Below are 55670 nucleotides of genomic sequence, written 5' to 3' on the forward strand. Positions count from 1 at the left end.
ACGACGGGGTGCGAACCCTCGTGTGGCCGCGCATCCAGCTGCACGCGGCCGCCGACGCCGCGACGGTCCTCCCCCGCGACCCGTCGTCGCCCACCACCGAGGTGCTCGTGCTGCTCGGTGCCGAACCCTCGCGCAGCTGGCGCGGCTTCGCCGCCGAGATCGTCGACCTGATCGACGTGCACGACGTCACGGGCGTGGTGTTCCTCGGAGCCATGCTCGCCGACGTCCCCCACACGCGGCCCATCTCGGTCTTCGTCAGCAGCGAGAACGAGGCCGTCCGCGACGAGTACACCCTCGAGCGCAGCACCTACGAGGGGCCGGTGGGCATCTTGTCGGTCCTCGCCGACGCCGTCGAGGCCGCGGGCGTGCCGACCCTGTCGATCTGGGCCTCCGTCCCCCACTACGTCCACAACGCCCCGTCACCCAAGGCGACGCTCGCGCTCATCGAGAAGCTCGACGAGCTCTCGGGCGTGACGATCCCCCGCGGCGAGCTCGCCGCCGAGTCGACGGCCTGGGAGTCCGGCATCGACGCCCTCGCCGCCGACGACGAGGACATGGCGGGTTACATCGAGCAGCTCGAGCAGGCCCGCGACACGGTGGACAGCCCCGAGGCGAGCGGTGAGGCCATCGCCCAGGAGTTCGAACGGTACCTGCGTCGGCGCGACGGCAAGGGCGGGGACGGACGACCGGACGACCCGCGGTACCCGCCGGTCCCCTGACCGGTCCGCCGGCGACCCGTCAGGAGGGGCGGGTGGGGCCCGATACGACGGCCCCGGTCAGGTGGCGGGCCCGCCCGGGACCGCGACGCCGTTCTCGTAGGCGAACACCACGGCCGCCGTCCGGTCGCGGAGGCCGAGCTTGCCGAGCACGTTGGAGACGTGCGTCTTGACCGTGGCCTCGCCCAGGAACAGCCGACGGGCGATCTCGGCGTTGGAGGCCCCCGAGGCCAACCGGTCGAGCACCTCGCGTTCGCGTTCGGTGAGGGTCGCCAGTGCGGGGCTGGGGACGACGGCGCGCGTCGTCGCGGGGTCGCCCACGGCGCGTTCGACCACGGCACGGGTGAGTTGGGGCGAGAGCAGGGCGTCTCCGCGGTGGACGACGGCGATCGCCTCGATCAGGTCCTCGGGCGTGGCCGTCTTGAGCAGGAAGCCGCTCGCCCCCGCCTGCAGGGCCCGGAAGACGTAGTCGTCCCGGCCGAAGGTGGTCAGGACGAGGACCGCCGGGCCGCCCCCGGGTGACTGCGCGAGGATGCGACGCGTGGCCTCGAGCCCGTCGAGGACGGGCATCTCGATGTCCATGACGACGACGTCGGGGCGGAGCCGCCGGACGAGGTCGACGGCCTCGAGCCCGTCGCAGGCCTCGCCGACGACGCGGACGTCGGGTGCGGTGTCGAGGATGATGCGGAAACCCGTGCGGACGAGGTCCTGGTCGTCGACGAGCAGGACGGAGACGGGGGCGGTCGTGTCGGTCATGGTCTCTCGGAGGGGTCGGCGGCGGTGACGTGGTCGAGGGGGCGGGCGTCGGCGCAGGCGTTCACGGGCAGGACCGCGCACACCCGGTAGCCCCCGCGCGGGCGGGGGCCGAGCTGGAGCTCGCCCCCGTGCAGGTCGACCCTCTCGCGCATGCCCCGCTGGCCCAGTCCGGGGCCGGTCGCCGTCGATCCCTGCGGGATTCCCGCGCCGGGATAGGGCGTGGGGCCGGGACGACCGTCGTCGACGACCTCGACCTCGATCGTCCGGTCGCCGTAGCGGAGGTGCACCTCGGCGAGGGAGGCGTTGCCGTGCTTGAGGGTGTTGGTCAGGGCCTCCTGGGTGATGCGGTACAGGGTGACCCCGATGCTCTCGGGGACGTCGCGGGCGTCGCCGTGCACCGAGAACCGGACCTCGAGGCCGAGGGCTCGCGTGTCGGCCATGAGTTCGGGCAGGGCGCCGAGGCCCGAGGGGCCGGACCCGGCCTCGCCGTCCCGCGACCGGAGGACGGACAGCAGGCGGTCGAGCTCGTCGATGGTCGTCCGCGCCGTGCCCTCGACGGCCGACAGGGCGCCTCGTGCGATGTCGGGCCGGTCGAGCGTCCGCCGGGCGGCGCCCGCCTGGATGCCGATGACGGCCACGTGGTGGGCGACCACGTCGTGCAGCTCGCGGGCGAGGCGGGTGCGTTCTTCGTTGATGGCCCGATCGGCGACGAGCTCGTGGGCGGCGCGCAGCTCGACCCCCGTGCGTTCGAGGGCGTGGAGCCGGGTGGCCGACACGCGGGCCGCCCGGCCGAACGCGATGGCCGTGACGAGGACGATGCCGTTCGACACGAGCGTGTAGGCGATCGTGGCGAGGGTCACGGGGTCGGGTGCCTCGGCGTCGGACACGTAGACGGAGTGCAGCCACACGCCGAGCCAGGCGAACATGACCGCGGTCACGACGACGCTGACGACCAGCGCACGGGCGCGCCGGGCGGCCCAGGCGTTCGCGGTGAAGATGACCACGAACTCGACGATCGACGGGGTGAGGGTGTCGGGGTAGCCCCTCAGCTGGGCGGCCAGGAACACGGCCGACACGACGACGAGGACGGCCACGGGACCCTGCCGTCGGAAGGCGAGCGGGGCGCAAAGGCCCAGGAGCCACAGCACGCTCTCGAGGGTCGAGGGCGAACCCGCCCCGTCGGCGTCCTCGACGATGACGGCGCTGAGCCAGAGCGTGACGAGGCCGAGCGCCGCGGTGAGGGCGGTGATCCAGAGGTCGACGCGCGTGTCGCGTCGGGTGAGCGGCCGACGGGCGTCGCCCGGGGCCGGGGCGGTCGTCGACGTCTCCACGCCGACCATCGTAGGGCAGACGGGCGTGCTGATTGAGGAACACTCATGCACGCGCATGGAGAACAGGCTGGACGACCTGTTTCGTCCGGGTGCCGGGACGGACCGGCCGCCTCGGCGCCGTCGGCGGCGTTCAGGCGCGCAGGTCGATGCCCAAGAGCGCCTGCACGGCGTCGACGTCGACCTCGGACGGGGCCGTTCCCCGGGCCACGACGGCGTCGACAGCGTCGAGGGCCGAGGGCGTGTCGAGGTCGTCCGCGAGCGACGAGCGCAGGCCGACGACCAACGGGGTGGGGGCCGGGACCGGCACCGCGCCTCCTGCTCTCGTGGCGGCCCAGGCGAGCCAGCGCTCGAGACGACGTTCGGCGGCGACGAGGTCGGCGTCGAACCACTCCCAGTCGGAGCGGTAGTGGTGCGCCAGGAGGGCGAGCCGGACGGCGCGGGGGTCGCGGCCCGCGGCGACGAGCTCGCTGACCTTCACGAGGTTGCCGAGCGACTTGCTCATCTTCTCGCCCTGGTAGCCGACCATCCCGGTGTGCGTGTGGTGGACGGCGTAGGGGCGGCCGGTGAGGGCCGTGCCGTGCGCCGTGCTCATCTCGTGGTGCGGGAACACCAGGTCGCTCCCGCCGCCGTTGACGGTGACGGGCACGTCGAGGTGCTGCTGGGCGATGACGGTGCACTCGATGTGCCAACCGGGTCGGCCGGCGCCCACGGTGGTGGGCCAGGACGGCTCGTCGTCGCGGGCCGCGCGCCAGAGCAGCGGGTCGAGGGGGTCGCGCTTGCCGGCGCGATCGGGGTCGCCGCCGCGCTCGGCGAAGAACCGGGCCATCGTCTCGGCGTCGTAGCGACTCTCGAGCCCCAGGTGCCAGTCGGTGTCGCGCTCGGCGGCCCGGACGTCGAAGTACAGGTCGTCGCCGGCGGTCGAGGCATCGGTCGGCACGGGGTACGCGAGACCCCGGTCGAGGAGGCGCGCCACGGCGTCGGCGACGTCGGTCACCACCTCGGTCACCGCGACGTAGTGCGTCGGCGGCACCACGGCCAGGTGCTGCATGTCGCTGCGGAAGAGGTCGGTCTGGCCGTCCGCGAGCTCTCGCCAGTCGACGCCGGTGGCCGTCGCCCGCTCGAGCAGCGGGTCGTCGACGTCGGTCGTGTTCTGGGCGTAGACCACCTCGACCCCGGCGTCGCGCCAGACGCGCAGCAGGGTGTCGAAGGCCAGGTAGGTCGACGCGTGACCCAGGTGGGTGGCGTCGTACGGAGTGATGCCGCACACGTAGAGACCGGCCCGCGACCCGTCGACCTCGGTCGGGTGCACCGTGCCGGTCGACGTGTCGTGGAGCGACGGGAGGTCGCCCAGGCCCGGGAGGCGCGGGACGTCGGGTTCTGCCCAGGACCTCATGCGGCCACCACGCCCGTGCCGAGCAGGACGAGCAGGACGACGCCGAGCACGATGCGGTAGGCCACGAACGGGGCGAAGCTGCGGCGCGAGATGTAGTTCATGAAGAACGCGATGACGACGAAGCCGACGACGAACGCGACGACCGTGGCGGCCAGGGTCTCGCCCAGCGAGTAGGGCCCGGGGTCGCTGAAGCTCTGGACGAGTTCGTAGAGACCGCTGCCGAAGACGGCGGGCACGGCGAGCAGGAACGAGAACCGGGCGGCGGCGGGACGCGTGTAGCCGAGCGCGAGTGCCGTGGTCGTCGTGGCACCCGACCGCGAGACGCCGGGGAAGAGCGCCAGCACCTGGGCGACGCCGACGGCGATGCCGTGGCCGTAGCGCATGTCCTCGAAGCGCTCGGTCTTCTTGCCGAGACGATCCGCCAGTCCGAGAAGGACGCCGAACACGATCAGGACGATCGCCACGATCCAGAGCGAGCGGAACACCGTGCGGATGTACTCCTGCGCGACGTACCCCACGAGCACGATCGGTACGGTGCCGATGATGACGAGCCAGCCCATGCGGACGTCGGGGTCGGTGCGGGGGATCTTGCCGGTCACGCCCGCGAACCAGCGCGAGACGATGCGGGTGATGTCGCGCCGGAAGTAGATGACGACCGCGAGCTCGGTGCCGAGCTGCGTGATCGCCGTGAAGGTGGCGCCCGGGTCGAACTCGGCCGCCGCCCCGGGATCGCTGAAGAACAGGCCGACGAGCCGCAGGTGGGCGCTCGACGAGACGGGGAGGAACTCCGTGAGGCCCTGGACGAGGCCGAGCAGGAGTGCCTGGAGGAGATGCTCCACGCGGGTGACCCTTCTGGTGCGGGGGTTGCTAGTACGTCGACAACAAGTCCCGCAGGACGCGACTGCCAAAGGATAGTGCGTCGAGCGGGACCCGTTCGTCGACGCCGTGGAACATGGCCGGGAAGTCCATGCCCTCGTCGAGCCGGAGCGGGGCGAAGCCGTACCCGGCGATGCCGAGCAGGCTGAGGGCCTTGTTGTCGGTGCCGCCCGAGAGCAGGTAGGGCAGGACGGGTGCCCCCGGGTCGTGCCGGTCGAGGGTGGCGGTGATGGCGTCCACCAGGGGCCCCGAGAAGGGCGTCTCGAGCCCGATGTCGGTGTGCATCGTCTCGATCTCGACGTCGTCGCCGATCAGGGCCCGGACCTCGGCGAGCACCGCCGCCTCCTGCCCCGGCATGCACCGGATGTCGACCAGGGCCTCGGCCGTGTCGGGCACGACGTTGTGCTTGTAGCCCGCCGTCAGCATCGTGGGGTTGGTCGTCGTGCGCAGCGAGCCGCGGATGAAGCCCTTGGCGGTGCCGGTGCGCAGGACCAGTTCGTCGGGTGCGACCTCGTGCACGTCGACGTCGAGGATGCGGGCCACCTCGCCCAGCAGGGCGGTCGTCGTGTCCGTCAGCACGATCGGCCACTGCTGGCGGCCGAGGACGGCCACCGCCTCGGCCAGGCGCGTCACGGCGTTCGCCTCGATCATCTGCGAGCCGTGGCCGGCGGTGCCCCGAGCCCGGAGCTTGATCCAGATCAGGGCCTTCTCGCCCGTCTGCAGCAGGTACGAGCGTCGACCGTCGATGAAGGTCGAGTAGCCGCCGACCTCGCTGATCGCCTCGGTGGCGCCGTCGAACAACCCGGGGTGTTCCTTCACCAGGAAGTGCGAGCCGAGGACTCCCCCGGCCTCCTCGTCGGCGAGGAAGCCCAGCACGAGGTCGCGGGCCGGTCGTTCGCCCGCCCGCAGGATGTCGCCGACGGCCGTCAGCATCATGGCGTCCATGTTCTTCATGTCGACGGCGCCGCGCCCCCAGAGCATGCCGTCGCGGACGACGCCGCCGAACGGGTCGACCGACCAGTTCGCGGGGTCGGCGGGCACGACGTCGAGGTGGCCGTGCACCACCAGTCCGGGCTTCGCCGGCTCGGCGCCCTCGACCCGGGCGATCACGCTGACCCGGCCGGGTTCGGACTCGAACAGCTGCGGCTCGAGGCCGAGGTCGCGGAGGGCCGCCTCGACGTACTCGGCGGCATCCGCCTCGCCGTTCGACCGCCCACCGCCGTAGTTCGACGTGTCGAACCGGATGAGGTCGCGGGCGATGCGGGCCGTCTCGTCGAGCTCGGGCTCGGTCGGGCCGGTGCTCGGGGGGGTCGTCGTCATGCGCCCCACGCTACCTGCCGCGCCGCTCACGCCGACGGACGTGGCCGTGGTCACGAGGGCCCTCCGAGCCGTGCTAATCTTTCGTGTCGGCTTCGGTCGGCACCATCCAGTCCGGGTGGCGGAAATGGCAGACGCGCTAGCTTGAGGTGCTAGTGCCCGTATAGGGCGTGGGGGTTCAAGTCCCCCCTCGGACACTCGAAACAGACTCTCTCCAGAGGCGTTTCACCAGATCTGTGTTGAGACAGATGCTTGTTCGCAAGCGACGGAAGGCCCGCACACCCCGGTGTGCGGGCCTTCCTTGGTTCTCCGGCCTTCGTCGGTCGTCAGACCGCGCTGCCGGGGTTGCCGCTGGCGACGATCGAGCCGTTGATGCCCTGCGGGAAGAACCCGCCCTTGTCGATCTGGTTCGGCGTCAGGTACACGACGTTGAGCACGCGCTCGGCGGTCCGTCCGTAGACGATGGCGTTGGCGTCGGTCGGCACGAGGTTCTGGACGCCACCGAGGGTCAGACCCTGGTCGTCGTCCGTCGACCCGTCGAGGGAGTCGCGGGCGTCCGAGATCTTCGTCGCGGGCACCTGCAGTCCCTTGGCGTTCAGCGTGGTGCGGATGATGCCCGCGTGGTACGCCTCGACCGCGAGGATGCCGGCGGCCGCGCCGAGGTAGGTCTTGTTGTAGATCAGGGGTGCGGCCCCCTTGTAGGCGGTCACGCCGACGTCCTCGAAGATGAACGCCCCGAGCAGGAAGTTCTCCTCCGAGGCGAACGGGTCGAAGGTCTGGCCCGGCGTGATGACACCTGCCGCGAGGGCCGCCGCCGTGAAGCTGCTCTGCAGGTCGATCGCCGGTCGCGACACCTTCGCGCCGCCGAGCGCCGACCGCAAGAAGGAGACGTGCGCCTTCTCGTCCGCCGCGATCTCCTGCGCGATGCGCTTGACGATCGTGGTCTTGAACGGCACGGGTGCGCCGCCGACGACGCCGCCCTGGGGGTCGATGCCCGTGATCTGGTCGGCGGGCAGCCCCGAGCCGGTGACGGCCCGGAGGTAGAACTCCGCCTCGAGGTACTCGAGGTTGAGTGCGAAGTTCAGGATCGTCGCATCACTGATGACCTCGTCGGAGGGCGAGACGGCGGCCGCGGACTGGGCGGGCAGCGTCGCGGCGACCGCGGCGAGCCCCGTGCCGAGGCCCGTGACGCCGGCGGCGGCGAGCAGCCGTCGTCGATCGATCGGGGTCTCGGCGCTCCGGGAGATGGCACTGCTGATGAAGCGTGTGTCGAACATCGTCGTTCCTTCGGGTGTGTTCGTGCAGCGAGGTGTGCCGTCGGTGCGCGCTCCCAGATGACGGCACCGGCGACGTCGGGGTCGGGTGACCCGTTCGGGGGACAAGCTAGCCCCCTCGCATCCCGTCCGGTAGCCCCCGCCTCCCCTGGTCGTCCCCGGCGCCCGTAGGGTCGGGTCATGTCGCTCTCGATGGCCGCCACGCGTGCTCTTCTGCGCCTCCGGCTCCGCTTCCGCCCCCGCTCGACCGAGTCCGAGGACTCGCTCGTCCGCTCGGTCGCCCGTCAGGGCTCCGCCGCGCCGGTCACGCGAGCGGTGCACCGCGTCGCGACCGTCGAGGAGGCGCGGGTCGGTGGTGAGCGCGTCGTCACGCTCCGTCCGCGTCGGGCCCCGAGCGGCGTCCACGTGGTCTACCTGCACGGCGGTGCCTACGTGCACCCCGTCCTGGCCACGCACTGGAACCTGCTCGCGGGTCTCGTCCGCGCCTCCGGGGCCGTCGTCACGGTGCCCCTCTACGGGCTCGCGCCGGCCCACGACGTGGACGACGCGCTGCCGCTGCTGGACGCCGTCCTCGATGACGTGCGCCGCGCCTCCCCGTCCCGCGTCGTCGTGGCCGGCGACTCGGCGGGCGGGGCGCTCGCCCTCGTCGCGGCCATGAGGGGACGCGACGCCGGCCGACCGGCACCCGACGCCCTCGTGCTCTTCTCGCCGTGGGTGGACGCCCTGCTCGACTCCCCCGCGATCGACGAGGTCGCACCGCTCGACCCGATGCTCGCCCGCGACGGTCTCGTCGCCGCGGGTCGGTGGTGGGCCGGCGACCGCGATCCGGCCGACCCCCTCGTCAGCCCGGTGCGCGGCGACCTCTCGGGTCTCCCGCCCGTGTTCGCCTACGCCGGCGATCGCGACCTGCTGACGCCCGACGTGAAGCGGCTGGCCGCCGGCGTGACCGCGGCGGGTGGACGCGTCGAGCTGCGGCTGTACCGCGGTGCCTTCCACGACTTCGTCGGCGCGCCCTGGACCCCGGAGGCGCGGCGGGCGCTCCGACACGCCGCCTCGGTGATCCGTGGGGGCGCGTCGATCGCGGGCCGGACCGCGCCGCCCCGCGCGTAGGGTCGCAGTCGGCGCGGGCGTCGGTGCCCCGCCTCGACGACGAGAGGTGCCACACATGGAGTACGCACGACTGGGCACGAGCGGCCTGACCGTCTCGGCGGTGACCCTGGGGTGCATGAGCTACGGCGTGCCCGACCGCGGGACGCACGAGTGGAGCCTGCCCGAGGACGAGAGCCGCCCGTTCATCTCGCGGGCGCTCGAGCTCGGCATCACGACCTTCGACACCGCCGACGTCTACTCGGACGGCACCAGCGAGGAGATCGTCGGGCGGGCCCTGCGGGACTTCGCGACCCGCGAGGAGGTCGTCCTGGCGACCAAGGTGCACGGCCGCATGCGTCCCGGCCCGAACGGGGCCGGGCTCAGCCGGGGGCACGTCATGAGCGCGATCGACGACAGCCTGCGCCGGCTCGGCACCGACTACGTCGACCTGTACCAGATCCACCGCTTCGACCCCGAGGTGCCCGTGGAGGAGACGATGGAGGCGCTCCACGACGTCGTCAAGGCCGGCAAGGCCCGCTACATCGGCGCCTCGAGCATGTGGGCCTGGCAGTTCGCCTCGATGCAGCACGCGGCCGACCTCGGGGGCTGGGCGCGTTTCGTCTCGATGCAGGACCAGTACAGCCTGATCCAACGCGAGGAAGAACGCGAGATGCACCCCTATTGCCTGGACCAGGGGGTCGGCGTGCTGCCCTGGTCGCCCCTGGCCCGCGGGAAGCTGACCCGGGACTGGGACGCCACCACGGCCCGGACCGAGACCGACCGCTTCGGTCAGACGCTCTACAAGCAGCGCGAGGACGGTGACCGCCTCGTGGCGCAGGCCGTCGCCGACGTCGCGGAGGCGCGGGGCGTTCCTCGCGCGCAGGTCGCGTTGGCCTGGGTGCGGCAGCAGGACGCGGTCACGTCCCCCATCGTCGGCGCCACGAAGATGCAGCACCTCGACGACGCCGTGGCCTCGGTCGACCTGTGGCTCACCGACGACGAGCTCGACGCGCTGGAGTCGCCCTACGTGACCCGCGAGAACGAGGGGTTCTGACGACACGGTCCCGCCCGGTCGACCGGCACCACGTCGGTCTAGGGTGAGCCGCACGGGCGGCGACGACGCCGACCGACCTCGACGAAGGGCAGCACCCATGGGCAGCGACGCCAACCACCACGAGCACGACCGGCCGAGCACCGGCGGACCCACCTCGGGCGAGGACGGCTCGTACGTCGACGACGACCTCGACGACGGCGCCCGCACGCGCGGGCCGCACGACGGCGAGGCCGACGGCACCTACACCGAAGAGGCCGACACGAGCGAGGCCGACGGGTCGTACGTCGACGCGCAGGTCCCGGACGAGCCGGCCGCCGACGGCGGACCCCACGACGGCGAACCGGACGGGTCGTTCACGCAGAGCGACCTCGACGGCGGTCGCTGACCCCACCGGCCGACGCGTGGCCGTGCCCGGCCCGGCCCCCGAGGGGTGCCGGGCCGTTCGGCGTGTGGCGTTCCGGCAGGCGGCCCCGGGGGTACGGTCGTCTGAGGGAGGAACACATACATGACCAAGCGAATCGTAATTCTCGGCGGCGGTTCCGCCGGGCTCACCACTGCACTCGAACTGCAGAAGCGACACCCACCCCAGGCGGCGAGCATCACCCTCGTCGACCAGGCCCCGTACTTCACCTACCAGCCGTTCTTGCCCGAGGTCGCCGGTGGCCACATCGCCGCCCGCGACGTCACCGTGCCGCTGCGCAAGACCCTCAAGCGCACCAAGGTCGTCGAGGCGTCGGTCACCGGGCTCGACAGCGAGGCCAAGAAGGTCACCGTCACGAGTGCGGACGGCGAGTCCAGCGACATCGCCTACGACCAGTTGGTCGTCGCCCTCGGCGCCGTCACCCGGACCTTCCCGACCCCGGGCCTGGCCGAGAACGGCGTCGGCTTCAAGAGCGTCGAAGAGGCTCAGTACGTCCGTGACCGCATCCTCGGCAACATCGCCGAGGCGGCGAGCGTCAAGGACCCGGCCGTCCGCCGCAAGCTCCTCACCGTCGTCTTCGTCGGTGGCGGCTACACCGGCGTCGAGGCCCTCGCCGAACTGTCCGACGCCGCGAACTCCGCCGTCGACACGTTCCCGAACCTGTCACGCGACGAACTGCGCTTCGTGCTCGTCGAGGCCCTGGACCGCGTCGCCCCCGAGGTCGGTCCCGAGCTCTCGAAGTGGACCCTGGGCCAGTTGCGCGGTCGAGGCATCGACATCCGCCTCAAGACGACGATGCCCTCGTGCGTCGACGGCGACGTCGTGCTGAGCGACGGCGAGACCATCCCCGCCGGCACGATCGTCTGGACGGCCGGCGTCAAGCCGAACCCGGTGCTGGGCGACATGAGCCTCCCCCTCGGCCCGAAGGGGCACGTGAACGTCAGCGCGACCCTGCAGGTCCAGACCGAGGACGGCCAGAAGCTCGACGGCGTCTGGGCCCTCGGCGACGGCGCGCAGGTCCCCGACCTGCTGGCCGAGAAGCAGCCGGCGTACTACCCGCCGAACGCACAGAACGCCGTGCGCCAGGCGGTCACCGTGGCCGACAACGTCATCGCGACCCTGTCGGGAGAGCCCGTCAAGGAGTACCGCCACGAGTCGCTCGGCACCGTGGCGAGCTACGGCATCGGCAAGGGCGCGGCCAGCATGTTCGGCCTCCAGCTGAAGAACGTGCCGGCCTGGATGGCCCACCGTGGCTACCACCTGTACGCGATGCCGACGCTGAACCGGAAGTTCCGCATCCTGTCGGGCTGGGTGACGAACTTCGTCGGCGGCCGCGACACGACCCCGCTGGTGGGTCTCGGCGACCCGCGGGCGGGATTCCTCAAGGTGACCCCGAAGGTCGACGCGAAGAAGTAGTCGCGACCGACCTCGAGAGGGAGGCGCGTCCCGGGTGACCGGGGCGCGCCTCCTTCGTCGTCGGTGCGGTGGAGCGGCCCGGGGCCCGGCTCAGGCCGTGGTGAGGCGCCGCACGGCCTCGCGCACGATCTCGCGTTGCAGGGCGGGGTCGAGCACCACGCCCGGATGCGCCTCGCCGAGACCGGGCAGGTTCTGCCAGGCGCAGGCGAGCGACATGACGAGGGCGAAGATGTCGTCGCTGCTCCAGGACACCGTCACGGCGGGGTCGCCGCGAAGGCGGTCGAGCTGCGACAGGGCGGCGTCCTGGACCGAGCGCAGGGTGGGCACCGAGGCCTCCCAGTCGTGCTCGCCCTCGAGCCGGGCCCAGGCGAGCAGCCGGTTGTGGTCGGGGTGGGCCTGCATGTGGTCGAAGACGGCGAGGGCGAACTCCTCGACGCTCGCGGCAGGGCGGGACGCGGCCTCGCCCATGGTCTCGAAGGTGCCGTTCAGGACGGTCGTGAAGAGCGACCTCTTGTCACCGAAGTTCGCGTAGAGGCGCTCCTTGCTGCAGCCGGCCTCGGCCGCGATGCGGTCGACGCGCGCCCCGGCCAACCCGTGTCGCGAGAACTCCGCGGTCGCGGCCTCGAGGATGGCTCGACGGGTCTCGGCGGCATCGGTTCGCATCGGATCACCGTAGCCGATTCACGAACCAACCAACTAGTAGGTAGGGTAGTTCGTCGTCCCCCAGAGAAACAGGTACCGCAGTGACCACCGTCGCCCCCGCCCCCACCGAGACGCGTTCGTCGCGCCGTTGGTGGGTGCTCGTCATCGTCGCCCTCGCGCAACTCGTCGTCGTCCTCGACGGCACCATCGTCAACATCGCCCTGCCCGACGCCCAGGCCGACCTCGGCCTCAGCGACGAGAACCGCCAGTGGGTCGTGACGGCCTACGCGCTCGCCTTCGGCGCGCTGCTGCTGCTCGGTGGTCGGATCGCCGACTTCTGGGGCCGCAAGCGCACCTTCATCGTCGGGATGGTCGGCTTCGGTGCCGCCTCCGCGTTCGGCGGGCTCGTGCAGACCGGTGGCGAGCTGATCCTCGCCCGAGGCCTGCAGGGCGTGTTCGCGGCCCTGCTCGCCCCCGCGGCCCTGGCCGTGCTCACCACCACCTTCGCGTCGGGTCGCGACCGGAACACCGCCTTCGCCGTCTTCGGCGCCATCTCGGGCGCCGGCGCGGCCGTCGGGCTCGTGCTCGGCGGCGTGCTGACCGAGTTCGTCAGCTGGCGCTGGTGCCTGCTCGTCAACGTGCCGATCGTGCTCGTCGCCATCGTCGCCGCCGCCTTCGTCGTGAGCGAGAGCCGGGCCGAGGGGCGGAACCGCCTCGACGTCGTCGGCACGATCGTCGTCGCGGCCGGCCTCGCCAGCCTCGTCTACGGCTTCACCCGGGCCGAGGACGGCTGGGGCTCGGCCGTCGTCATCGGCTTCATCGCCCTGGGGGCCGGTCTGCTCGCCCTGTTCGTCGTCGTCGAGCGACGGAGCGACCACCCGCTGCTGCCGATGCGCGTGCTCGCCGACCGCGTCCGTGGCGGAGCCTTCCTCGTGCAGTTGATCGTCGGGAGCGTCATGATCGGCGCCCTGCTCTACCTGACCTTCCACCTGCAGATCGTGCTCGGCTTCGGCCCGCTCGAGGCGGGGCTCGCCAGCCTGCCGATGACGCTGGTCATCATGGTCTGCGCTCCCCTGCTGACGAAGGCGCTGCCGGTCGTCGGCCCCCGCCCGATGATGATCGTCGGGCCGCTCGTCGCGGGGGCCGGGCTGCTCTGGCTCGCCACGCAGATCACGGCCGACGGCTCGTACGCCGTCCAGGTGCTGCCGGCCCTGCTCGTCATGGGCGTCGGCCTCGCCGGCGTCTTCGTGCCCATGCAGAACCTGGCGCTCAGCCGGGTCGCCCCGCACGACGCCGGTGCCGCCAGCGCGACCTCGAACGCCATGATGCAGATCGGCGGATCGATCGGTCTCGCCGTCTTCACGAACCTCTACGCCGGGGCCGTCGCGTCCTCGACGTCGACGGTGGGCGGGCCGCTCGGTCCGCTGGTCGACGGCTACTCGGTGGCCTTCCTCGCCGCCGCGGTCGCCATGCTGCTCGCCGCGCCGATCTCGTTCTTCCTCATCCGCGGCCGCAAGGAGGACCTGCTGCCCACCGAGGCGCCCGTGCACCTCGGCTGATCAGGCCGGGGTCGGCGTGCCGGTGGCGGTCCGGGGCAGGCGGATCGCCGCTCCGGCCGCCACGGCCAGCAGGACGGCCGCGACGCCGAACGCCGCGGGGTACGAGACCGTGTCGACGAGCAGGCCCGCGACGAGCGGCCCGGCGATCGCCCCCACGTCCGAGCACATCGAGAAGATCGCGACGGGACGACCACCGCGGGCCCCCGCGGCGTCGCCGACGAGTGCCGCGGGCGCGGTGCCCATGAACGCCGTCGCCACGCCGTAGACGCAGAGCAGGGCGCCGAGGGTCCAGACGTCCGGGGCGAGGGACACCGCGAACAGGGTCACGGCCGCCACCGCGAACGAGCCGATCACGGCCGGTCGACGGCCGACCGTGTCGACGAAGCGCGCAGCCGGTGCCAACGCGATGGTCTGGGCCACCGCCGACGCGGCGAAGAGCAACCCCGTCCAGGCCGTCGGTCCACGCAGGACCTCGACCACGAGGACGGGGACGAGGGCGCTGCGCACCCCCAGCGACGACCAACCCTGTGCGAAGTTGGCCACGCACGCGGTCCGGAACCGCACGTCGCGCAGCACGACCCCGAGGGGCACCGGAGGCGCGGTGACGGTCGTCGAGGAGTGCTGCGGGGCCCGGCGCAGGAGCACGACGCCGACCAGGCCGGCCACGGCGAGCGTGCCCGCGTAGAAGAAGAACGGCGCCGTCAACGAGATGGTCGCGAGCAGCCCGCCGAGGGCAGGACCCGCCATGCCGCCGACGAGGAACCCGCCCTGGTAGAAGCCGACGGCCCGGGCCCGGAGCGACGGGTCGGTCGCGCCGAGCAGCAACGTCATCGCCGCGATGCTGAACATGGCCGAGCCGATGCCACCCGCCCCCCGGAGCAGGAGGAGCTGCGGATAGGTCTGGGCGAGCCCGGCGAGTCCGCTCGACAGCGCCACGATGCCGATGCCCACCGAGAGCACGACCCGCTCGCCCATCAGGTCGATGAGTCGACCCACGAACGGGCTCGCCACGAGGCGCATGAGGGCGAAGGCCGAGAGGACGGCACCCACCAGGGCGTGGTCGACGCCGAAGCTGCGGGCGTAGACCGGCAGGACCGGGACGACCACCCCGAAGCCGACCATGACGAAGAAGGCGATCACGCCGAGGACGTACACGTCGCGGGTGAGACGGGGGCGGTCGACGTCGGTGACGTGGCGGCGGAACGGGAGCACCGACACAGGCTACGGGGCGCGGAGTGTGACCTCGTGTGTCGGCGAGGACGACAGCACGGGCCCGGGTCGTGATGATGGCCTCATGACTCGACGAATCCGGTTCAACGCCTTCGACATGAACTGCGTGGGGCACCAGTCCCCCGGTCTCTGGCGGCACCCCGACGACCGCTCGGCCGACTACACGAAGCTGAGCTACTGGACCTCCCTCGCGCGCCTCCTCGAGAAGGGCGTCTTCGACGGGCTCTTCATCGCCGACGTGCTCGGCACGTACGACGTCTACGGCGGCAACCACGACGCGGCGTTGCGCAACGGAACCCAGACCCCGGTCGGCGACCCGGTGCTGCTCGTCTCGGCCATGGCCGCCGCGACCGAGCACCTGGGCTTCGGCATCACCGCCGGCACGGCCTACGAGCACCCCTACCCGTTCGCCCGGCGCATGTCGACTCTCGACCACCTGACGGAGGGGCGGATCGGCTGGAACGTCGTCACCGGCTACCTGCCGAGCGCCGCCCGCAACATGGGGGCCGACGACCAGCTCGACCACGACACCCGGTACGACCAGGCCGACGAGTACCTCGAGGTCCTGTACAAGCTGTGGGAGGGGTCGTGGGAGGACGACGCGGTCGTCCGCGACCGTGAGTCCGGCGTCTTCACCGACCCGGCCAAGGTGCACGAGATCGGGCACGACGGCACCTACTACAAGGTGCCCGGCATCCACATCGCCGAGCCCAGCCCTCAGCGCACCCCCGTGATCTACCAGGCGGGTGCCTCGCCGCGGGGCATCCGCTTCGCCGCCGGCAACGCCGAGTCGATCTTCGTCGCGGCCCCGACCAAGGAACGCCTGGCCGCGACGGTCGGCAAGATCCGGGACGCGCTCGAAGCCGCGGGCCGCGACCGCTACTCGGCGCGCATCTACACGTTGCTGACGATCATCACCGACGCCACCCCCGAGGCCGCCCGGGCCAAGCACGACGAGTACCGGCGCTACGCCTCGCACGAGGGCGCCCTGACGCTCATGTCGGGCTGGATGGGCGTCGACCTCTCGACCTACTCGCTCGACGACCCGGTGGGTGACGTCGAGAGCAACGCCATCCAGTCGGCCCTCGCGAACTTCCAGGCGCAGGCGGGTGACACGGGCGCGGAGTGGACGATCCGCGACATCGCCGAGGCGGCCGGGATCGGCGGTCTCGGGCCCCGCATCGTCGGGTCCGGCGAGGAGATCGCCGACCAGCTCCAGGAGTGGGTCGACGAGACCGACGTCGACGGGTTCAACCTCGCCTACGCCATCACTCCGGGCACGTTCGAGGACGTCGTCGAGCACGTGATCCCCGTGCTCCAGGCCCGGGGCGTCTATCCCACCGAGTACGAACCGGGCACGCTGCGGCAGAAGCTGTTCGGGCGCGGAGACCGGTTGCCGGACGAGCACCACGGGGCGCGGTACAAGGTCTCGACCGGAGCCCGCGTCGGCTGACGGAGGCCCTGCGGGGCAAGGATCTGAGGATCGTTACAACGGCGTGTCGGCGAAAGCCGACACGCCGTTCCCATCGGGGCTTTCATCCGTCGGATCTCATAACGGCAGGCGACTCCCGGGCTCCCGGACGGGTGGTCGGCGACATGACGCGGCGTGGGGGCCGTGGTTAGTGTGGACGCCGGTCGCCTCTCGGGGAAGCGACGATTCGGACTGATGGTCGTTGCTCAGAGGAGATGGTCTGCTTGGCGTGGGAATTCGTGGTGGACCGGTGGAGCCAGATCTGGTTCGCCTCATGGCAGCACTTCTCACTCGTGGTGCAGTGCCTCGTCCTGGCGGTCGTCGTCTCGGTCGGCCTCGCCGCCCTGGTGCACCGCAACCCGACGCTCTACGCCCTGGCCAACGGGGTGTCGGCCGTGGGGCTGACCCTTCCGTCGTTCGCGCTGGTCGGCCTGCTCATCCCGTTCGCGGGGTTCGGCGTCGCGCCGTCGGTCATCGTCGTCACGTTCTTCGCCGCACTGCCGATCCTGCGGAACGCCGTCGTGGGCCTGCACGAGGTCGACGGTTCGCTCGTCGAGTCGGCTCGCGGCATCGGCATGGGGCGCTTCCGGACCCTGGCGACCGTCCAGATGCCCCTCGCCTGGCCGATCATCCTCACCGGCGTGCGCGTCAGCGCGCAGATGGTGATGGGCATCGCCGCGGTCGCGGCGTACGCGCTCGGCCCGGGCCTCGGCGGCTTCATCTTCTCGGGCCTGTCCCGACTGGGCGGCGCGAACGCGCTCGCCTCCGTGGTCACGGGCGTGGTGGGCGTGGTCCTCCTCGCCCTCGTCCTCGACCTCCTCCTCGTCGGCCTCGGCCGCCTGACCATCTCGAGAGGCATCCGTGTCCAGAACTGACCCCACCCGCGCCTCCTCGTCCCCCTCGGACGAGGTCTCGGGCCGCAGCATCACCCTCGACCAGGTCACCAAGCGGTACCCCGGCCAGGCCACGCCGGCCGTCGACGGCATCACGCTCGAGATCCCGGCCGGCAAGATCGTCATGCTCGTCGGACCGTCGGGGTGCGGCAAGACCACGACCCTGAAGATGATCAACCGGCTGATCGAGCCCACCGAGGGGCGGATCGTCCTGGACGGCGACGACGTCACCTCGATCGACGGCGACGAGTTGCGCCGCCGCATCGGCTACGTGATCCAGGCCGGCGGATTGTTCCCGCACATGACCGTCGGGGCGAACATCGCCATCGTGCCGAAGATGCTCGGTTGGTCGAAGGAGCGCATCGCCGCCCGCGTCGACGAGCTGCTCGAACTCGTGTCGCTCGATCCGGCCACGTACCGCGACCGCTACCCGCGTGAGCTCTCGGGTGGTCAGCAGCAGCGCGTCGGCGTCGCGCGGGCACTGGCGGCGGACCCGCCCGTGTTGCTGATGGACGAACCCTTCGGGGCCGTCGACCCCATCACCCGCCAGCGCCTGCAGGACGAGCTGATCAACATCCAGCACGAGCTGCAGAAGACCATCGTCATCGTCACCCACGACTTCGACGAGGCCGTGAAGCTCGGCGACTGGATCGTCATCTTCTCCGAGGGCGCGCACATCGTGCAGTACGACACCCCGGAGCGCATCCTCGCCGAGCCGGCGAACGAGTTCGTCGAGAACTTCATCGGGTCGGGGGCCGGCCTCAAGCAGCTGACGCTGACGCGCGTCCGTGACGTCGACCTCGCCGAAGCCGTCGTCGCCCGAGCGGGCGACTCGGCCGCCGACGTCCTCGCCCGGGTCGAGGCGGCCGGCCACGGCCACGCGGTCGTCGTCGACGACCGGGAACGCCCCGTCTCGTGGCCCTCGCGCCGCCAGCTCGGCCGTCTCGACGTGCTGGGCTCGTCACCCGACGCCGACCTGCCGGTCATCGGCAGCGGCGCCACCCTCAACGACGCCCTGGACACGATGCTCGTCTCGAGTGCGGGTGCGGCCCTGGTCACCGGTCGACGCGACGCCTTCATCGGCGTCATCACGGTCGAGGTCGTCATGGAGGCCATCACCCGGGCGCGCGCGTCGGCTGCCGAGGCCCACCACGACGCTCCGCTGGGCACCAACACGGGCTCCTTCGACGTCGTGCCGGGAGCCCCCGTCGACGAGAAGGACGCGGCGTGACCGCCTCGGTCGCCCCGGCCTCGGTCGACGGACGCTCGTCCGGCCGGCAGGGGCCCCGCCCGGCGTGGCTCGGACTGCTCGTGCAACCCGTGGCCGTGTTCGCCGTGTTCGCGGCATTCGTCGTCTGGCTGACCACGGCCGACCTGACGACGGCCGAACGGACCACCCTCAACCCCTCCGACCTGCTGGCCTACACGGGCGAGCACCTGGCGTTGACCTTCGTCTCCGCGGCGATCGTCCTCGTCCTCGCCATCCCCCTCGGCGTGCTGCTCACCCGGCGGCCGTTCGTGCGCATCAGCGGTCCCGTCCTGGTCCTCGCGAACTTCGGCCAGGCCGCGCCGGCCATCGGACTCATCGTGCTGCTCGCGTTCTGGCTCGGCTTCACGTTCTGGGCTGCGGTCGTCGCCCTCGTGCTCTACGCGGCACTTCCGGTGCTGCGCAACACCATGATCGGACTGCAGAGCGTCGACGCCCGCCTCGTCGAGGCCGGTCGGGGCATGGGGATGAGCGCGTCGTCCGTCCTGCTGAAGGTCGAGCTGCCGCTGGCCGTCCCCGTGATGCTCTCCGGCATCCGCACGGCCCTCGTGCTGCTCGTGGGGTCGGCGGCCCTCGCCACGTTCATCGGTGCCGGCGGCCTGGGGCTGCTGATCACCACCGGGGTCAACCTGTTCCTGCCGCGGGTCCTCGTCTCCGGGGCCCTGCTCATCGCCCTGCTCGCCCTCTTGATCGACTGGCTGGGCCGTGTGGTCGAGTACGTCGCCCGTCCGAAGGGACTCCGCGCATGACCGTCTCCCGCCTCCCCCGACGACTGCGTCGCGCCTCCTCGTCCCTCGCCGTGGTCGGCGCCGCGACGCTCGCCCTGACCGGGTGCGGCCTGCAACCGGCGACGGCGTTCGTGCCCGCGGTGGCGCCCGGCTCGATCCGAGCCGTCGAGGGGTTGCCCGACGACGCGGCGATCACCGTGACGGCGAAGAACTTCACCGAGCAGTTGATCCTCGGGAAGATCGCCGTGCTCGCCGCGCAGGCCGCGGGCTTCGAGGTCACCGACATGACGAACGTGCCGGGGTCGGTGGCGGTGCGACAGCTGATGCTCGACGGGACGGCCGACATGACCTACGAGTACACCGGCACCGCCTGGCTGACCTACCTCGCCGAGGCGGAGGGCATCCCCGACCAGCAGGAGCAGTACGAGGCCGTCCGCGACGCGGACGCCGACAACGGCCTGACCTGGCTCGAGCCCGCGCCCCTCAACAACACCTACGCCATGGCGGTCCGGGCCGAGGCCGTTCCCGAGCTCGGCGACATCACGTCGCTCTCCCAGATCGCCGACCTGCCCGTCGAGCAGCGCACCTTCTGCGTCGAGGCCGAGTTCAACTCGAGGGCCGACGGGTTCGCCCCCATGCTCGCGGCGTACGGGCTCGAACTCGGCGCCGCCGACGGCGTGCCGACGAGCAACGTGAGCATCCTGGACACGGGCACGGTCTACACCGCGACCGACCGGGGCAGCTGCAACTTCGGCGAGGTCTTCACGACGGACGGTCGGATCGACTCGCTCGACCTCGCCGTGCTGGAGGACGACCAGGGCTTCTTCCCCGCCTACAACGCGGCACCGGTCCTCTCGACGGCCACCCTGGAGGAGTACCCGCAGCTGGCCGAGGTGTACGACGAGATCTCGCCGGCCCTCACGGACTCCGAGATGCGACGCCTCAACCTGGCGGTCGACGTCGAGGGCGAAGAGCCCGCCGACGTGGCCTTCGACTGGATGGTCGAGCAGGGATTCGTCACCCGTCCGTGACACGCGGGCGAGGGTGATTGTGACGGGTGATGCGCCCCCCGGCCGAAGGGCCGGGGGGCGTTGTCCGTCTGTACCCCACCTGCACCGCGCACACCGGGGGTGACGAGAGATGAACGACACCTGTCGGGGTGATGAACGGCGCGGACGGCGGCGTGTCGACCGTCGGTCCGGACGTGGTGTCACCGGTCTGAACAGGCCTTTTGCGTGTTTCACGCCGCGGGCCACCCTCCGCCTGGAACGGGACGCGCCGTGGCCGCGCTTTTCACGGCTTCTTGTCACCCCCGCACGGGTGACATCGCGGGGTCCGGGGGTCACCCGTTCGGGTGTCGGCAACAGGGGGGACACGATCGCCCCCGAACGGGGGGTCTTGTTAGACTCCTGTGGCGGGTGCCCCCCGAACTAGAGTCACAGCATCCTCCTGGTCGACCCGAAATCGCCAGGAACCGAGAAACCCGACCCTCTCCACCGGGAGCATCTGCTCCCGTCACCGCACCGACCCGAATCGTGCGTCGAGCAGACCCGCTGCCCGGCGCGCCCGTCGCCGCCCGGCCGACGTCGCGCACCATCGTGACGTCCGTGCTCCGGCGCGACGCCTGGGCGGTCGATCGAACCCGAACCTCGATCGACCGCCCGCCACCGCCCCCGTCGTCACCACCGACGTGGGCGTGCCGTCGCCTACCCGAACCCGAGACCCGATGTCCAGCACGCAGAGCGAACTCCGCTCACTCCTGGTCGGACCGTCGTCACCCCGACGGATCGATCCCCCGTTCGACCTGACCGAGTCGGACGGCCCCCTCGCGGCGCCCGCCGCGACGCACGACGCCGAGTCCGGCGCCGCCTGGGCTCGCCGCTACCGGCGCCGGCTCCGCCTCGTCGACACGGCCGTCCTGACCCTGAGCATCGTCGGTGCCGTCGTGGTGGACGCCGCGAGGGCCATCGCCGCCGGTCGGGGCTCGGATGCGTCCACCCTGATCGAGTCGGTGGGTTCTCCCGTGCTCCCCGTCGTCGTCGGGCTGGTCTGGACCTTCTGCCTCACGCTGCACCGCACCCGCGACCTCGCGGTCGTCGGCAGCGGCGTCGTCGAGTACAAGCGCCTCCTCACGGCGAGCGTCTGGGCCTTCGCCGTCGTGGCGATCGGGTTCGCCTCGGTCGGCCACATCGGCGGCGAGGGCTACTTCCTGGTGGCGCTGCCCGTCGGCGGTGCCGGCCTGGTCGTCGGCCGGTGGACCATGCGGCGCTGGCTCGAACGCCAGCGGGCCAAGGGTCACTACCTGTCGAGAGCCGTCATCGTGGGATCGCGCGACGACATCGCCGACGTCGTCCGTCGCATCGACAAGACGAGCGGTGCCGTGTACGACGTCGTCGGGGCGGCCGTCCCGGACGCCGACCCGAGGGGCATCGTGGTCGGAGGCCGCACCGTCCCCGTGGTGGCGGACCTCGACGGCGTCCCGCGTGCGGTCTGGCGCCTGGGCGCCGAGAGCGTGATCGTCGCCGGCGAACCGGGTCGTGGCCGGGAGTACCTGCGCGACCTCGGATGGTCGCTCGAAGGACGAGCGACGGAGCTCGTCATCGCCTCGCGACTGACGAACGTCGCCGGGCCCCGCATCCACTACCGCCCGGTCGAGGGTCTCCCCCTGATGCACGTCGAGCTGCCGCAGTTCGACGGCCCGCGACACGCCCTCAAGCGTCTGTCCGACCTCGCGCTGGCGTCCGCCGCGCTCGTCGTCCTCGCGCCGGTGTTCGCCGTCGTCGCCCTCGCGGTGCGGCTCGACGGTCCCGGCCCGGTGCTGTTCCGTCAGCGCAGGGTCGGCCGTGACGGGCGCACCTTCGAGATGCTGAAGTTCCGCTCCATGGTCGTCGACGCCGAGAGCCGGCTCGCCAGCCTCGCGCAGGCCGACGAGGGAGCCGGCCTGCTCTTCAAGATGAAGTCCGACCCGCGGGTCACCCGCGTGGGTGCCGTCCTCCGTCGGTGGTCGCTCGACGAGCTGCCCCAACTGTGGAACATCGTCCGTGGCGACATGAGCGTCGTCGGGCCCCGGCCGCCCCTCCCTCGCGAGGTCGAGGGGTACGAGGACCACGTCCACCGACGCCTGTACATCAAGCCCGGCCTCACGGGCATGTGGCAGGTGAACGGACGCAGCGACCTCAGCTGGGAGGAGAGCGTCCGCCTCGACCTCTACTACGTCGAGAACTGGTCGCTGACGGTCGACTTCGTCATCATGTGGCGCACCGTCCGGGTCCTCTTCGAGCACCGGGGAGCGTATTGACCCCCACCAGCAGCATCCGAGACCACCGCGGGCCGTTCACGGGCCCGGACCACGCTCACGACGACAGGGGAGAGAGCATGTCCGTCGACATCAGGCACTACCGGGACCGCGAGTCCGCACCGGCGACGACCGCCGCACCGATCCTGCGGGAGGACGCCCGGACGGGCGTCGACCTGCCCGAACTCCCCCGCCGCCGGAGGGGATCGCGGCGCAGCCGGGTGCTGCTGGTGCACTCGTCCGACGAGATGTACGGCTCGGACCGGATCGTCCTCGAGGTGGTCGGTGAGCTCGCCGCCCGCGACGACCTCGACGTGACGGTCTGGCTGCCCTCCGACGTGTCCGTCGGGCCCCTGGGGCCGAGGCTGCGCGAGCTCGGCGCGCGCGTCGAGCGCACGCCCCTCCCGATCCTGCGCCGGACCCGGCTCGGACCGCTCGGACTGGTCCGCCTGGCCCGCGATGCGGCGCGCACGGCGCTGAGGCTGTCCGGGCGCCACTTCGACCTCGTCTACTGCGCCACGAGCGCCTGCCTGATCGTCGCGCCCGTCGCCCGGGCCATGGGCGTCCGCCGTGTCGTGGGGCACCTGCAGGAGCCCTGGAGCGACGGAGACCGTCGAGGCCTCCGTCCCCTGGCTCGCGCCTGCACCTCGTTGGTCGCCGTGTCGCGGTCGGTGCTCGATTCGTCCGGCCTCTCGGAGGACTCGCGCGCCGTCGTGGTCCACAACGGCGTGTCGGACCGCTCGATCGCCGTCACCGACCGTGCCGAGGGTCGCGCGCCCCAGTACGTGGTCGCGAGTCGCTGGAACGGCCACAAGGGTCACGCGACGCTCCTGACGGCCTGGAACGCGGCAGGCTGCCCCGGCCAGCTCGTCATCCTGGGCGGCCCGCCGGCCGTCGGCTCCTCCGTCGACGTGCCCGGCCTGGTCGCGGCGATCGTCTCGCGACCCGAGACGGTCACCGTCGTGGGAGAGGTCGACGACGCGTCGCCCTACCTCCGCGACGCCGACGCGGTCATCCTGCCGACCGACACCCTCGAGGGCTTCGGACTCGTCACGCTCGAGGCGTTCAGCCAGGGGCGTCCCGTCATCGCCAGCCGCTCCGGCGGCCCGGAAGAAGTCGTCGACGAGGGTCACACGGGCTGGCTCTTCGACCGCCGAGACGTCGACGGCCTGACCGAGATCCTGGCGTCGATGGACGTCTCCACCCTGGCCGTCGCCGGGCGCCACGCCCGCGAGGCCTACCTCCAGCGGTTCACACCGGAGCGCATGCGACGCCGCATCGGCGCGGTCGTCACCCGCGAGCTGCACACGGCCGACGTCGACTCCCTGGCGGTGGCCTCGTGACCGACGCCCCCACGACCACCGAGGCGACCTCGGCCCGGCCCGCCGTGCCCCGCGCCGTGCGTCCTGCCCTCGCCGCGCTCGCGTCCGCCCAGAAGCCGTCCACGGGTGCGCCCGCCTATTCGCGCTTCGTCAACCGCCGACTCGGTCGATGGGCCGCCGCGGTGGCCTACACCGTGGGTGCCACGCCGAACCAGGTCACGGCGCTCAGCGCCGCGTGCACCTTCGCCGGCATCGCGGTCCTCGCCTTCGCGCCGTCCGGCATCGGGACGGCCCTGGCCGTCGTCCTGCTGCTCGTCGTGGGTTACGCCCTCGACTCGGCCGACGGACAGGTCGCGCGCCTCCGGGGCGGCGGCAGCCCCGCGGGCGAGTGGCTCGACCACGTCATCGACGCGACCAAGATCGCGGTGCTGCACCTGGCGGTCTTCGCGTCGTGGCTCCGTGAACCGGAGGGTCGCGAAGCCCTGCTGGCCGCGCCGCTCGTCTACCAGGTCGTGGCGACGGTGGCGTTCTTCGCCATCGTCCTGACCGATCAGCTCCGCCGGGCGGAGGCGGCCCGGACCGGCGTCGCCGCGCCCGTCGGACGTCGCACGGGACTGCTCTACTCGCTGGCGGTCGTCCCGACGGACTACGGCCTGATGTGCCTCGCGTTCGTCCTGCTGGCCTGGCCGCCGGCGTTCACGGTGGTCTACCTGGCGCTCCTCGTCGCGAACGCCGGCTACCTCGTCCTCGCCCTGCCGAAGTGGTTCCGCGAGCTGAAGTCCCTGACTCCCCCGTCGATCGGTTCGAGGTCGTGAGCCACGAGGTCGCCCCGGTCCGTCGGGCCGTCTCGAGGGGTCTCGGTCGAGCCGTCTCGCGCCATGCCGCGCTCATCGGCGTGGCGGCGCTCCTCGGGGTGGCCGCCGGCGTCGGCGCCTCGCAGCTCGCTCCGGCCGGCTGGCGCGCCGAGGCGACGCTCCTCGTCCGGGTCGAGTCCCCGGGGTCGGGCCTCGCGGCCCGCGGGCAGTTCGCCCAGCAGCGCGTGGCGTCCTACGCCGAGCTCGGCACGAGCCCGGAAGTCCTCGGACCGGTCGCGGCCGACCTCGGACTCCCTGTCGACGAGCTCGCCGAGCGGGTCTCGGTGGTCAACCCGGACGGCACCGCGGTCCTCCGCGTGCAGACGACGGCCGGAACGCCCGACGGGGCGGCCTCGCTCGCCGACGACGTCGCCGAGAGCCTCTCGGCGGTCGTGGATCGCGCCGAATCGGACGCCGGGTCGGACGGTCAGACCGTCGCTCTCGACCTCACCTCCCCCGCGGCCGTGCCGACGACGCCCGACGAACCGGGCCTCGCGCTGACGGTCCTCTCGGGTCTCCTCGCCGGCCTGGCGGTCGGTCTCGCCGGCGCGCTCGTCCTGGCCCGTGCCCGGCCCACGGTCGACACGGTCGACGACGTGCGCCGCATCACGGGGCTGCCGGTCGTGGGCCAGCTCCCGGGGGCCCTCCGGCAGGGCGACGACCCGGTGACCGGAGCCTCGTCCGCCCGGACCCGCACGGCCCTGCGCGAGGTCGTCCAGAACACGAGGGCCCTCCGGGGTGGCTCGCTGCCCGCCACGCTCCTGCTGGCCCGGACGGACTCGGTCCGCGAGGCGGTCGGCGTCGACGGTGGCCTCGCGCGCGCCGTCGTCGAGCTCGGTGCCACGTGCGCCCTGGTCCAGTCCGACTTCGACACCCGCACGCTCTCCCGTCCCTCGACGGTGCCCGTGGGCGCCGTGCCCGAGGAGGTCGAGGCCGATCGGCACGGCTACGACCGCGTGCCGGTGTCCGACGGGGTCGTCGCGTCGTCCCGTCACCTGGTCCGTTCGGGAACCCACGCCTTCTTCGCCGCCCTGCGCGAGGACTACGACGTCTCCGTCGTCCAGGCCTCCAGCGACTCACACCCGCTCGCGTTGCGCAGCGTGACCGACGAGGTGGACGGCGTGCTGCTGGTCGTCCGGTCCGGGGTCACGACGGTCGAGTCCCTCCGGAGCCTGAGCGCCGAGCTCGTCAGCCTGGACGTGCAACCCGTGGGCGTCGTGCTGACGGGGGTGCCCCCGTGGCGCCGGGTCCTGGTTCGTGCCACCTGGCTCGACGACGACGTCCGTCACCCCGTCGAGGAACCCGCGCCCTCGTTCAGCATCGCCGACCTCGTGGACCACGCGGGCGCCACCCGCCCGCTGCAGGACCTCCCCCGCCTCCGACGCCGGCCCGGTGCCCTGTCGTGAGCACCTCCGAGCACCACCCCGACGAGAGGACCACACCCGTGGACGTCATCCCCACCCCCGCCACCGGCCTCGCCCTCGACCCCGTCGACGGCGGGAGCGGACGAGGAGGCGCGGGCCGGGTCGGCTACGCGGCCGGCGCCTTCGACCTGTTCCACATCGGTCACCTGAACCTGCTGCGGCACGCGTCCGCGCAGTGCGACCACCTCATCGCCGGCGTCGTGTCCGACGAGATGTTGCAGGTGACCAAGGGCATCTCCCCCGTCGTCCCGCTCGCCGAACGGCTCGAGATCGTCCGCCACATCGACGTCGTGGACGGCGTCCACGCCGAGACCGTGCCCGACAAGATGGACGTCTGGCGCGAGCTCCGCTTCGACGTCTTCTTCAAGGGCGACGACTGGCGGGGCACCGAGAAGGGCCTCCGGCTCGAGCGAGAGTTCGGGGCGGTCGGGGTCGAGGTCGTCTACTTCCCGTACACCATGAGCACGTCCAGCACGGTGCTCCGCAGGGCGCTCCGGGCACTGTCCGGGGCGCCGGGCCAGGGCGGCGAGACGGTCGCCGTCGGCGACTCCGTGCGACTCCAGGGCTGATCCGTCCTCCCCAGCCCCGCGTCGATCCTCGTCGATCGATGCGGCTGGGGAGAACCGTCCGGGAGCGGTGGCGGCCCGAGATGCTCGACCCATGACACTCACCTCGGTCCTCGACACCACCCTCGACCGCCCTCCCGCCGACCCGGTCGCAGCCTTCACCACGTCCGATCCCGGACGCGTCCCCGATCCGCACGCGCCCGTCCAGGACGTCGACGACCTCGTCCGCCACGTCGAGGCCATCGTCCCGTCGGCGGTGCGTCGCCAGCTCTGGACGTTGTTCTTCGACGACGACGACGTCCCCCTCCCTCTCATGGTGCCCCTCGAGGGCATCCCCGAGGTGCCCGACACCGCCGCCCTCGACCACTACGGCGATGCCCTGGCCGCCGTCGCCACCGAGTTCGGCGCCGCGACCGTGGTGTTCGTCCTCGAGAGGGTCGGCGCCGCGTCGCCCCGTCCCTCGGACCGCCGGTGGGGTGACGGCCTCCGGGCGCTCGGGCGAGGACGGCCCTTCGAGGTCCGACCGGTGCTGCTGTGCGGCGACGAGGGTGTCTCGGCGCTCGTCCCGAGCGGGGGCACTAGGGTGCGCCCGGCCCCGGACGGCGTCCCTCAGGCGTCCTCGAGGCCCGTCCGCCTGGTCGACATCGTCCGCCTGCCCTGACCCCGCTCGCGGTCGACGAGTCGCCACCAGGCGGTCTCGGCGAGCTCGGGGGACGTGTAGACGCCCAGGCGGGCCGGCTCGGCGTCGGTCGGGCTCCACCGGCTCAGTCGGTAGCCGCCGCCGAAGCGCTCGACGACCGCCTCGGGTGCCCCCTCGGGGTCGGCGCGCACGGTCCACCGGTCGGGGACGTTCTCGTCGAGCATCGGTCGATCGTACCCGGGTCAGGCGCGCTGGCCGAGGCGGCCGCGCAACACGTCGATTCGCTTCTGGATCTGTTCGGTGCTGGCCTGAGCGACGGACGGGCCCCCGCTGATGCGCCTGAGGTCCGCGTGGATCAGCCCGTGCGGTTCGTTCGAGTGCCGCGACCAGATCGACACGAGCCGGCTGAGCTCTTGCCGCTGCTCTTTGATGGTCTGGTAGAGGGGTCGGGCCTCGTCGACCGGAGCGGTCGTGGGCAACCCGGTCTTCGGAGCCCGTCGCGCCTGGGTGGCCTGCCGCTGCCGCAGCAGGTCGCGGACCTGGTCGGGCTCGAGCAGACCGGGGATGCCGATGAAGTCGAGTTCTTCGAGGCTGCCGATCTCGCCTCCGGTGCCGAACTCGCCGCCGTCGTAGAGCACCCGGTCGAACGAGGCCTGCGAGTCCAGGGCCTCGAACGGTTGCTGCTCGAGGAGGCTCGACGCCTTCTCGTCGCGGTTGGCCGCGGCCATCATGTCTTCTTCGGGGGCGAACAGGCCGTCGTCGGCGTCGGTGGGTCGGTCGAGCGCGTGGTCGCGCTGCAGTTCGAGCTGGTTGGCCAGGGCCATCAGGCTGGGCACGCTCGGCAGGAAGATCGACGCGGTCTCGCCCCGTCGGCGGGCTCGGACGAACCGTCCCACGACCTGGGCGAAGAAGAGCGGCGTCGAAGCCGAGGTGGCGTACACGCCGACGGCGAGACGCGGGACGTCGACGCCCTCGGAGACCATCCGGACCGCGACCATCCAGCGGCTGTCGCCGTCGGAGAAGGCCTGGATGCGGTCGGAGGCGGCCTTCTCGTCGCTCAGGACGACGGTGGGGCGTTCACCCGTGAGCTTCTGCAACACGGCTGCGTACTGCCGAGCCGCGGTGTGGTCGGTGGCGATGACGAGACCGCCCGCGTCGGGCACGCCCCGGCGCACCTCGGTGAGGCGCTTGTCGGCCGCCGAGAGCACGGCTGGGATCCAATCGCCCTGCGGCGACAGCGCCGTACGCCAGGCCTGGGCCGTGATGTCCTTCGTCACGGCTTCGCCGAGGGACGCGCTCATCTCGTCGCCCATCCGGGTGCGCCAGCGCATCTGACCGGCGTACGCCATGAAGAGGACGGGTCGCACCACCCCGTCGGCGAGGGCACGGCCGTAGCCGTAGGAGTAGTCGGCCCTCGAGGTGCGGATGCCGTGCTCGTCCGGGGCGTACTGCACGAACGGGATCGGAGCCGTGTCGGACCGGAACGGGGTGCCCGTCAGCGAAAGACGGCGGGTGGCCCCGGTGTAGGCCTCCCGGATGCCGTCGCCCCAACTGAGCGCGTCGCCGCCGTGGTGCACCTCGTCGAGGATGACGAGGGTTCGACCGGCCGTCGTGATGGCCTTGTGCACCTCGGGCTTCATGCCGACCTGGGCGTAGGTGACGGCGATGCCGTGGTAGTGCCGTCCGAAGGTGCCGTCGGCGTTCTTGAACATCGGATCGAGGCGGAGGTTGACCCGGTCGGCGGCGTCGGCCCACTGGCGCTTCAGGTGCTCGGTGGGGGCGACGACCACGACGCGGTCGACCTCGCCGCGGGACAGGAGTTCGGTGGCGAGGCGGAGGGCGAACGTCGTCTTGCCGGCGCCCGGTGTGGCCGCCGCGAGGAAGTCCCTCGGCATCGTCGAGAAGTAGAGCTCGAGGGCGTCGGCCTGCCACGCGCGCAACTTGCTGGCGGTGCCCCAGGCGGCCCGCTCGGGGAACGCGGGCGAGAGGTGTTCGGCGGCCGAGTTGCCTGCCGAGACGCCGACGTCGAGAGGGTCGGACGAGAGGCCGTCGAGGTGCTGCTCACCCCCGGCGGGGTCGGATGCGTTGGCGGTGCTCACTCGAACCGAGTTTACCCTCGACCGGCGTCGTCGACGGACGCGGCACCCGCATCTCGACCGGAGGTGCCGGGTCGACGCCGCGAGGTGCCGAGCAGCGAGGCCGGCGTCAGCATGGCCGAGCCGAACTTGGCCCGGAGGGCGTCCATGGTCGACTCCGCCTCGCGCCAATCGGCGTCGTCGTCCCACAGGCCGAGCGAGTCACCGCCCGTCCCCTCGCTGAGCTGCTCGACGCGCACGCCGACGAGCCGGATTCGTTCGTGCTGCTTGCCCGTGGCCTCGTAGAGGGACACGACCTCGTCGTAGATGCGTCGCCCGAGGTCGGTCGGGTCGGCGAGCGTCCGGGACCGCGTGATCGTCACGAAGTCGGTCGTCCGCAACTTGAGCACGACCGTGCGACCGCTCACGCCTGCGGCCCGCAGACGGGTGCCGACCTTGTCGCTCAGGCGGAGGAGTTCACGTCGGACGACGACGGGGTCGACGACGTCGGTGCCGAACGTGTTCTCGTTGCCGACGCTCTTCTCGGCCGTCTCGGTGTGGACGCTGCGGGGATCGCGACCCCACGCCAGGTCGTGCAGCTTCGCGCCCGCGGCCGGCCCGACCGCGCGGACGAGCATGTCGAGAGGGGCCGAGGCGACGTCGCCGACCGTTCGCAGGCCGCGGTCGAGCAGCACCTGTTCGGTCTTGCCGCCCACGCCCCAGAGCGCGCTGATCGGCCGCGGGTGCAAGAAGGCCAGGGTGTGGCGGTGCGGTACGAGCAGGAGCCCGTCGGGCTTGGCGACGCTCGACGCGAGTTTGGCGACGAACTTGGTCGACGCGGCCCCGATGCTGCAGTGCAGCCCGGTCTCGGCGTGGACCCGACGACGCAGTGCCGTGGCGATCTCGAACGGCGAACCCATCAGGCGGATCGACCCGCTGACGTCGAGGAACGCCTCGTCGATGCCGAGGCGTTCGACCAGCGGCGTGACGTCGTCGAACATCGACATGACTCGTGAGGACCAGTGCTGGTACTTCTCGAAGTGCGGTTCGAGCACGACGGCCTGCGGGCAGCGACGCAGTGCGATCGCCATGGGCATCGCCGAGTTGACGCCGTACTTGCGGGCCTCGTAGGTGGCGGCCGTGACGACCGACCGGTCGGAGCGGTGCCCGATGACCACGGGTCGGCCCCGGAGCTCGGGGTGGTCGAGCAACTCGACGGACGCGAAGAAGGCGTCCATGTCGACGTGGAAGATCGGCGCGGTCGCGTCGTCGGTCGGCACCGTCGTGACGATCCGCCCGCTGCCGTCTTGTTTGCTCACCGGAGCATCCTCACACGCGCCACCGACATCGTCGTCGCCCGGGGTGAAGCCCCCGGTGCGGCCGCGTGCGTCGACCCGTCAGGAACCCGGTCCGAGGAGCGCCGCCGCGATCGTCGCGTGCGCCGAGTCGGTGTTCGACGGGTGGAAGCGTCCGGCGAGGACGTCCCGTTGCAGGCGCCCGAGCTCGGAGGACGACTTGTACGAGGACCCCCCGGCCACCGTGACCGCCTGCTCGACCACCGCGCGGGCCGTCCCGGTGGCGCGCGTCTTGAGCCCGACGACGAGCCGCGGCCAGTCGGCCCCGTGGTCGACGAGTTCGTCGACGTCGCGGGCCACCCGGTCGACCTGCGGCTCGAGTCCGTCGACCGCCAGTCCGGCGTCGGCGACGCGCCAGCGGACGACGGGGTCGAGCGCCCTGGCCGCTCCCCCGGCACGCCGCGAGGTGGTCCCGAGTGCCGACTCGACGGCGAGCTCGAGGGCCCGGCGGGCGATGCCCCGGTACACGGCGGCCACGGTCGTCTCGAAGACGGCGAAGACCGCGAAGACGAACGGGTCGGCGCTCGGGCCGACGGGCAGTCGACGGACGATGCGTGAGGCGGGCACCTCGACCCCGGTCAGCCGGGTCGTGTGGCTCTGCGTCGCGCGCATGCCGATGGTGTCCCAGTCCTCGAGCGAGGCGTGGCCCGGCTGCTCGCGGCGCACGAACCCGTGGACGAGGGCCGGCACCTCCGGGTCGGAGTCGTCCCGTCCGAAGACGCCGAGGCGCGTCCAGACCGGCGAGAGCGACGTGGAGACCTTGGTGCCGGTGAACCGGTAGCCGCCGTCGCCCGTGGGTTCGGCCGACGTCACCGAGTCGGACAGGACGAGGTCGTTGCCGGGCTCGCTCACCCCGAAGGCGAAGACCTCGTCGTGCGCGGCGTCCTCGAGGACGAGGTCGAGCGAGTCGTCGCCCCGCGCGTGCAGAACGGCCGCGCACCCGGTCCAGACCAGGTGCATGTTGACCGCCAGCGCCGTGGCCGGGGCCGCCGCCGCGAGGCGTGACTGCAGGGACGCGACCTGCTCGAGTCCGAGACCCGCGCCTCCTCGGTGCTCCGGGACGAACGCCCTCAGGTAGCCGCGCTCGCGCAGCTCGGCGAGGTCGTCGTGGGGGAACGTGTTCTCGCGGTCGTGGTCGGCGGCCCGCCCGCGGAAGCGCTCGAGCAGCTCGTCGGGCAGCAGCTCGCCGGGCGACCAGGAGGCGCGGGTCGGGTCGGACGGAGGGGCGGGCTTCGGTGCGGGCACGCGTCGAGAGTAGTTTGGTGGCATGAGTCAGCAACACCCGTGGTCCCGTTACGTCGCCCTCGGCGACTCGTTCACCGAGGGGATCGGCGACCCCGAGGAGCGCTCCCCCGGGGGGCACCGGGGCTGGGCCGACCGCGTCGCCGAGGTGCTGGGCTCCTCGACCGAGGACTTCGCGTACGCCAACCTCGCCGTGCGGGGCCGCCTGCTGAAGCAGATCATCGACGAGCAGTCCGAGGCCGCGCTCGCCCTGCGGCCCGACCTCATCTCGGTGTCGGCCGGGGGCAACGACATCATCCGTCCCGGCACCGACCCCGACGAGGTCGCCGCGGGCTTCGAGGGGTTGGTCGCACGACTGCGGTCCGACGGTGCCACGGTCGTGGTCTTCACCGGGCCCGACATCGGCCTCACCCCGGTCCTCGGTCGTCTCCGCGGAAAGGTCGCGATCTACAACGAGCACGTCCATGCCATCGCGCTGAGACACGACGCGGTGGTCGCGGACATGTGGGCGTTGCGTCAGCTCGTCGACCCACGGATGTGGGCGCCCGACCGGTTGCACTTCAGTCCTCTCGGCCACCACACGATCGCGCGGATGGTCCTGCAGGCCCTCGCGGTCGAGAACGACCTCGCGCCCTACGAGCCCGAGCCGCTCGAGCGTCGCCCCTGGCGCAGCGCACGGGCCGACGACATGGGCTGGGCCCGCGAGTACCTCGTGCCCTGGGTGGTACGGCGCATCCGGCACCAGTCGTCGGGCGACCTGGTCCGGGCCAAGCGACCGGACGCCGTCACCGTGGTCCACCGCACCGACGACTGACGCTCGGGTCAGAACACCTCGTCGGGATGCGTCAAGCGCCACCAGGCGCCCGGCTCGCCGATGCCCGCGTCGAGTTCGAGGGGCACGACGTGCCGTTCTCCGTCGACGGTGAAGGTGACGTCGCCCACGCGCGTCCCGACCGGGGCCGCGCCCACGTCGTCGGTCTCGACCGACGCCTGCACGGTCTCGTCGCCCCAGACGAGGACGGTGGCGTCCTCCGCGGCCACCGCTCGGGCCTCGTCGCCCCAGGGCAGTTCATAGTCGGCGAAGGCGTCGCCGCGGCTGGTCAGCGTGATGGTCCGGAAGCCCTCCGCGACGCTCGCGAGCAGGGCCTGCACGTCGCGGTCCAGCTGGTCGTGGTCGACGCCGCCGAGCATGGCGCCCACGACCGTGACCCGTCGCCCGCCGATCGTGTAGTCCGCCGCGAACAGCAGGCAGGCGCCGGCCTCGTCGAGCGTCCCCGTCTTGATGCCGACGACGCCGTCCAGCCCGAGCAGTTCGTTGCTGTTGCTGATCTCGCCGATGCCGGGCACGGACGTCGTCGCCGTGCCGACCGTGCGGGCGACGTCGGGGTCGGCCAGGGCCAGTCGGCCGAGTGCGATCAGGTCGGTCGAGGTGCTCGTGTTCTGCGGCGACAACCCGGTGGGTTCGACGAGCGTGGTCGACGAGAGGCCGTGGCCGTCGAGCCAGGACCGCGCCGCGTCGACGAAGGCCTGGTCGCTGCCGAACGCCCACCTGGCCAGCACCTCGGCGTAGTTGTTGGCGGACTCGATCAGCATGACCTCGAGCACCTGCCGCTCGGTGAGGACCTGCCCGGCCGCCATCGGTGCCACCTTGCCGTTCCGTGCGCGGTACGCGTCGACCAGGGCCGCCTCGGCCGGGCCGAAGGTGAGGGACGGGCCGTCACCGCCGTCGAGGGGTTTCTCGTCGAGGACGACGAGGGCCGTGACCACCTTGCTGATGCTCGCGATCGGACGGGGTCGTTCGTCGCCGCTCGTCGTCAGGCTGTCGTCCCAGCCGATCGCCTCGACCGCCGTCGCGCCGTAGGCGGGGAAGGTCAGGTCGGGAGCCTCCTCGGCCGGTGCGGCGTACGAGGCGACGTCCGCCGCGGCGGGCGCCAGCGGGCTGAGCAGTGCCAGGGGGACGTAGCCGCCGACCGCGACGACCAGGGCGAGCAGCGCGACCACGCCCACGCGCCTCCGGACCACGCCGGGTCGACGACGCCCGTCGACTCCGGTCACGCGACCGGTCACGCGACCGCCGCCGACCCGTCCGCCGGCAGACGCAGGGCCCAGAGGGCCACGGCCGAGGCGGCGGCCACGTTGAGGCTGTCGACGCCGTGCAGCATCGGGATGGTCACCACCGTGTCGGCGGCCCGCAGGGCGGCCCGGCTGAGCCCGTCGCCCTCGGTGCCGAGCAGCAGGGCGACGCGGTCCGGAGGCGCGGTCGCGTAGGCGTCGAGGGTCACCGCGTCGTCGCTCAGCGCCAGGGCGGCCACCTCGAACCCCGCCTCGCGGAGCAGCCCGGCACCGGCCGGCCACTCGGGGAGGCGCGTCCACGGGACCTGCAGCACGGTGCCCATGCTGACGCGGACGCTGCGCCGGTAGAGCGGGTCGGCGCAGCGCGGGGTGATCAGGACGGCGTCCGCCCCCAGGCCGGCGACGGCCCGGAAGATCGCGCCCACGTTCGTGTGGTCGACGATGTCCTCGAGCACGACGACGCGCCGCGCGCCGTCGAGCACCGACTCGACCGTCGGCAGCTCGGGACGGTGCATGGCGGCGAGGGCCCCCCGGTGCAGGTGGTAGCCGGTCAGCGTCTCGAGCAGGGCCGCGTCGCCGACGAAGATCTCGCCCTCGTGGTCGGCCACGAGGGGTTCGATGTCGGGCAACCACCGGTCGGTCATCAGCACCGACCGGGGCACGTGGCCCGCCCGCAGCGCCCGCTCGATGACCTTGGTCGACTCGGCGATGTAGAGGCCGCCCTCCGGCTCGGACACGCGCCGCAGGGCGACGTCGGTGAGCCGGTTGTAGTCGGCGAGTGCCTCGTGGTCGAGGTCGGTGATGCGGGTGACGTGCACGGTGCTCCACGGGGGACGGCCCCGGCGGACGGGCGACCGCTGGAATCGAATCGGAGGGGGACGCGTTTAGGCTAGCGTCACCGCACCCGAAGGAGCCCCACCCGTGTCGAACGCCCCCGCGGCCCCCACCGACGAGCAGGCCCTCGAGGCCGCGGTCGAGGCCCTCCGCGGGCGCCGCGTGGCCGTGCTCACCGGGGCGGGGGTCAGCACCGACTCGGGCATCCCCGACTACCGGGGCGAGGGCGCTCCGCCCCGCAACCCCATGACCTTCCAGCAGTTCCTCTCGAGCGAGAGCTACCGCAAGCGCTACTGGGCCGGCAGCCACCTCGGCTGGAAGTCCTTCCGTGCCGCCGGGCCCAACGAGGGGCACCGGGCGCTGGCCCGGCTCGAGGCCGCCGGCGTCACGAACGGCGTCATCACCCAGAACGTCGACAACCTGCACGTCCGCGCCGGGTCGCGCCGGGTCGTCGACCTGCACGGCACCGTCGACCGCGTCGTCTGCCTCACCTGCGGGCAGGCGTTCGCCCGCGACATGGTGGCGGCCCGCCTCGCCGCCGAGAACCCCTGGATCGACGAGCCCGACCAGGTGCGGCTCGCCCCGGACGGCGACGTCGAGGTGCACGACATCGACGCGTTCGTCGTGCCGACCTGCACGGTGTGCGGCGGCCTGCTCAAACCCGACGTCGTGTTCTTCGGCGAGTTCGTGCCCACCGAGCGGTTCGCCGAGGCGCGCTCGATGGTCGTCGGCGCCGAGGCGCTGCTCGTCGCCGGCTCCTCGCTCGTCGTCAACAGCGGCATCCGCCTGCTCGACCAGGCGACGCGCCGCAAGCTGCCCGTGGTCGTCCTGAACCGCGGCGTCACCAAGGGCGACTCGCGGGCCACGGTTAAGCTGGACGCCGGCACGTCGGAGACCCTGGCGGCCCTGGCCGAGCACCTGGGCGCCTGACCCCCGGGCCGTGCCCACCGGAGGAACGATGACGCTCTTGTACCTGGTCCGCCACGGCGAGACCGACTGGAACCGCGCCCGGCGCATCCAGGGCTCCACCGACATCCCCCTGAACGACCTCGGTCGGTCGCAGGCCCGAGAGACCGGCGACCTGCTCGCCCGGCGTCGGTTCGACGCCGTCGTCGCCAGCCCTCTGTCGCGCGCGGCCGAGACCGGGTCCATCATCGCCGAGCGCCTGGGCCTGGCCGCGCCCGAGCTCGTCCCCGAGGTCGCCGAGCGTCGCTACGGCGACGCCGAAGGACTGACCGGCGAGCAGGTCGAGGCACGGTTCCCCCACGGCACCCCGGTGCCCGGTCGTGAGAGCCGCGGGGCCCTCGTCGCACGGGTGCTGCCCGCCCTCGCCGCGATCGCGGCACGGCACGGCGACGGCTCGTCCGTGGTCGTCGCGACGCACGGCGCGGTCATCAGGGCGGTCGTGAACCACGTCTCCCCCGACACCGACGCGCACCTGGGCGTGCCCATCCGCAACGGGTCCGTCCACTCGTTCGAGTTCACGGGCGACGCCCTGACGCTGCGGGAGTTCGACGACCCGATCGAGGTCGAGTCCGAACGTGCCGGCACCTACTCGTTCGAGTACCAGAACCCCCTCGAGCGCGACGCGGCCGAACCGGCCTGAGCCGCCGGCCCCGGCCGCCGACGGGTCAGCGTCCCGGCCGCCGGTGGGTCAGCGTCCCGGGCGTCGACGCCGGTGGCCGCCCGCTGCGGCGACGTCGGCCAGCAGGCGCAGCAGCACGTCGGCCGAATCACGCCAGCTGAACCGGGCGGCCTGCTCGACCGACGCGGCCGAGCGCGCCTCCCACTCGCCCTCGAGTCGTCGGACGGCGGCGGCGATCGACGCGGGCGACGACGGGTCGAAGTAGAGCGCCGCGTCTCCGCCGATCTCGCGGAAGATCGGGATGTCGCTGACCACGGCCGGCGTGCCGAGGGCCATGCCCTCGACGAGCGGGATGCCGAAGCCCTCGGCACGCGAGGCCGTCACGACGGCCGTCGCCCCCAGCAGGGTCTCGCGGTACTCGTCGTCGCTCGCCCCGTCGTGGAAGACCAACGACCCGGCGGGTGCCAGGGCCGTCAAGGAGGCGCGCTCGGCCCCGGACACCCGGCTCATCAGGTGCAGTCGGTACCCGTCGAGCAACGGCAGTGCCCTGGCCAGCGCGGCCACGTTCTTGTACGGCATGAACGACCCCATGTAGACGAGGTCGCGGCTCACCGGCGCGGTGCGGGGATCGACGGGGTCGACCGGGTCGGCCGCGTTGTACACCACCGTCACGGGACGCCGGGTCAGACGGTGGCGACGCATCTCGTCCCGCGTCGTGCGGCTCACGGTGACGACGGCGTCGGCCCGGTTCAGGAGCACCCGCTGCGGCCACCAGGCCAGGTGGTACAGCCGCCAGAGCAGCTTGATCGGCCAGGCGAACTCGGGTGGCGGCGTGCGGTTCGTGTAGTAGATCAGGTCGTGCAGGGTCAGGACGAGCGGGTACCGGCGTCCGGCGGAACCCATGGTCTGCATGGGCGACCAGACGACGTCGGGGCGCAGCGCGTTCACCTGCCGGGCCACGAGCGGCTCGAGGACGCTCGTGGGCGCGCTGACGAGCAGGTGGGGTGCGTCGGGCAACGCGTGGAGCTGGCGGGGGTCGCTGACCAGCATCGTCACCTCGTGGCGCTCGGCCAGCGCCGACACCACGCCGGCGCTGAAGCGGCTGATGCCGTCGTGGCGTCCGACGCGGACGTAGCGGCAGTCGACGACGATCTTCATCGGACGAAGGCCTCGATCGCGGCGGCGGCCTGGCGCGGCTTCTCGTAGTGGATCAGGTGGCCCACGCCCTCGATCACGTCGAGCGTGGCGTCGGGGAAGAGCGCCTGCAGTCGGTGCTGGGCGGGCAGGGCGGTGATGTCGTCGCGGTCGGCGGCTACGAGCAGGGTGGGGACGGTGACGCGGGCGGCGTACGTGCTCACGTCGCTCGAGACCGATGCTCGGAACGCGTCGAGCACCACGCGACGGTCCGAGAACCTCGAGAAGTAGCTGTCGTGCTGGTCGTGGATCCACCGGCGCAGGGCCCGGTCGTGGGTCTTGACCATGGCGAGGCTGGTGAACCTCGTCACGGCCGCGTTCTGCAGCACCTGCTGACCGGCGCGTTCGGGCAGGGCCGCGCCGGCCCAGTAGTAGAAGACGGCCAGGCGCGTGACCACGCCGCGAGGGCCCTGCAGGGCGGGGGCGGCGATCGGGTTGACCAGGAGCAACCGGGAGGCGCGGAGCCCGTCGGCCACCGCGGCCGCCGTGACGATCGAGCCGAACGAGTGCCCCAGCACCACGACGTCGTCACCGAGCGAGAGGGTCGCCACGAACGCGGTCAGCCAGCGCGCGTACGCCGCGACGCTGTGCTCGCCGTCGAGCGGGGTCGACTCGCCGAAGCCCGGCAGGTCGGGCATGACCACCCTCACGTGGTCGAGGTGCGCCACGACCGGTTCGAGACCGTGGTGATCGCCCCGGAAGCCGTGCACCGCGACGACGGTGACCCGCGCCTCCTGCCCCTCGGGCGGCTCGTACGTCCAGTAGCGGGTGAGGCTGCCGGCGACCTCGACGGCGTCGTCGCGCACCGGTCGGGCGTCGAGGCGGGCACGGTAGGGCGACTTCACGCGCGGGGGTCGGACGATCACGAGCCCGAGTCTACGAGCGACGCGCTGGTCGGAGTGCGCGTCCCGGGGCGCGCGCCCGTAGGGTGGGCGGGTGAGCTTCACTGCCCCGATCCAGCAGCCCGGACTGACCCTCGACCCCAACTGGCACCGCCGCGCGGTGTTCTACGAGGTGATGGTGCGGTCGTTCGTCGACAGCAACGGGGACGGGGCGGGCGACCTCCAGGGTCTGCTCACCCGCCTCGACTACCTGCAGTGGCTCGGCGTCGACGCCCTCTGGCTGCCGCCGTTCTTCCAGTCGCCCCTGCGCGACGGCGGGTACGACATCCAGGACTACAAGGCGATCCTGCCCGAGTTCGGCACACTCGACGAGTTCCGCGACCTGGTCACGAAGTCGCACGAGCGCAACATGCGCATCGTCATCGACATGGTGCTGAACCACACCAGCGACCAGCACGAGTGGTTCCAGCAGAGCCGCGAAGACCCCGAGGGCCCCTACGGCGACTTCTACGTCTGGCGCGACACCGACGACGAGTACTCGAACATCCGCGTCATCTTCGTCGACACCGAAGAGTCGAACTGGACGTTCGACCCGGTGCGTCGTCAGTTCTTCTTCCACCGCTTCTTCTCGCACCAGCCCGACCTCAACTTCGAGAACCCCGCCGTCCAGGAAGCGGTCTTCGACGTCGTCCGTCACTGGCTGGCGATGGGTGTCGACGGGCTCCGCCTCGACGCGATCCCGTACCTCTTCGAGACCGAAGAGGGCAACGGCGAGGGCGAACCGGCCACGCACGAGTTCATCAAGCGTCTGCGCGCCATGGTCGACGAGGAGTTCCCGGGTCGCGTGCTCATCGCCGAGGCGAACCAGTGGCCCGCCGAGACGGCGGCGTTCTTCGGCACCGAGGACGAGCCGGAGTGCCACATGGCCTTCGACTTCCCGGTCATGCCCCGCATCTTCTACTCGCTGCGCGCCCAGAGCGCCGACGAGCTCAAGCGCATCCTCTCCGAGACGACCGAAGTGCCCCCGGGCGCGGCCTGGGCCGTCTTCCTCCGCAACCACGACGAGCTCACCCTCGAGATGGTCAGCGAGGAGTACCGGCAGGCGATGTACGGCTGGTACGCGTACGACCCCCGCATGCGCTCGAACATCGGCATCCGTCGTCGCCTCGCTCCTCTGCTCGACAACTCGCGCGCCGAACTCGAACTCGTCCACGCGCTGCTCTTCTCGCTGCCGGGCAGTCCGTTCCTGTACTACGGCGACGAGATCGGCATGGGCGACAACATCTGGCTGCCGGACCGCGACTCGTCCCGCACGCCGATGCAGTGGACGCCCGACCGCAACGCCGGCTTCTCGACCGCCGACCCGGGCAAGCTCTTCCTGCCCGTCGTCCAGTCGCTCGTCTACAACTACAACCTGGTCAACGTCGAGAGCCAGCTGGCGCAGTCGCGGTCGCTGCTGCACTGGGTCCGCAACGTCATCCACGTGCGCAAGGCCCACCCGACCTTCGGCCTCGGCACCCTCGAGGTGCTCGAGACGAACCAGGAGTCCGTCCTGTCGTTCGTCCGGTCCTACGAGGGGGCCGGCACGCAGTTCGGCGACTCGGCCGAGGACATCCTCTGCGTCTTCTCGTTCGGTCACAACCCGACCTCGGTCGACATCGTGGCCCCGCAGTTCGCCGGGCGCACGTTGGTCGACCTCTTCGGCGGAGCGCAGTTCCCCTCGTTCGACGACGAGGGCAAGGTCACCCTGACCCTCGGCACGCAGGCGTTCTTCTGGCTGCACGTCGGCGACGTCCCCGTGGCGGCGGCACCCGCTGTCGGTGGCGCCTCCTAAGCTCACAGAGTGACTGACACCGACACGACCGGCACCGCCCCCGACCTCGCGGCCGTGGGCGAGCCGCCGGCCGCCTGGTGGCAGGCCCTCGGCGTCTTCGACCTCGAGACGACGGGCATCGACGTCGAGACGGCCCGCATCGTCACCGCGCACGTCGGCCTGATCGACGCCACCGGTGCGACGGTCGCGCACGGCGAGTGGTTGGCCGATCCGGGCGTCGAGATCCCCGAACAGGCCAGCGCCGTCCACGGCATCTCGACCGAGCGGGCCCGAGCCGAGGGGCGACCGGCCGCCGAGGTCGTGGCCGAGATCGTCGCGGCCATCCGTGCCGTCTTCGCTCGCGGCGTGCCGTTGGTCGTCTACAACGCGCCCTACGACCTCACGCTGCTCGACCGTGAGGCCCGCCGCCACGGTGTCGAACCTCTCGGCGAGGTGGGCGAGATCGGCTGCGTCGTCGATCCGCTCGTCATCGACAAGGCCGTCGACACCTACCGCAAGGGCAAACGCACCCTCGAGGCCGCCGCGGCCGTCTACGGCGTCTCGCTCGACGACGCCCACGACGCCGGAGCCGACGCGATCGCCGCCGGCCGTGTCGCCCAGGCGATGGCCAAGCGGTATCCCGATCGCCTCGACGTGCCCGTGACCGAGTTGCACGACCTCCAGGTCGGGTGGTGCTCGACCCAGGCCGAGAGCTTCCAGCAGTACATGCGCCGTGCGAAAGACCCCACCTTCACCGCTCACGGTGACTGGCCGCACCGCCCCCTGCCGTTCGCCTGAGCACGAACGCCCCACCGCGCCTCCTGGGCTCACCGCGCCTCCTGGGCTCGCCCGGGCCTCCTGCGGTGCGGTGTCATGTCAGCGTCCACCCTCTCGGTCGGGCACCCTCACCCGGGCGCACGAAAGAGGCGGCCCGCCGAAGTGGACCGCCTCTTTCGTGCGTGTGGGCTGTTGCCTACTTGCCGAAGTTCTTGTAGCGCGAGTTGAACTTCTCGACGCGACCGGCCGAGTCGAGGATGCGCTGCTTGCCCGTGTAGAACGGGTGCGACTCGGACGAGATCTCGACGTCGATGACCGGGTAGGTCTCACCGTCGAGCTCGATGGTCTTGTCGCTGGTCGTCGTGGAGCGCGTGAGGAACGTGGCGCCCGACGCGAGGTCCCGGAAGACGATCTGCTTGTACTCGGGGTGGATGTCGGTCTTCATGATTGTCCTAGGTCTAGCGAACGAGTGATGATGGTGAGTTCAGGAGGCACGTGCAGCATCGCTGCGGGCCAGCTGTCAACGATACCAGACCGGCGGCCCGGATCGTAGGAGGCGCGGCTCAGCCGGCGGCGCGGGCCGAGTACCGGCCCCCGTCGGACTCGACCCGCAGTTCGACGCCGAACGTGGCGCCGAGGGTCTCGGCCGTGATGACCTCGTCGAGCGGACCGGCGGCCACGACGGAGCCGTGGTCGAGCAGCAGGGCGTGCGTGAATCCCTTGGGGATCTCCTCGACGTGATGGGTCACCATGACGATGGCCGGAGCGCCCTCGGACGAGGCGTAGCCCGAGAGCATCTGCAGCAGCTCTTCGCGGGCGCCGAGGTCGAGGCTCGCGGCCGGCTCGTCGAGCAGCAGCAACTCGGGGTCGGTCATGACCGAGCGGGCGATCTGGACGCGCTTCTGCTCGCCGTCGCTCAGCTCGCCGAAGGTACGGTCCGAGAGGTGGTCGAGCTTCCACTCGTCGAGCACGCGGTGCGCCCGACGGACGTCGACGCCCTCGTACTCTTCGTTCCAGCGGCCGGTGACCGAGTAGGCGGCCGTCAGGACGACGTCGACGACCTTCTCCTTCGCCGGGATGCGCCGGGCGATGGCCGTCGAGGCGAAGCCGATGCGTGGCCGCAGGTCGAACAGGTCGACGGAGCCGAGGTCGGAGCCGAGGATGCTGGCCTCGCCCGAGGACGGGTGGCTCTGAGCGGCGGCGACCTGCAGCAGGCTCGTCTTGCCGGCACCGTTCGGGCCGAGCACGACCCAGCGCTCGTCGGAGTCGACCGTCCAGGTCAGTTTGTCGACGACGGCTGTGCCGCCTCGGACGATCGAGACATCGGTGAGCTGCAGGACGGTAGGCATGGTCCTCAGCCTAGTTGAGCAGGCCCTCGTAGATCCCCAGCGTCTGCTCGGCGATCCGCGACCACGAGAACTCTTCTTCGGCCCTCATGCGGCCGGCTCGTCCCATGAGGCGGGCGAGTGCCGGGTCGGAGACGACCTCGGTGAGGGTGGCCGCCAGGTCGGCCACGAAGCGGTCGGGGTCGACCGGGGTGCCGGTGCCGTCCTGCACCTGGTCGAGGGGCACGATCCGGCCCGTCAGACCGTCCGCGACGACCTCGGGGATGCCGCCCGTGTCGGACCCGACGACGGGAACGCCGCAGGCCATCGCCTCGAGGTTGACGATGCCGAGGGGTTCGTACACCGAGGGGCAGACGAAGGTGGTGGCGGCGCTCAGCACCGCACTGAGCTGGTGACGGGGCAGTACGGTGTCGATCCACACGACACCGGTGCGCTCCTCTTGCAGCTCTCGGACGAGACCCGTGACCTCGGCCATGATCTCGGGGGTGTCCGGCGCGCCGGCGCAGAGCACGAGCTGCACGTCGGCCGGCAGCAGCTTGGCCGCGCGCAGCAGGTACGGCAGGCCCTTCTGGCGGGTGATGCGACCGACGAAGACGACGGAGGGGCGGTCGGGATCGATGCCCAGGCTGCGGACCAGCTCGGCGTCGTCGACGCGCTTCCAGCCCTCGAGGTCGATCCCGTTGTAGACGACCTGGACCTTCGACTCGTCGATCGACGGGTAGGAGCGCAGGATGTCGCGGCGCATCCCGTCGCTGACCGCGATGACGCGGTCGGCGGTCTCGTAGGCCTGACGCTCGATCCAGCTCGAGACGCGGTAACCGCCTCCGAGCTGTTCGGCCTTCCAGGGTCGGAGCGGTTCGAGGCTGTGGGCCGTCAGGACGTGCGGGACCCCGTGCAACATCTGGGCCAACTGGCCGGCCGCGTTCGCGTACCAGGTGTGGCTGTGGACGACGTCGGCTCCGGCCACGTCCTGGGCCATGCTGACGTCCACGCCGAGGGTGCGCAGCGTGGCGTTGGCCTGGTCGAGCTGGGGCAGGTCGGGGTACCCGGTCGTGTCGGGTTCGGGGTCGACCTCGCCGAAGGCCCGGACCTGCACCTCGACGCCCTGACGCAGGGCCTTGACGAGTTCGACGACGTGGACGCCCGCTCCCCCGTAGACGTTGGGCGGGTATTCCTTGGTGATGACATCGACTCGCACGTGGTTCACCGTAGTCGTGCGACCGCGAATCGTGCCATTCTGGCCCCATGGCATCAAAGAAGATCTTCGGCATCGTCCTGGCTGGTGGCGAGGGCAAACGCCTGATGCCGCTGACCGCCGACCGCGCGAAACCCGCTGTCCCGTTCGGTGGCAACTACCGTCTCATCGACTTCGCCCTGTCGAACCTGATCAACTCGGGTCTCCGGCAGATCGTCGTCCTGACCCAGTACAAGTCGCACAGCCTCGACCGCCACGTGTCGCAGACCTGGAGCATCGAGGGCCTGCTGGGTGCCTACGTCGCCTCGGTCCCGGCCCAGCAGCGGCTCGGCAAGCGATGGTTCGCCGGCAGCGCCGACGCGATCCTGCAGAGCCTGAACCTCCTGCGTGACGAGAAGCCCGACATCGTCGTCGTGGTGGGTGCCGACCACGTCTACCGCATGGACTTCTCGCAGATGATCGAGGCGCACATCGCCTCGGGCGCCGGGGTCACCGTCGCCGCCATCCGTCAGCCCATCTCGCTGGCCGACCAGTTCGGCGTGATCGAGGTCGACTCGGACGACCCGACCCGCATCGGCCGGTTCCTCGAGAAGCCGACCGACGCCACGGGCCTGCCGGACTCCCCCGACGAGATCCTCGCGTCGATGGGCAACTACGTCTTCGACGCGGACGTCCTGATCGACGCCGTGCTGCGCGACGGCGAGAAGCCCGACTCCAACCACGACATGGGCGGGGACATCGTCCCCGACTTCGTCTCCCGGGGCGACGCGGCGGTGTACGACCTCAACCGCAACGAGGTGCCCGGGTCGACCGAGCGCGACCGCTACTACTGGCGCGACGTCGGCACCATCGACTCGTTCTACGACGCGCACCGCGACCTGATCTCGGCCCTGCCGATCTTCAACCTCTACAACACCGCCTGGCCGATCTTCAGCCAGCAGCTCAACTCGCCCCCCGCGAAGTTCGTCCGCGACGGCCACGGCAACCTCGGCACGACGATCGACTCGATCGTGTCGCTCGGCTCGTTGCTCTCGGGAGCGCACGTGGAGCGCAGCGTCCTGGGGCCATGGTGCACCCTCGACAGCGGCTCGCGGGTCGTCGACTCCGTGGTCTTCGAGCGGGCCCACGTCGGCCCGAACGCCGTCGTCAACCGGGCGATCCTCGACAAGGACGTCGTCATCGCGGCTGGCGCGTCCGTCGGCGTCGATCCCGAGGCCGACCGGGCCCGCGGGTTCACGGTCACGCCCTCCGGCATCACGGTGGTCGGCAAGGGCGTCCGGGTCGACCAGTAGACGCCCGGAGTCACACGAGCGGCGCGGTGCGTCGGCGGCCCTAGGCTGTCGGCGTGCCGCGTTTCCTCATCGTCCTCGACGTCGACTCCACCCTCATCGAGGACGAGGTCATCGAACTCCTCGCCGACGCGGCCGGCTCCCGGGCGCACGTCGAGGACGTGACCTCCCGGGCCATGGCCGGCGAGCTGGACTTCGCCGCGAGTCTCGCCGAGCGCGTCGCGACCCTCGAGGGTCTGCCCGAGTCGGTCCTCGCCGAGGTCCGAGCGCACCTCACGCCGACCCGCGGCGTCCGTGAACTCGTCGACGGCGTCCATGCCGCCGACGGTCTGGTGGGCGTCGTGTCCGGTGGGTTCCACGAGACCCTCGACCCGCTCGCGGACGACCTGGGGCTCGACTTCCGCCGGGCCAACCGCCTCGAGCTCCGTGGGGGCAGGCTGACCGGACGGGTCTCCGGTCCCGTGATCGACGCGCACGCCAAGGCCGCCGCGCTGCGCGGATGGGCCGAGGAGGCGCGGGTCGACCTCGCGCACACCGTCGCGGTCGGCGACGGGGCCAACGACCTCGAGATGATGGCCGTGGCAGGGCTCTCGGTGGCGTTCAACGCCAAGCCGCGGGTCCGGGAGCGAGCCGACGTGGTCGTCGGGACGAACGACCTGTCCCAGGTGCTGCCCCTGCTCGGGCTCCGGGGCTGAGCCACCGGACGGGGCGGGCGCCCGTCGGTGGTCGACCCGCGCCTCCTGCCCGGTGGGCCTAGTGGCCCATGCCGAGGCCGCCGTCGACGGGGATCACGGCACCCGAGATGTAGGCGGCGTCGTCGCCCGCGAGCCACGTGATCGTCTTCGCGACCTCGGCCGTCGTGCCGTACCGGCCGGCGGGGATGCTCTTCTTGTACTCGGCCTGCTGAGCCTCGGGCAGGACGGCGGTCATGTCGGTCTCGACGAAGCCGGGGGCCACCACGTTGGCGGTGATGCCGCGGGCACCGAGCTCGCGGGTCAGGGAGCGGGCGAAGCCGACGAGGCCCGCCTTCGAGGCCGCGTAGTTGGCCTGACCCGGTCCGCCGTAGAGGCCGACCACGCTCGACACGAGCACGATGCGGCCGAACCGGGCCTTGAGCATGCCCTTGGACGCCCGCTTCACGACGCGGAAGGCCCCACCGAGGTTCGTGTCGACGACCGAGGTGAAGTCGTCCTCGGTCATGCGCATGAGCAGACCGTCCTTCGTGATCCCGGCGTTGGCCACGACGACCTCGACCGGGCCGAGCTCGGCCTCGACGGTGCTGAAGGCCGCGTCGATCGAGGCGGCGTCGGTGACGTCGGCGACGACGGTCAGCGTGCCCTCGGGGCCCTGACCGCTCCGGGCGGTGACGGCGACGCGGTGTCCCTGGGCGACGAACTCCTCCGCGATGGCGAAGCCGATGCCTCGGTTGCCGCCGGTGACGAGGACGGTGCGGGGCGTGGTCATGGGTGGTCTCCTCGGGGGCGATCTCGACGGCCACCGCTCGGTGCGGCGGACTCACGGCGAACCTGTGATCGGCAGGCCGCCGACCAGCCTACTGTCGGACCCGGGTCTTAGGATCGAGGCGGTCCCATGGACGTCTGGTCCCCGAGATCGATCCGGCACCCGTCCGTGGTGCGTCCACCCTCCTCCCGACATCGAGGTGTGCCCCGTGAAGGCCTCGAACACGATCACGTCCCTGCCCCCCTCCCCCACCGACGACCGGCACTCCCGCATGGTCAAGTACCTGGTGGCGATGGGCATCAGGTTGGTCTGCATCGCCCTGTGCTTCGTCTTCCCCCTCGGGTGGTGGACGTTGTTGCCCGTCATCGGTGCCGTCGTCATCCCGTACATCGCCGTGGTGTTCGCCAACGTCGGTCACGAGTCCGGCGACGCGGTCGAGAGCCCCGGTGGCATCGAGCTGTACCGCGAGCCCCAGGCGCCGTTCCGACCGACGGTGGTCGACGGCGACGCCGGTCCTGCGGGCCCCGCCGACCCGTCCGACGACGTCCCCGGCGAGCCCGACCACGATCGGCCCACCGCCTGATGCTCGGTCTCGATCCCGTCGGCGTCCAGTGTTCTCGCGCCTCCTGTCGAGCCGAGGCACGGCATAATGTCCACTGGCGCAACCCCAAGATCCACGGCATCGACCGGGTCAAGGTGTGGTCGGCATGCGACGAGCACGTCGACTTCCTGCGCGAGTTCCTCGCGGCACGTGACTTCCCGGTCGTCGTGACGGGGGTGTCAGAGGTCGTCGAACAGGTCGGAACGGAGGCGCGGTGACGAACATCCGTTTCGCCCTCTCACGCAGATGGCTGGGCTACCTCGCCGTCGCCGTCGCGTTCGCGATCATCTGCGTGTTCCTCGCGCACTGGCAGTGGTCCCGACACGACGAGAAGCTCGCGGTCGTGCACCAGCTCGAGCAGACCTACGACGCCGACCCGGTCCCCCTCCACCAGGCCCTGCCCGAACTGTCGTCCTACGACGCGGCCCAGGAGTGGCAACCGGTCGAGATGACGGGGCGCTACCTCACCGACGACGAGTTGCTGGTCCGCAACCGTCCGCTCAACGGCCAACCCGGCTTCGAGGTCCTCGTCCCGTTCCGCACCACCCAGGGCGACGTCTTCGTGGTGGACCGCGGTTGGGTACCCACCGGCAACGCCCAGGACTCCCCCGACGTCGTGCCCGCGCCTCCTTCGGGCGACGTCACCGTGGTCGCACGCCTGAAGCCGGGCGAGCCGGCACTGGGCGACCGCACGGGCGTCCCCGGGACGAACCAGATCGCGACCATCCAACTCAGCGAGGTCGAATCGCGAGTCGGGCAGCCCGTCTACTCGAGCGCCTACGGTCTGGTCGTCAGCGAGAGCCCCGCGCCGGCCACGGCACCCGTGCCGTCCTCGAAGCCCGAGATCGACACCGGTCTGAACCTGTCGTACTTCGTCCAGTGGCTCATGTTCGCGGTCGGTGCCTTCGGGTTCCTGTTCTACGTGTTCCGCCAGGAGTACCGCAACCAGAACGCGGACGACGACGAACTCGTCGAACGCGAGGCAGAACGCCAGCGCCGTCGTGACGCCCGACCCCGCCACGACAACGACGTCGAGGACGAGATCCTGGACGGCGCCCACCGCTGACCGGACCGCCGGCCGGGCCCGGGTGGACCGGGGCCCTACGGCACCCGGGGCCTGGGGCCTGGGGCTTGGGCCGGTGCCCGGGTCAGGCGAGGTTGATCAGGTCGGAGTAGTCCGGGGTCCAGTGGTCCTCGGTGCCCTCGGGCATGATCAGCACTCGCTCGGGGTTCAGGGCCTCGACGGCACCCTCGTCGTGGCTCACCAGGACGACGGCCCCCTCGTAGTTGCTCAGGGCGTCGAGGATCTCGAGTCGGCTCGCGGGGTCGAGGTTGTTGGTGGGCTCGTCGAGCAGCAGGACGTTCGCCCCCGAGACGACGATCATGGCCAGCGCCAGTCGGGTCTTCTCGCCTCCGGACAGCACGCCGGCCGGCTTCGCCGAGTCGTCGCCCGTGAAGAGGAACGAGCCCAACACGCGTCGCGCCTCCATCTCGGTGATGTTCGGAGAGGAGGACACCATGTTCTCGAGGACGCTGCGCTTGACGTCGATCGTCTCGTGCTCCTGGGCGTAGTAGCCGACCCGCAACCCGTGGCCCGGTTCGAGCTGCCCGGTGTCGGGAGCGTCGACCCCGGCGAGGATGCGGAGCAGCGTCGTCTTGCCCGCACCGTTCAGGCCCAGGATGACGACCTTCGAGCCGCGGTCGATGGCGAGGTCCACGGCCGTGAAGATCTCGAGGGAACCGTAGCTCTTCGAGAGGTTCGAGGCCATCAGCGGCGTCTTGCCACACGCGACCGGCGTCGGGAAGCGCAGCTTCGCCACGCGGTCGACCGCGCGGACCTCGTCGAGGCCGGAGAGGAGCTTCTCGGCCCGTGCCACCATCTGGTGGGCCGCAGCGGCCTTGGACGCCTTGGCGCCGAACCGGGCCGCCTGCTTCTGCAGGGCCGAGGCCTGCTTCTCGGCGTTCGAGCGCTCTTTCTTGCGGCGCTCCTCGTCGGCGGCGCGCTGTCGCTGGTAGTTCCGCCAACCCATGTTGTAGACGTCGATCGCCTGTCGATTGGCGTCCAGGTAGAAGACGCGGTTGACGACCTCCTCGACGAGTTCGATGTCGTGGCTGATCACGATGACGCCGCCCTGGTAGGTCTTCAGGTACTCGCGCAGCCAGACGACCGAATCGGCGTCGAGGTGGTTCGTCGGCTCGTCGAGGATCATCGTGTCGGCGGCCGAGAAGAGGATGCGGGCCAGCTCGATGCGCCGGCGCTGACCACCCGACAACGTCGACAGGGGCTGGTCGAGGATGCGGTCGGGCAGGCTGAGGTTGCTCGCGATGGACGCCGCCTCGGCCTCGGCCGCGTACCCGCCGAGCGCGTTGAACTGGTCGTCGAGGTCGCCGTAGCGCTTCATGGCGCGGGCGGCGACGGCGGGGTCGGGGTCGCCCATGGCCAGGGTCGCTTCCTGGATGCCGAGCAGCAACTGGCCGAGACCTCGGGCGTCGAGGATGCGCGTCCGGGCGAGGTCCTCGGGGTTGCCGCTGCGGGGGTCCTGCGGCAGGTAGCCGATCTCGCCGGAGCGCTCGATCTTGCCGCCCGTCGGGAGGGTCTCGCCGGCCAGCGTCTTGGTCATGGTCGTCTTGCCGGCGCCGTTGCGGCCGACGAGGCCGATCTTGTCGCCCCGGTCGACCCGGAACGAGACGTCGGCCATGAGGAGGCGCGCGCCGACGCGGATCTCGAGATCGTGCACGGAGAGCACAGCAGATGTCCAATCGATTGGTGAGGAGTCCACAACGGGGCCCGGAAGGGGGCCGCCCATAAGATGGGGACGTCGTGTGGAGAGGGTCGCAGCACTGCGCTGCCGACCAGCCGCTCGGCCGATCAACCTACCCATTCTAGGAGTCCCCATGACGAACACTGCCGCATCGACCTCACGGCCGGTCCTCGCCGACCGTCTGGTGGCCCGGGGCGCCGCCGCCGACGTGGCCCTCGTCCTCGGTGGAGTCGCCGTCGTCTCGGCGCTCGCGCAGGTCCAGGTGCCGCTCTGGCCGGTGCCCGTCACGGGACAGACGCTCGGCGTCATGCTCGTCGGCGCCTCCCTCGGGGCCCGTCGAGGGGCGCTGTCGTTGGCCACCTACCTCGTGCTGGGAGTCGCCGGCCTGCCGATCTTCGCCGAGTTCTCGGGCGGTCCCCTCAGCGTCCTCAAGCCGAGCTTCGGCTTCGTCATCGGATTCGTCGTGGCGGCTGCCGTCATCGGCTGGCTCTCCGAGCGCGAGTGGGACAAGCAATGGTGGCGTTCTGCCGCCGCGTTCTTCCTCGCGAGCCTGATCCCCTTCGCCGTGGGCCTCCCCTACCTGGCCGTCGTGCTCGGATCACTGGGCCTGCCGAACGACCTGCCGAGCGTCCTCGCCGCCGGTCTGTACCCGTTCATCGTGGGCGGGATCGCCAAGTGGCTGATCGCGGCGGCGGCCCTGCCCCTCTCCTGGCGTGCGCTGAAGCGCATCGGCGACTAGCTGCCTGCCGCTCCCTCGGCGTGCCCGGCGAGGGACGCGACGACGAAGCCCCGCCCCTCTCGGAGGGGCGGGGCTTCGTCGTGTCGCGTCGTCGGGCGACTCTCAGATGGAGAACCCGATGGCTCGCATCATGTCGCGTCCGTCGTCCGTGATGCGGTCGGGGCCCCACGGCGGCATCCACACCCAGTTGATGCGGAACGCGTCCACGACCCCGTCCAGGGCGTTCGCCGTGTCGCCCTCGATGACGTCCGTCAACGGGCAGCCTGCACTCGTGAGCGTCATGCTGATGATGAGGGCGTTCTCGTGCTCTTCGTCCATCGCCAGGTCGTAGATGAGACCGAGGTCGACGATGTTGACGCCCAGCTCGGGGTCGACGACCTCTTTCAGGGCCTCGATGGTCTGGTCGAACTTCTCGGGGCTGAGTGCGACGGCCATGGTCAGACCGCCGAGGTCGCGGCGGCCTCGGCGGCGGCTGCCGTCACGTACCGGTCGTAGCCCTCGTTCTCGAGACGGTCGGCCAGCTCGGGGCCGCCCTCGTCGGCGACGTGGCCGTCGACGAAGACGTGGACGAAGTCGGGCTTGATGTAGCGGAGGATGCGCGTGTAGTGCGTGATGAGCAACAGACCGAGGCCGGTGTTGGCCTTCGCGCGGTTGACACCCTCGGACACGATCTTGAGAGCGTCGACGTCCAGACCGGAGTCGGTCTCGTCGAGGACGGCGAACTTCGGCTTCAGCAGTTCGAGTTGCATGATCTCGTGGCGCTTCTTCTCGCCACCCGAGAAGCCCTCGTTGACGTTGCGCTCGGCGAAGGCCGAGTCCATCTTGAGGGCGGTCATCGACTCGCGGAGGTCCTTGATCCAGCCGCGGATCGCGGGGGCCTCGCCGTCCAGGGCCGTCTTGGCCGTCCGGAGGAAGTTCGAGACCGTGACGCCGGGGATCTCGACGGGGTACTGCATGGCGAGGAAGAGGCCCGCCTTGGCACGCTCGTCGACGCTCATCTCGAGCACCTCGCGACCGTCGAGCAGGATCGATCCGCCGTCGACGTTGTAGCGGGGGTGGCCGGCGATCGTGTAGGCGAGCGTCGACTTGCCCGAGCCGTTGGGGCCCATGACGGCGTGGATCTCGCCCTCGTTGATGGTGAGGTCGACGCCCTTGAGGATGGGCTTGGGGCCGGCGTCGGTGTCGATGCTGACCTTGAGGTCACGGATCTCGAGAGTGGACATGCGTTCTGTTCCTTTACTGTGCGGCGTCGGTGGAGGTCGAGGTGGTGTCGACGTACACCTCGCCGTCGATGACGGAGACCGAGAAGACCGGTACGGGTTCGTAGGCGGGCAGCGTGAGCGGCTTGCCGGTGGTGAGCTCGAACTTCGAGCCGTGGGCCCAGCATTCGAGGGTGTCGTCCTCGACGAAGCCCTCGGAGAGCGAGATGTCGCCGTGGGTGCAGGTGTCGCCGATGGCGTGGATCGTGCCGGCGCTGTCCTTCACGACGGCGATCGCGACGCCGTCGACGACGACGCGGTGGGCCTGGGAGGGGCTGACGTCGTCGACGCCGCAGACCTTCGTCGCCATCAGGCGATCGTCTCGGTCGAGGTCGCCTCGCCCGCGGCCAGTTCGACCTCGATGGCGTCCACGAGGCGGGCCTGCAGGTCGGCGTCCCCGATCTTCTGGATGACCTCGACGAGGAATCCGAGGACGACGAGGCGACGCGCCTCGTGCTCGGAGATGCCGCGCGACTGGAGGTAGAAGAGGTGCTCGTCGTCGAAGCGACCCGTCGCGCTGGCGTGACCGGCGCCTTCGATGTCGCCGGTCTCGATCTCGAGGTTTGGGATCGAGTCGGCACGCGTGCCCTCGCTCAACACCAGGTTGCGGTTCTGCTCGTAGCTGTCGGTGCCGGGAGCCGTCCGACCGATCAGGACGTCGCCGATCCACACCGTGCGGGCACCGGCGCCCTGCAGGGCGCCCTTGTAGTTCACCCGGCTCCGCGTCTTGGGGGCGTCGTGGTTCACGTACACCTGCTGTTCGAGGTGCTGACCGGCGTCCGCGAAGTACACGCCGTAGAGCTCGGCGTCCGCGCCCTGCTCGGCCAGGTGGGCCGACGGGTTGACTCGGACGACCGAGCCGCCCAGGCTGACGACGAAGTGCTTCAGCTGGGCGTCGCGCCCGATCCGGGCGTGGTGGCTCGCGAGGTGCACGGCGTCGTCGTCCCACTCCTGGAGCGTGACGACGGTGAGGTGCGCGCCCTCGTCCACGACGATCTCGACGTTCTCGACCAGCTGGGCCGATCCGGTGTTGCGGAGGACGACCATGGACTGGCTGTTGGCCTTGGCGTGGATCAGGGTGTGACCCGCCCGTGGTGCACGGTCGAGTCCCGAGCGGCCGATGGTGATGGCCGACGGTTCGTCGCCGTCGAGGGTCACGACGAGCACCTTCTCGACGCTCGACCACGCGTTGGCGGCGGCCTTGTCCTCGGGAGTGCCCGCCGTGCCGACACGGGAGTCGGACCGGTCGACCCATTCGACGGTCGCGCCGGGCGTCTCGCGGGCCAGGTAGGCGTAGGGCAAGCCGTCGAGGTCTCCGTCGATCAACGGACGGAGGCGGGACACCGGACTGAGCTTCCAGTCCACCTCGCGACCGGTCACGTCGGGGAACGCCGTGGGGTCGACCGAGGTGAACCGCTCGGAACGCGTCTGGACGGGCACGAGGCCCCAGCCGCCGTCACTGTGGGCACCCGCGCCGTGCTGGACGCCCGGCGTGGTGGTGGACTCTGGTGTGGTGGTGGGTGCTGCGGCGGACATCTAGCCGACTGATCCTTCCATGCTCATCTCGATGAGCTTGTTGAGTTCGAGCGCGTACTCCATCGGGAGTTCGCGGGCGATGGGCTCGATGAAGCCACGGACGATCATCGCCATGGCCTCGTCTTCGGCCATGCCGCGTGACATGAGGTAGAAGAGCTGCTCTTCGCTGACCCGCGACACCGTCGCCTCGTGACCGAGCTGGACGTCGTCGACGCGGATGTCGATCGCGGGGTAGGTGTCGGAACGGGAGACCGTGTCGACGAGCAGGGCGTCACAGCGGACCGTGTTGGCCGCGTGGTGGGCGGCCTCGTCGACTCGCACCTCGCCACGGTAACCCGCGCGACCGCCGCCTCGCGCGATCGACTTCGACACGATGGACGACGTCGTGTAAGGCGCCATGTGGATCATCTTCGCGCCGGCGTCCTGGTGCTGACCGGGGCCCGCGAAGGCCACGGACAGGGTCTCGCCCTTGGCGTGCTCACCGACCAGGTAGATGGATGGGTACTTCATCGTCACCTTCGAGCCGATGTTGCCGTCGATCCACTCCATGGTGGCGCCCTCGTGCGCGATCGCCCGCTTGGTGACCAGGTTGTACACGTTGTTCGACCAGTTCTGGATCGTCGTGTACCGCACTCGGGCGTTCTTCTTCACGATGATCTCGACCACGGCCGAGTGCAGGGAGTCCGACTTGTAGATCGGGGCCGTGCAGCCCTCGATGTAGTGGACGTAGCTGCCCTCGTCGGCGATGATCAGCGTCCGCTCGAACTGACCCATGTTCTCGGTGTTGATGCGGAAGTACGCCTGGAGCGGGATCTCGACGTGGACGCCCTTGGGCACGTACACGAACGAGCCGCCCGACCACACGGCGGTGTTCAGTGCGGCGAACTTGTTGTCACCGGCCGGGATGACCGTGCCGAAGTACTCCTGGAAGAGTTCGGGGTGCTCGCGCAGCGCGGTGTCGGTGTCCATGAAGATGACACCCTGCTGCTCGAGGTCCTCACGGATCTGGTGGTAGACCACCTCGGACTCGTACTGGGCGGCGACGCCGGCGACGAGGCGGTTGCGCTCGGCCTCGGGGATGCCGAGCTTCTCGTAGGTGTTCTTGATGTCGTCCGGCAGCTCGTCCCAGGTCGTCGCCTGCTTCTCGGTCGACCGGACGAAGTACTTGATGTTGTCGAAGTCGATGCCCGACAGGTCGGCACCCCACGTCGGCATGGGCTTGCGTTCGAACAGCGTCAAGCCCTTGAGCCTGTTCTTGAGCATCCACTCGGGTTCGCTCTTCAAGTTCGAGATGTCGGTGACGACCTCGGGTGACACCCCACGGCGCGCCGAGGCGCCCGCGGTGTCGGAGTCGGACCAGCCGAACTCGTACTGCCCCAGGCTCTCGAGCTCGGGTCGATCGATCAACACGTCTGACATGACTACCTCTTTCTCTGCCGGACCGAACACGGGTCGGCCGAACGGCATTCCCCGGGTGGTGGAGCGGCCCAGCTGCTCGCGCTGCGAGTCGAACACGTCGGCTGCCGCCGCTCCGTCCGCCGACGCTCGACATGATCGAGACGTCAGGTGGCGTTGCTTAGACTGTTGATGAAGGCCGCGTCCCGCTTCTGCGGATCTCACGTCCTTCGGATGTCTCCGTCGACACCCTGCCGGGTCGTGTTCCTGAACCCGTTGATTCTACAGGGCCGACCGCCGAAAGTGACGAAAGGCAGCAAGTCGTGAGCAACGCACAGGTGGGCGCCACCGGAGTCCTGACCCGAGCCTGGTCGTGGCTCCCCACGACCGACGATCGCCGGGTCCGTTTCGTCGCGTGGGCGTCGTTCGTGTGCCAGGTGCTGCTGATCGGCACGGGAGGTGCGGTGCGGCTCACGGGATCGGGGCTCGGCTGCCCCACCTGGCCACGCTGCACCGCCGACTCCTTCGTCAGCACGCCCGAGATGGGCATCCACGGGGTCATCGAGTTCGGCAACCGCCTCCTGACCTTCGTGCTCACGCTCGTCGTCATCCTCGCCTTCCTCTTCGTGCTGCGGATGCGGAAGGTCCGGCGCGACTTCTTCTGGCTCACCCTCGTCCAGGGCCTGAGCATCCCCTTCCAGGCCGTGCTCGGGGGGATCACGGTCCTCACCGGTCTGAACCCGTACATCGTCGGGGCACACTT

55 protein-coding genes and 1 tRNA gene (2 of these 56 running past the window's edge) are annotated in these 55670 nt (G+C 71.2%); 30 read left to right on the forward strand and 26 right to left on the reverse strand.

Annotated features, from left to right (window positions below; all coding sequences use genetic code 11):
* A protein-coding gene (locus ACVJ1F_RS00570) for a proteasome assembly chaperone family protein (RefSeq protein ID WP_056045092.1) crosses the window boundary here: on the forward strand, positions 1–719 show its 3' portion. 193 nt of this gene lie to the left of the window's left edge; the window shows 719 of its 912 coding nt (coding positions 194–912); its start codon lies beyond the left edge, outside the window; it ends in the stop codon at positions 717–719.
* Between the two features lie 57 nt (positions 720–776).
* On the opposite strand, the gene ACVJ1F_RS00575 is transcribed toward ACVJ1F_RS00570, so the two are convergent.
* The 5 genes from ACVJ1F_RS00575 to ACVJ1F_RS00595 form a co-directional block, all read right to left on the reverse strand.
* Positions 777–1472, reverse strand: a complete 696-nt coding sequence (locus tag ACVJ1F_RS00575) for a response regulator (protein ID WP_456884125.1) — start codon at positions 1470–1472, stop codon at positions 777–779.
* The gene (locus tag ACVJ1F_RS00580) at positions 1469–2803 is read right to left on the reverse strand and encodes a sensor histidine kinase (RefSeq protein ID WP_456884127.1); all 1335 of its coding nucleotides are present in this window, start codon (positions 2801–2803) and stop codon (positions 1469–1471) included. Before ACVJ1F_RS00580 ends, ACVJ1F_RS00575 begins: the two co-directional genes overlap by 4 nt.
* A gap of 130 nt (positions 2804–2933) precedes the next feature.
* Positions 2934–4196: a cysteine--1-D-myo-inosityl 2-amino-2-deoxy-alpha-D-glucopyranoside ligase gene (gene mshC, locus ACVJ1F_RS00585; RefSeq protein WP_456884128.1), complete on the reverse strand. Its 1263-nt coding sequence runs from the start codon at positions 4194–4196 to the stop codon at positions 2934–2936.
* Complete coding sequence (locus ACVJ1F_RS00590; RefSeq protein ID WP_056045103.1) at positions 4193–5035, reverse strand: undecaprenyl-diphosphate phosphatase; 843 nt, start codon at positions 5033–5035, stop codon at positions 4193–4195. The genes mshC and ACVJ1F_RS00590 overlap by 4 nt, the downstream gene beginning before the upstream one ends.
* Positions 5036–5063: 28 nt before the next feature.
* Positions 5064–6392 (reverse strand): M20/M25/M40 family metallo-hydrolase, encoded by a 1329-nt coding sequence (locus ACVJ1F_RS00595; RefSeq protein WP_456884130.1) that lies wholly within the window; start codon positions 6390–6392, stop codon positions 5064–5066.
* A 109-nt stretch (positions 6393–6501) separates the two neighbouring features.
* On the opposite strand from ACVJ1F_RS00595, the gene ACVJ1F_RS00600 reads away from it, so the two are divergent.
* Positions 6502–6586, forward strand: a tRNA-Leu gene (locus ACVJ1F_RS00600).
* A gap of 129 nt (positions 6587–6715) precedes the next feature.
* On the opposite strand, the gene ACVJ1F_RS00605 is transcribed toward ACVJ1F_RS00600, so the two are convergent.
* Positions 6716–7666, reverse strand: coding sequence for a ferritin-like domain-containing protein (locus ACVJ1F_RS00605; protein ID WP_043594964.1), 951 nt, complete (start codon positions 7664–7666; stop codon positions 6716–6718).
* A gap of 177 nt (positions 7667–7843) precedes the next feature.
* Between ACVJ1F_RS00605 and ACVJ1F_RS00610 the strand changes: the two genes are divergently transcribed.
* The 4 genes from ACVJ1F_RS00610 to ACVJ1F_RS00625 all read left to right on the forward strand — a co-directional run bounded on the left by ACVJ1F_RS00610 (position 7844) and on the right by ACVJ1F_RS00625 (position 11643).
* Positions 7844–8773: an alpha/beta hydrolase fold domain-containing protein gene (locus tag ACVJ1F_RS00610; RefSeq protein WP_456884132.1), complete on the forward strand. Its 930-nt coding sequence runs from the start codon at positions 7844–7846 to the stop codon at positions 8771–8773.
* A gap of 55 nt (positions 8774–8828) precedes the next feature.
* Positions 8829–9806 carry an aldo/keto reductase gene (locus tag ACVJ1F_RS00615; protein ID WP_456884134.1) on the forward strand — a complete coding sequence of 326 codons (978 nt, stop codon included), beginning with the start codon at positions 8829–8831 and terminating at the stop codon, positions 9804–9806.
* A 97-nt stretch (positions 9807–9903) separates the two neighbouring features.
* Positions 9904–10191 (forward strand): hypothetical protein, encoded by a 288-nt coding sequence (locus ACVJ1F_RS00620; RefSeq protein ID WP_456884136.1) that lies wholly within the window; start codon positions 9904–9906, stop codon positions 10189–10191.
* A 120-nt stretch (positions 10192–10311) separates the two neighbouring features.
* Positions 10312–11643 (forward strand): NAD(P)/FAD-dependent oxidoreductase, encoded by a 1332-nt coding sequence (locus ACVJ1F_RS00625; RefSeq protein ID WP_456884137.1) that lies wholly within the window; start codon positions 10312–10314, stop codon positions 11641–11643.
* A 90-nt stretch (positions 11644–11733) separates the two neighbouring features.
* Here ACVJ1F_RS00625 and ACVJ1F_RS00630 read toward each other — a convergent pair whose 3' ends face one another.
* Positions 11734–12306: a TetR/AcrR family transcriptional regulator gene (locus tag ACVJ1F_RS00630; RefSeq protein WP_192123668.1), complete on the reverse strand. Its 573-nt coding sequence runs from the start codon at positions 12304–12306 to the stop codon at positions 11734–11736.
* A gap of 80 nt (positions 12307–12386) precedes the next feature.
* Between ACVJ1F_RS00630 and ACVJ1F_RS00635 the strand changes: the two genes are divergently transcribed.
* The gene (locus tag ACVJ1F_RS00635; RefSeq protein ID WP_200412190.1) at positions 12387–13844 is read left to right on the forward strand and encodes an MFS transporter; all 1458 of its coding nucleotides are present in this window, start codon (positions 12387–12389) and stop codon (positions 13842–13844) included.
* Here ACVJ1F_RS00635 and ACVJ1F_RS00640 read toward each other — a convergent pair whose 3' ends face one another.
* Positions 13845–15056: an MFS transporter gene (locus ACVJ1F_RS00640; protein WP_233568316.1), complete on the reverse strand. Its 1212-nt coding sequence runs from the start codon at positions 15054–15056 to the stop codon at positions 13845–13847.
* An 82-nt stretch (positions 15057–15138) separates the two neighbouring features.
* Between ACVJ1F_RS00640 and ACVJ1F_RS00645 the strand changes: the two genes are divergently transcribed.
* From ACVJ1F_RS00645 to ACVJ1F_RS00695, 11 genes are all read left to right on the forward strand, one after another.
* Complete coding sequence (locus ACVJ1F_RS00645; protein ID WP_056045128.1) at positions 15139–16527, forward strand: LLM class flavin-dependent oxidoreductase; 1389 nt, start codon at positions 15139–15141, stop codon at positions 16525–16527.
* A 242-nt stretch (positions 16528–16769) separates the two neighbouring features.
* The gene (locus tag ACVJ1F_RS00650) at positions 16770–17420 is read left to right on the forward strand and encodes an ABC transporter permease (protein WP_456884140.1); all 651 of its coding nucleotides are present in this window, start codon (positions 16770–16772) and stop codon (positions 17418–17420) included.
* The gene (locus ACVJ1F_RS00655) at positions 17407–18669 is read left to right on the forward strand and encodes an ATP-binding cassette domain-containing protein (protein WP_456884142.1); all 1263 of its coding nucleotides are present in this window, start codon (positions 17407–17409) and stop codon (positions 18667–18669) included. Before ACVJ1F_RS00650 ends, ACVJ1F_RS00655 begins: the two co-directional genes overlap by 14 nt.
* A complete protein-coding gene (locus tag ACVJ1F_RS00660) occupies positions 18666–19454 on the forward strand; it encodes an ABC transporter permease (protein ID WP_456884143.1) in 789 nt (262 codons plus the stop codon). The genes ACVJ1F_RS00655 and ACVJ1F_RS00660 overlap by 4 nt, the downstream gene beginning before the upstream one ends.
* Positions 19451–20464, forward strand: a complete 1014-nt coding sequence (locus tag ACVJ1F_RS00665) for a glycine betaine ABC transporter substrate-binding protein (protein WP_456884145.1) — start codon at positions 19451–19453, stop codon at positions 20462–20464. The genes ACVJ1F_RS00660 and ACVJ1F_RS00665 overlap by 4 nt, the downstream gene beginning before the upstream one ends.
* A 695-nt stretch (positions 20465–21159) precedes the next feature.
* A complete protein-coding gene (locus ACVJ1F_RS00670; protein WP_456884146.1) occupies positions 21160–22731 on the forward strand; it encodes a sugar transferase in 1572 nt (523 codons plus the stop codon).
* A 77-nt stretch (positions 22732–22808) separates the two neighbouring features.
* Entirely contained in the window at positions 22809–24071 is a 1263-nt protein-coding gene (locus tag ACVJ1F_RS00675; protein ID WP_056045142.1) for a glycosyltransferase family 4 protein, read from the forward strand.
* On the forward strand, positions 24068–24865 hold the full coding sequence (locus ACVJ1F_RS00680) for a CDP-alcohol phosphatidyltransferase family protein (protein WP_456884147.1): 798 nt from the start codon (positions 24068–24070) through the stop codon (positions 24863–24865). The genes ACVJ1F_RS00675 and ACVJ1F_RS00680 overlap by 4 nt, the downstream gene beginning before the upstream one ends.
* Positions 24862–26310 (forward strand): hypothetical protein, encoded by a 1449-nt coding sequence (locus ACVJ1F_RS00685; protein WP_456884148.1) that lies wholly within the window; start codon positions 24862–24864, stop codon positions 26308–26310. Before ACVJ1F_RS00680 ends, ACVJ1F_RS00685 begins: the two co-directional genes overlap by 4 nt.
* Before the next feature lie 146 nt (positions 26311–26456).
* Positions 26457–26897: an adenylyltransferase/cytidyltransferase family protein gene (locus ACVJ1F_RS00690; protein WP_056047412.1), complete on the forward strand. Its 441-nt coding sequence runs from the start codon at positions 26457–26459 to the stop codon at positions 26895–26897.
* Between the two features lie 91 nt (positions 26898–26988).
* Positions 26989–27555, forward strand: coding sequence for a hypothetical protein (locus ACVJ1F_RS00695; RefSeq protein ID WP_456884150.1), 567 nt, complete (start codon positions 26989–26991; stop codon positions 27553–27555).
* Here the strand turns inward: ACVJ1F_RS00695 and ACVJ1F_RS00700 are convergent.
* From ACVJ1F_RS00700 to ACVJ1F_RS00715, 4 genes are all read right to left on the reverse strand, one after another.
* A complete protein-coding gene (locus ACVJ1F_RS00700; protein WP_056045153.1) occupies positions 27504–27758 on the reverse strand; it encodes a hypothetical protein in 255 nt (84 codons plus the stop codon). The two genes, ACVJ1F_RS00695 and ACVJ1F_RS00700, sit on opposite strands and share 52 nt — an antisense overlap.
* 18 nt (positions 27759–27776) lie before the next feature.
* The gene (locus ACVJ1F_RS00705) at positions 27777–29633 is read right to left on the reverse strand and encodes a DEAD/DEAH box helicase (RefSeq protein WP_056045156.1); all 1857 of its coding nucleotides are present in this window, start codon (positions 29631–29633) and stop codon (positions 27777–27779) included.
* 11 nt (positions 29634–29644) lie between these two features.
* Positions 29645–30928 (reverse strand): DNA polymerase IV, encoded by a 1284-nt coding sequence (dinB, locus tag ACVJ1F_RS00710; RefSeq protein WP_456884151.1) that lies wholly within the window; start codon positions 30926–30928, stop codon positions 29645–29647.
* A 78-nt stretch (positions 30929–31006) separates the two neighbouring features.
* Positions 31007–32209 (reverse strand): acyl-CoA dehydrogenase family protein, encoded by a 1203-nt coding sequence (locus tag ACVJ1F_RS00715; protein WP_456884152.1) that lies wholly within the window; start codon positions 32207–32209, stop codon positions 31007–31009.
* Between the two features lie 22 nt (positions 32210–32231).
* Here ACVJ1F_RS00715 and ACVJ1F_RS00720 point away from each other — a divergent pair, with 22 nt between their 5' ends.
* Complete coding sequence (locus ACVJ1F_RS00720; RefSeq protein ID WP_456884153.1) at positions 32232–33020, forward strand: SGNH/GDSL hydrolase family protein; 789 nt, start codon at positions 32232–32234, stop codon at positions 33018–33020.
* Between the two features lie 8 nt (positions 33021–33028).
* Here the strand turns inward: ACVJ1F_RS00720 and ACVJ1F_RS00725 are convergent, their stop codons facing one another.
* Positions 33029–34261, reverse strand: coding sequence for a D-alanyl-D-alanine carboxypeptidase family protein (locus ACVJ1F_RS00725; RefSeq protein ID WP_158612832.1), 1233 nt, complete (start codon positions 34259–34261; stop codon positions 33029–33031).
* Between the two features lie 8 nt (positions 34262–34269).
* Positions 34270–35097, reverse strand: coding sequence for a TrmH family RNA methyltransferase (locus ACVJ1F_RS00730; protein WP_456884155.1), 828 nt, complete (start codon positions 35095–35097; stop codon positions 34270–34272).
* A 103-nt stretch (positions 35098–35200) separates the two neighbouring features.
* Between ACVJ1F_RS00730 and ACVJ1F_RS00735 the strand changes: the two genes are divergently transcribed.
* Both ACVJ1F_RS00735 and ACVJ1F_RS00740 read left to right on the forward strand, forming a co-directional pair.
* Entirely contained in the window at positions 35201–36043 is an 843-nt protein-coding gene (locus ACVJ1F_RS00735) for an NAD-dependent protein deacetylase (protein WP_056045171.1), read from the forward strand.
* 28 nt (positions 36044–36071) lie between these two features.
* Positions 36072–36719 (forward strand): histidine phosphatase family protein, encoded by a 648-nt coding sequence (locus ACVJ1F_RS00740; protein WP_200412180.1) that lies wholly within the window; start codon positions 36072–36074, stop codon positions 36717–36719.
* A gap of 48 nt (positions 36720–36767) precedes the next feature.
* On the opposite strand, the gene ACVJ1F_RS00745 is transcribed toward ACVJ1F_RS00740, so the two are convergent.
* Both ACVJ1F_RS00745 and ACVJ1F_RS00750 read right to left on the reverse strand, forming a co-directional pair.
* Entirely contained in the window at positions 36768–37856 is a 1089-nt protein-coding gene (locus tag ACVJ1F_RS00745) for a glycosyltransferase family 4 protein (protein ID WP_456884157.1), read from the reverse strand.
* Complete coding sequence (locus ACVJ1F_RS00750) at positions 37853–38758, reverse strand: alpha/beta fold hydrolase (RefSeq protein WP_456884159.1); 906 nt, start codon at positions 38756–38758, stop codon at positions 37853–37855. The genes ACVJ1F_RS00745 and ACVJ1F_RS00750 overlap by 4 nt, the downstream gene beginning before the upstream one ends.
* Before the next feature lie 70 nt (positions 38759–38828).
* On the opposite strand from ACVJ1F_RS00750, the gene treS reads away from it, so the two are divergent.
* Together treS and ACVJ1F_RS00760 are read left to right on the forward strand one after the other, a co-directional pair.
* A complete protein-coding gene (gene treS, locus ACVJ1F_RS00755; protein ID WP_056045180.1) occupies positions 38829–40568 on the forward strand; it encodes a maltose alpha-D-glucosyltransferase in 1740 nt (579 codons plus the stop codon).
* Between the two features lie 54 nt (positions 40569–40622).
* Positions 40623–41345, forward strand: coding sequence for a 3'-5' exonuclease (locus tag ACVJ1F_RS00760; RefSeq protein WP_052505248.1), 723 nt, complete (start codon positions 40623–40625; stop codon positions 41343–41345).
* Between the two features lie 175 nt (positions 41346–41520).
* Here ACVJ1F_RS00760 and ACVJ1F_RS00765 read toward each other — a convergent pair whose 3' ends face one another.
* The 3 genes from ACVJ1F_RS00765 to glgA form a co-directional block, all read right to left on the reverse strand.
* A complete protein-coding gene (locus ACVJ1F_RS00765; RefSeq protein ID WP_043594989.1) occupies positions 41521–41769 on the reverse strand; it encodes a type B 50S ribosomal protein L31 in 249 nt (82 codons plus the stop codon).
* 118 nt (positions 41770–41887) lie between these two features.
* Positions 41888–42673, reverse strand: coding sequence for an ABC transporter ATP-binding protein (locus ACVJ1F_RS00770; protein ID WP_056045184.1), 786 nt, complete (start codon positions 42671–42673; stop codon positions 41888–41890).
* A gap of 10 nt (positions 42674–42683) precedes the next feature.
* A complete protein-coding gene (glgA, locus tag ACVJ1F_RS00775) occupies positions 42684–43868 on the reverse strand; it encodes a glycogen synthase (protein WP_056047422.1) in 1185 nt (394 codons plus the stop codon).
* A gap of 47 nt (positions 43869–43915) precedes the next feature.
* On the opposite strand from glgA, the gene ACVJ1F_RS00780 reads away from it, so the two are divergent.
* On the forward strand, positions 43916–45157 hold the full coding sequence (locus ACVJ1F_RS00780; RefSeq protein WP_173150847.1) for a glucose-1-phosphate adenylyltransferase: 1242 nt from the start codon (positions 43916–43918) through the stop codon (positions 45155–45157).
* Positions 45158–45210: 53 nt separating this feature from the next.
* Positions 45211–45849, forward strand: coding sequence for a phosphoserine phosphatase SerB (serB, locus tag ACVJ1F_RS00785; protein WP_402751620.1), 639 nt, complete (start codon positions 45211–45213; stop codon positions 45847–45849).
* 58 nt (positions 45850–45907) lie between these two features.
* Here the strand turns inward: serB and fabG are convergent, their stop codons facing one another.
* Positions 45908–46618: a 3-oxoacyl-ACP reductase FabG gene (fabG, locus tag ACVJ1F_RS00790; RefSeq protein WP_056045191.1), complete on the reverse strand. Its 711-nt coding sequence runs from the start codon at positions 46616–46618 to the stop codon at positions 45908–45910.
* Between the two features lie 205 nt (positions 46619–46823).
* Between fabG and ACVJ1F_RS00795 the strand changes: the two genes are divergently transcribed.
* Genes ACVJ1F_RS00795 through ACVJ1F_RS00805 form a run of 3 tightly spaced genes read left to right on the forward strand, consistent with a single transcriptional unit; the run spans position 46824 to position 48282 of the window.
* On the forward strand, positions 46824–47198 hold the full coding sequence (locus ACVJ1F_RS00795) for a DUF3099 domain-containing protein (protein WP_456884163.1): 375 nt from the start codon (positions 46824–46826) through the stop codon (positions 47196–47198).
* Positions 47198–47434, forward strand: coding sequence for a hypothetical protein (locus ACVJ1F_RS00800; RefSeq protein WP_056045199.1), 237 nt, complete (start codon positions 47198–47200; stop codon positions 47432–47434). The genes ACVJ1F_RS00795 and ACVJ1F_RS00800 overlap by 1 nt, the downstream gene beginning before the upstream one ends.
* Entirely contained in the window at positions 47431–48282 is an 852-nt protein-coding gene (locus ACVJ1F_RS00805; protein WP_123570068.1) for an SURF1 family cytochrome oxidase biogenesis protein, read from the forward strand. The genes ACVJ1F_RS00800 and ACVJ1F_RS00805 overlap by 4 nt, the downstream gene beginning before the upstream one ends.
* 82 nt (positions 48283–48364) lie before the next feature.
* Here ACVJ1F_RS00805 and ACVJ1F_RS00810 read toward each other — a convergent pair whose 3' ends face one another.
* Complete coding sequence (locus ACVJ1F_RS00810) at positions 48365–49963, reverse strand: ABC-F family ATP-binding cassette domain-containing protein (protein WP_056045204.1); 1599 nt, start codon at positions 49961–49963, stop codon at positions 48365–48367.
* Positions 49964–50111: 148 nt separating this feature from the next.
* Here ACVJ1F_RS00810 and ACVJ1F_RS00815 point away from each other — a divergent pair, with 148 nt between their 5' ends.
* Positions 50112–50717, forward strand: a complete 606-nt coding sequence (locus tag ACVJ1F_RS00815) for a biotin transporter BioY (RefSeq protein ID WP_456884165.1) — start codon at positions 50112–50114, stop codon at positions 50715–50717.
* Positions 50718–50819: 102 nt separating this feature from the next.
* Here the strand turns inward: ACVJ1F_RS00815 and ACVJ1F_RS00820 are convergent, their stop codons facing one another.
* From ACVJ1F_RS00820 to sufB, 5 genes are read right to left on the reverse strand one after another with little or no spacing between them, the layout of a single operon-like run.
* A complete protein-coding gene (locus ACVJ1F_RS00820) occupies positions 50820–51152 on the reverse strand; it encodes a metal-sulfur cluster assembly factor (RefSeq protein WP_043594998.1) in 333 nt (110 codons plus the stop codon).
* A gap of 2 nt (positions 51153–51154) precedes the next feature.
* On the reverse strand, positions 51155–51940 hold the full coding sequence (gene sufC, locus ACVJ1F_RS00825) for a Fe-S cluster assembly ATPase SufC (RefSeq protein ID WP_056045210.1): 786 nt from the start codon (positions 51938–51940) through the stop codon (positions 51155–51157).
* 13 nt (positions 51941–51953) lie between these two features.
* Entirely contained in the window at positions 51954–52286 is a 333-nt protein-coding gene (locus ACVJ1F_RS00830) for a non-heme iron oxygenase ferredoxin subunit (RefSeq protein ID WP_082460222.1), read from the reverse strand.
* Positions 52286–53512 (reverse strand): Fe-S cluster assembly protein SufD, encoded by a 1227-nt coding sequence (gene sufD, locus ACVJ1F_RS00835; protein WP_456884168.1) that lies wholly within the window; start codon positions 53510–53512, stop codon positions 52286–52288. The genes ACVJ1F_RS00830 and sufD overlap by 1 nt, the downstream gene beginning before the upstream one ends.
* Positions 53513–54931, reverse strand: coding sequence for a Fe-S cluster assembly protein SufB (gene sufB, locus ACVJ1F_RS00840; RefSeq protein ID WP_456884170.1), 1419 nt, complete (start codon positions 54929–54931; stop codon positions 53513–53515).
* A 299-nt stretch (positions 54932–55230) separates the two neighbouring features.
* Between sufB and ACVJ1F_RS00845 the strand changes: the two genes are divergently transcribed.
* Positions 55231–55670 carry the beginning of a COX15/CtaA family protein gene (locus ACVJ1F_RS00845; RefSeq protein WP_456884172.1) on the forward strand. 529 nt of this gene lie beyond the right edge of the window, so only the first 440 of its 969 coding nucleotides appear in the window; its start codon is at positions 55231–55233; its stop codon lies beyond the right edge, outside the window.

The sequence above is a fragment of the Frigoribacterium sp. 2355 genome (genome assembly GCF_054060695.1).

Coding starts and splice junctions, on each gene's coding strand:
- mshC (WP_456884128.1), bottom strand. CDS start 4,196: ATGAGGTCCTGGGCAGAACCCGACGTCCCGCGCCTCCCGGGCCTGGGC.
- ACVJ1F_RS00820 (WP_043594998.1), bottom strand. CDS start 51,152: ATGGCCGTCGCACTCAGCCCCGAGAAGTTCGACCAGACCATCGAGGCC.
- ACVJ1F_RS00615 (WP_456884134.1), top strand. CDS start 8,829: ATGGAGTACGCACGACTGGGCACGAGCGGCCTGACCGTCTCGGCGGTG.
- sufC (WP_056045210.1), bottom strand. CDS start 51,940: ATGTCCACTCTCGAGATCCGTGACCTCAAGGTCAGCATCGACACCGAC.
- ACVJ1F_RS00665 (WP_456884145.1), top strand. CDS start 19,451: ATGACCGTCTCCCGCCTCCCCCGACGACTGCGTCGCGCCTCCTCGTCC.
- ACVJ1F_RS00645 (WP_056045128.1), top strand. CDS start 15,139: ATGACTCGACGAATCCGGTTCAACGCCTTCGACATGAACTGCGTGGGG.
- ACVJ1F_RS00745 (WP_456884157.1), bottom strand. CDS start 37,856: ATGAAGATCGTCGTCGACTGCCGCTACGTCCGCGTCGGACGCCACGAC.
- ACVJ1F_RS00605 (WP_043594964.1), bottom strand. CDS start 7,666: ATGTTCGACACACGCTTCATCAGCAGTGCCATCTCCCGGAGCGCCGAG.
- ACVJ1F_RS00765 (WP_043594989.1), bottom strand. CDS start 41,769: ATGAAGACCGACATCCACCCCGAGTACAAGCAGATCGTCTTCCGGGAC.
- ACVJ1F_RS00815 (WP_456884165.1), top strand. CDS start 50,112: ATGACGAACACTGCCGCATCGACCTCACGGCCGGTCCTCGCCGACCGT.
- ACVJ1F_RS00695 (WP_456884150.1), top strand. CDS start 26,989: ATGACACTCACCTCGGTCCTCGACACCACCCTCGACCGCCCTCCCGCC.
- ACVJ1F_RS00700 (WP_056045153.1), bottom strand. CDS start 27,758: ATGCTCGACGAGAACGTCCCCGACCGGTGGACCGTGCGCGCCGACCCC.
- ACVJ1F_RS00620 (WP_456884136.1), top strand. CDS start 9,904: ATGGGCAGCGACGCCAACCACCACGAGCACGACCGGCCGAGCACCGGC.
- ACVJ1F_RS00675 (WP_056045142.1), top strand. CDS start 22,809: ATGTCCGTCGACATCAGGCACTACCGGGACCGCGAGTCCGCACCGGCG.
- ACVJ1F_RS00670 (WP_456884146.1), top strand. CDS start 21,160: ATGTCCAGCACGCAGAGCGAACTCCGCTCACTCCTGGTCGGACCGTCG.
- ACVJ1F_RS00770 (WP_056045184.1), bottom strand. CDS start 42,673: ATGCCTACCGTCCTGCAGCTCACCGATGTCTCGATCGTCCGAGGCGGC.
- ACVJ1F_RS00625 (WP_456884137.1), top strand. CDS start 10,312: ATGACCAAGCGAATCGTAATTCTCGGCGGCGGTTCCGCCGGGCTCACC.
- ACVJ1F_RS00830 (WP_082460222.1), bottom strand. CDS start 52,286: ATGGCGACGAAGGTCTGCGGCGTCGACGACGTCAGCCCCTCCCAGGCC.
- ACVJ1F_RS00595 (WP_456884130.1), bottom strand. CDS start 6,392: ATGACGACGACCCCCCCGAGCACCGGCCCGACCGAGCCCGAGCTCGAC.
- ACVJ1F_RS00800 (WP_056045199.1), top strand. CDS start 47,198: ATGCTCGGTCTCGATCCCGTCGGCGTCCAGTGTTCTCGCGCCTCCTGT.
- sufB (WP_456884170.1), bottom strand. CDS start 54,931: ATGTCAGACGTGTTGATCGATCGACCCGAGCTCGAGAGCCTGGGGCAG.
- sufD (WP_456884168.1), bottom strand. CDS start 53,512: ATGTCCGCCGCAGCACCCACCACCACACCAGAGTCCACCACCACGCCG.
- ACVJ1F_RS00780 (WP_173150847.1), top strand. CDS start 43,916: ATGGCATCAAAGAAGATCTTCGGCATCGTCCTGGCTGGTGGCGAGGGC.
- fabG (WP_056045191.1), bottom strand. CDS start 46,618: ATGACCACGCCCCGCACCGTCCTCGTCACCGGCGGCAACCGAGGCATC.
- ACVJ1F_RS00575 (WP_456884125.1), bottom strand. CDS start 1,472: ATGACCGACACGACCGCCCCCGTCTCCGTCCTGCTCGTCGACGACCAG.
- ACVJ1F_RS00630 (WP_192123668.1), bottom strand. CDS start 12,306: ATGCGAACCGATGCCGCCGAGACCCGTCGAGCCATCCTCGAGGCCGCG.
- ACVJ1F_RS00720 (WP_456884153.1), top strand. CDS start 32,232: ATGAGTCAGCAACACCCGTGGTCCCGTTACGTCGCCCTCGGCGACTCG.
- ACVJ1F_RS00740 (WP_200412180.1), top strand. CDS start 36,072: ATGACGCTCTTGTACCTGGTCCGCCACGGCGAGACCGACTGGAACCGC.
- ACVJ1F_RS00610 (WP_456884132.1), top strand. CDS start 7,844: ATGTCGCTCTCGATGGCCGCCACGCGTGCTCTTCTGCGCCTCCGGCTC.